General features: G+C 24.0%; 63 protein-coding genes and 2 pseudogenes (2 of these 65 running past the window's edge). 34 read left to right on the plus strand and 31 right to left on the minus strand.

Annotation, left to right across the window (positions count from 1 at the left end; genetic code table 4):
• The 4 genes in view from AACL22_RS08110 to AACL22_RS08125 are tightly spaced (each overlapping or abutting the next) and all read right to left on the minus strand, a layout consistent with a single transcriptional unit that may run on beyond the window.
• Positions 1-493: the beginning of a hypothetical protein gene (locus tag AACL22_RS08110; RefSeq protein ID WP_338991178.1), read on the minus strand. It extends 545 nt beyond the left edge of the window; the window shows 493 of its 1,038 coding nt (coding positions 1-493); its start codon is at positions 491-493; its stop codon lies beyond the left edge, outside the window.
• Complete coding sequence (locus AACL22_RS08115) at positions 486-764, minus strand: hypothetical protein (protein ID WP_338991181.1); 279 nt, start codon at positions 762-764, stop codon at positions 486-488. The genes AACL22_RS08110 and AACL22_RS08115 overlap by 8 nt, the downstream gene beginning before the upstream one ends.
• A complete protein-coding gene (locus AACL22_RS08120) occupies positions 764-2,224 on the minus strand; it encodes a PBSX family phage terminase large subunit (protein WP_338991182.1) in 1,461 nt (486 codons plus the stop codon). Before AACL22_RS08120 ends, AACL22_RS08115 begins: the two co-directional genes overlap by 1 nt.
• Positions 2,217-2,615 (minus strand): hypothetical protein, encoded by a 399-nt coding sequence (locus AACL22_RS08125; protein WP_338991185.1) that lies wholly within the window; start codon positions 2,613-2,615, stop codon positions 2,217-2,219. The genes AACL22_RS08120 and AACL22_RS08125 overlap by 8 nt, the downstream gene beginning before the upstream one ends.
• Before the next feature lie 250 nt (positions 2,616-2,865).
• Between AACL22_RS08125 and AACL22_RS08130 the strand changes: the two genes are divergently transcribed.
• On the plus strand, positions 2,866-4,206 hold the full coding sequence (locus tag AACL22_RS08130; RefSeq protein WP_338991188.1) for an Mbov_0401 family ICE element transposase-like protein: 1,341 nt from the start codon (positions 2,866-2,868) through the stop codon (positions 4,204-4,206).
• Between the two features lie 126 nt (positions 4,207-4,332).
• On the opposite strand, the gene AACL22_RS08135 is transcribed toward AACL22_RS08130, so the two are convergent.
• From AACL22_RS08135 to AACL22_RS08160, 6 genes are all read right to left on the minus strand, one after another.
• Positions 4,333-4,731 (minus strand): hypothetical protein, encoded by a 399-nt coding sequence (locus AACL22_RS08135; protein WP_338991190.1) that lies wholly within the window; start codon positions 4,729-4,731, stop codon positions 4,333-4,335.
• Positions 4,732-4,826: 95 nt separating this feature from the next.
• Entirely contained in the window at positions 4,827-5,219 is a 393-nt protein-coding gene (locus tag AACL22_RS08140; protein ID WP_338991192.1) for a hypothetical protein, read from the minus strand.
• Positions 5,220-5,236: 17 nt separating this feature from the next.
• Positions 5,237-6,052: a hypothetical protein gene (locus AACL22_RS08145; protein ID WP_338991195.1), complete on the minus strand. Its 816-nt coding sequence runs from the start codon at positions 6,050-6,052 to the stop codon at positions 5,237-5,239.
• Positions 6,053-6,069: 17 nt separating this feature from the next.
• Positions 6,070-6,528 (minus strand): hypothetical protein, encoded by a 459-nt coding sequence (locus AACL22_RS08150; RefSeq protein WP_338991198.1) that lies wholly within the window; start codon positions 6,526-6,528, stop codon positions 6,070-6,072.
• Positions 6,529-6,539: 11 nt separating this feature from the next.
• Entirely contained in the window at positions 6,540-6,932 is a 393-nt protein-coding gene (locus AACL22_RS08155) for a hypothetical protein (protein WP_338990292.1), read from the minus strand.
• Positions 6,933-6,950: 18 nt separating this feature from the next.
• Positions 6,951-7,523 carry a hypothetical protein gene (locus AACL22_RS08160; RefSeq protein WP_338991201.1) on the minus strand — a complete coding sequence of 191 codons (573 nt, stop codon included), beginning with the start codon at positions 7,521-7,523 and terminating at the stop codon, positions 6,951-6,953.
• A 1,088-nt stretch (positions 7,524-8,611) separates the two neighbouring features.
• Here AACL22_RS08160 and mgtA point away from each other — a divergent pair.
• On the plus strand, positions 8,612-11,248 hold the full coding sequence (gene mgtA, locus AACL22_RS08165; RefSeq protein WP_338993045.1) for a magnesium-translocating P-type ATPase: 2,637 nt from the start codon (positions 8,612-8,614) through the stop codon (positions 11,246-11,248).
• A 69-nt stretch (positions 11,249-11,317) separates the two neighbouring features.
• Here the strand turns inward: mgtA and AACL22_RS08170 are convergent, their stop codons facing one another.
• The gene (locus AACL22_RS08170; protein ID WP_338991203.1) at positions 11,318-12,670 is read right to left on the minus strand and encodes a M17 family metallopeptidase; all 1,353 of its coding nucleotides are present in this window, start codon (positions 12,668-12,670) and stop codon (positions 11,318-11,320) included.
• 130 nt (positions 12,671-12,800) lie between these two features.
• Here AACL22_RS08170 and pepF point away from each other — a divergent pair, with 130 nt between their 5' ends.
• From pepF to AACL22_RS08225, 11 genes are all read left to right on the plus strand, one after another.
• Complete coding sequence (pepF, locus tag AACL22_RS08175) at positions 12,801-14,597, plus strand: oligoendopeptidase F (protein WP_338991205.1); 1,797 nt, start codon at positions 12,801-12,803, stop codon at positions 14,595-14,597.
• Between the two features lie 1,051 nt (positions 14,598-15,648).
• The gene (locus AACL22_RS08180) at positions 15,649-15,936 is read left to right on the plus strand and encodes a hypothetical protein (RefSeq protein ID WP_338991207.1); all 288 of its coding nucleotides are present in this window, start codon (positions 15,649-15,651) and stop codon (positions 15,934-15,936) included.
• Entirely contained in the window at positions 15,888-16,343 is a 456-nt protein-coding gene (locus AACL22_RS08185) for a hypothetical protein (protein ID WP_338991209.1), read from the plus strand. Before AACL22_RS08180 ends, AACL22_RS08185 begins: the two co-directional genes overlap by 49 nt.
• Positions 16,344-16,361: 18 nt before the next feature.
• A complete protein-coding gene (locus AACL22_RS08190; protein WP_338991212.1) occupies positions 16,362-16,760 on the plus strand; it encodes a hypothetical protein in 399 nt (132 codons plus the stop codon).
• 11 nt (positions 16,761-16,771) lie between these two features.
• Positions 16,772-17,230, plus strand: a complete 459-nt coding sequence (locus AACL22_RS08195; protein ID WP_338991215.1) for a hypothetical protein — start codon at positions 16,772-16,774, stop codon at positions 17,228-17,230.
• Positions 17,231-17,247: 17 nt separating this feature from the next.
• Positions 17,248-18,474, plus strand: coding sequence for a hypothetical protein (locus tag AACL22_RS08200; protein WP_338991217.1), 1,227 nt, complete (start codon positions 17,248-17,250; stop codon positions 18,472-18,474).
• 95 nt (positions 18,475-18,569) lie between these two features.
• On the plus strand, positions 18,570-19,775 hold the full coding sequence (locus AACL22_RS08205; RefSeq protein ID WP_338991219.1) for a hypothetical protein: 1,206 nt from the start codon (positions 18,570-18,572) through the stop codon (positions 19,773-19,775).
• 111 nt (positions 19,776-19,886) lie between these two features.
• Entirely contained in the window at positions 19,887-20,105 is a 219-nt protein-coding gene (locus AACL22_RS08210) for a hypothetical protein (RefSeq protein ID WP_338991221.1), read from the plus strand.
• A gap of 12 nt (positions 20,106-20,117) precedes the next feature.
• The gene (locus AACL22_RS08215) at positions 20,118-21,326 is read left to right on the plus strand and encodes a hypothetical protein (protein WP_338991224.1); all 1,209 of its coding nucleotides are present in this window, start codon (positions 20,118-20,120) and stop codon (positions 21,324-21,326) included.
• A complete protein-coding gene (locus AACL22_RS08220) occupies positions 21,326-21,538 on the plus strand; it encodes a hypothetical protein (protein WP_338991227.1) in 213 nt (70 codons plus the stop codon). The genes AACL22_RS08215 and AACL22_RS08220 overlap by 1 nt, the downstream gene beginning before the upstream one ends.
• A 143-nt stretch (positions 21,539-21,681) precedes the next feature.
• Positions 21,682-23,109: a hypothetical protein gene (locus AACL22_RS08225; RefSeq protein WP_338991229.1), complete on the plus strand. Its 1,428-nt coding sequence runs from the start codon at positions 21,682-21,684 to the stop codon at positions 23,107-23,109.
• A 41-nt stretch (positions 23,110-23,150) separates the two neighbouring features.
• Here AACL22_RS08225 and AACL22_RS08230 read toward each other — a convergent pair whose 3' ends face one another.
• From AACL22_RS08230 to AACL22_RS08240, 3 genes are all read right to left on the minus strand, one after another.
• On the minus strand, positions 23,151-23,429 hold the full coding sequence (locus AACL22_RS08230; protein ID WP_338991232.1) for a hypothetical protein: 279 nt from the start codon (positions 23,427-23,429) through the stop codon (positions 23,151-23,153).
• Positions 23,384-23,653 carry a lipoprotein gene (locus AACL22_RS08235; protein ID WP_338991235.1) on the minus strand — a complete coding sequence of 90 codons (270 nt, stop codon included), beginning with the start codon at positions 23,651-23,653 and terminating at the stop codon, positions 23,384-23,386. Before AACL22_RS08235 ends, AACL22_RS08230 begins: the two co-directional genes overlap by 46 nt.
• Before the next feature lie 568 nt (positions 23,654-24,221).
• A complete protein-coding gene (locus AACL22_RS08240) occupies positions 24,222-25,148 on the minus strand; it encodes a hypothetical protein (protein ID WP_338991238.1) in 927 nt (308 codons plus the stop codon).
• Between the two features lie 536 nt (positions 25,149-25,684).
• Here AACL22_RS08240 and AACL22_RS08245 point away from each other — a divergent pair.
• The 6 genes from AACL22_RS08245 to AACL22_RS08270 all read left to right on the plus strand — a co-directional run bounded on the left by AACL22_RS08245 (position 25,685) and on the right by AACL22_RS08270 (position 30,973).
• Positions 25,685-25,948, plus strand: coding sequence for a hypothetical protein (locus AACL22_RS08245; protein WP_338988671.1), 264 nt, complete (start codon positions 25,685-25,687; stop codon positions 25,946-25,948).
• Between the two features lie 139 nt (positions 25,949-26,087).
• On the plus strand, positions 26,088-26,843 hold the full coding sequence (locus AACL22_RS08250; protein ID WP_338993046.1) for an IS3 family transposase: 756 nt from the start codon (positions 26,088-26,090) through the stop codon (positions 26,841-26,843).
• Positions 26,843-27,778 (plus strand): IS30 family transposase, encoded by a 936-nt coding sequence (locus tag AACL22_RS08255; protein ID WP_338991240.1) that lies wholly within the window; start codon positions 26,843-26,845, stop codon positions 27,776-27,778. Before AACL22_RS08250 ends, AACL22_RS08255 begins: the two co-directional genes overlap by 1 nt.
• A 520-nt stretch (positions 27,779-28,298) precedes the next feature.
• Positions 28,299-29,003, plus strand: coding sequence for a hypothetical protein (locus AACL22_RS08260; RefSeq protein ID WP_338991243.1), 705 nt, complete (start codon positions 28,299-28,301; stop codon positions 29,001-29,003).
• Positions 29,004-29,201: 198 nt separating this feature from the next.
• Positions 29,202-29,831, plus strand: a complete 630-nt coding sequence (locus AACL22_RS08265; protein ID WP_338991245.1) for a DUF2278 family protein — start codon at positions 29,202-29,204, stop codon at positions 29,829-29,831.
• Positions 29,832-30,805: 974 nt separating this feature from the next.
• Entirely contained in the window at positions 30,806-30,973 is a 168-nt protein-coding gene (locus AACL22_RS08270) for a hypothetical protein (RefSeq protein ID WP_338991248.1), read from the plus strand.
• A 10-nt stretch (positions 30,974-30,983) separates the two neighbouring features.
• Here the strand turns inward: AACL22_RS08270 and AACL22_RS08280 are convergent.
• Positions 30,984-31,378, minus strand: a pseudogene (locus AACL22_RS08280) (cob(I)yrinic acid a,c-diamide adenosyltransferase).
• Positions 31,379-31,758: 380 nt separating this feature from the next.
• Between AACL22_RS08280 and AACL22_RS08285 the strand changes: the two are divergent.
• The 9 genes from AACL22_RS08285 (at position 31,759) to AACL22_RS08325 (ending at position 37,797) form a co-directional block, all read left to right on the plus strand.
• Positions 31,759-33,414 (plus strand): hypothetical protein, encoded by a 1,656-nt coding sequence (locus AACL22_RS08285; RefSeq protein WP_338991257.1) that lies wholly within the window; start codon positions 31,759-31,761, stop codon positions 33,412-33,414.
• Between the two features lie 1,674 nt (positions 33,415-35,088).
• Positions 35,089-35,310: a hypothetical protein gene (locus tag AACL22_RS08290; protein ID WP_338991260.1), complete on the plus strand. Its 222-nt coding sequence runs from the start codon at positions 35,089-35,091 to the stop codon at positions 35,308-35,310.
• A 1-nt stretch (position 35,311) separates the two neighbouring features.
• On the plus strand, positions 35,312-35,449 hold the full coding sequence (locus tag AACL22_RS08295) for a hypothetical protein (protein ID WP_338991263.1): 138 nt from the start codon (positions 35,312-35,314) through the stop codon (positions 35,447-35,449).
• 2 nt (positions 35,450-35,451) lie between these two features.
• Positions 35,452-35,793 (plus strand): single-stranded DNA-binding protein, encoded by a 342-nt coding sequence (locus AACL22_RS08300; RefSeq protein ID WP_338991266.1) that lies wholly within the window; start codon positions 35,452-35,454, stop codon positions 35,791-35,793.
• Between the two features lie 57 nt (positions 35,794-35,850).
• Positions 35,851-36,354 (plus strand): hypothetical protein, encoded by a 504-nt coding sequence (locus tag AACL22_RS08305; RefSeq protein ID WP_338991269.1) that lies wholly within the window; start codon positions 35,851-35,853, stop codon positions 36,352-36,354.
• A 17-nt stretch (positions 36,355-36,371) separates the two neighbouring features.
• Positions 36,372-36,509, plus strand: a complete 138-nt coding sequence (locus tag AACL22_RS08310; RefSeq protein ID WP_338991271.1) for a hypothetical protein — start codon at positions 36,372-36,374, stop codon at positions 36,507-36,509.
• A complete protein-coding gene (locus tag AACL22_RS08315; RefSeq protein ID WP_338991273.1) occupies positions 36,493-37,161 on the plus strand; it encodes an ERF family protein in 669 nt (222 codons plus the stop codon). The genes AACL22_RS08310 and AACL22_RS08315 overlap by 17 nt, the downstream gene beginning before the upstream one ends.
• On the plus strand, positions 37,161-37,616 hold the full coding sequence (locus AACL22_RS08320) for a hypothetical protein (protein ID WP_338991275.1): 456 nt from the start codon (positions 37,161-37,163) through the stop codon (positions 37,614-37,616). Before AACL22_RS08315 ends, AACL22_RS08320 begins: the two co-directional genes overlap by 1 nt.
• A 4-nt stretch (positions 37,617-37,620) precedes the next feature.
• A complete protein-coding gene (locus tag AACL22_RS08325) occupies positions 37,621-37,797 on the plus strand; it encodes a hypothetical protein (protein ID WP_338991277.1) in 177 nt (58 codons plus the stop codon).
• A gap of 189 nt (positions 37,798-37,986) precedes the next feature.
• Here AACL22_RS08325 and AACL22_RS08330 read toward each other — a convergent pair whose 3' ends face one another.
• From AACL22_RS08330 to AACL22_RS08355, 6 genes are all read right to left on the minus strand, one after another.
• Positions 37,987-38,109, minus strand: coding sequence for a hypothetical protein (locus AACL22_RS08330; protein WP_338991278.1), 123 nt, complete (start codon positions 38,107-38,109; stop codon positions 37,987-37,989).
• A 133-nt stretch (positions 38,110-38,242) separates the two neighbouring features.
• Positions 38,243-38,857, minus strand: a complete 615-nt coding sequence (locus AACL22_RS08335) for a hypothetical protein (protein ID WP_338991279.1) — start codon at positions 38,855-38,857, stop codon at positions 38,243-38,245.
• 16 nt (positions 38,858-38,873) lie between these two features.
• Positions 38,874-40,178 carry a hypothetical protein gene (locus AACL22_RS08340; protein ID WP_338991282.1) on the minus strand — a complete coding sequence of 435 codons (1,305 nt, stop codon included), beginning with the start codon at positions 40,176-40,178 and terminating at the stop codon, positions 38,874-38,876.
• A complete protein-coding gene (locus AACL22_RS08345) occupies positions 40,168-41,085 on the minus strand; it encodes a hypothetical protein (protein ID WP_338991285.1) in 918 nt (305 codons plus the stop codon). Before AACL22_RS08345 ends, AACL22_RS08340 begins: the two co-directional genes overlap by 11 nt.
• Positions 41,086-41,091: 6 nt before the next feature.
• Entirely contained in the window at positions 41,092-42,456 is a 1,365-nt protein-coding gene (locus tag AACL22_RS08350) for a hypothetical protein (protein ID WP_338991287.1), read from the minus strand.
• Between the two features lie 15 nt (positions 42,457-42,471).
• Entirely contained in the window at positions 42,472-42,933 is a 462-nt protein-coding gene (locus AACL22_RS08355; protein WP_338991289.1) for a hypothetical protein, read from the minus strand.
• A gap of 708 nt (positions 42,934-43,641) precedes the next feature.
• On the opposite strand from AACL22_RS08355, the gene AACL22_RS08360 reads away from it, so the two are divergent.
• Together AACL22_RS08360 and AACL22_RS08365 are read left to right on the plus strand one after the other, a co-directional pair.
• Entirely contained in the window at positions 43,642-44,697 is a 1,056-nt protein-coding gene (locus tag AACL22_RS08360) for a hypothetical protein (RefSeq protein ID WP_338991291.1), read from the plus strand.
• A 16-nt stretch (positions 44,698-44,713) separates the two neighbouring features.
• Entirely contained in the window at positions 44,714-45,226 is a 513-nt protein-coding gene (locus tag AACL22_RS08365; RefSeq protein WP_338991293.1) for a lipoprotein, read from the plus strand.
• Positions 45,227-45,239: 13 nt separating this feature from the next.
• Here the strand turns inward: AACL22_RS08365 and AACL22_RS08370 are convergent, their stop codons facing one another.
• From AACL22_RS08370 to AACL22_RS08405, 8 genes are all read right to left on the minus strand, one after another.
• Positions 45,240-46,166 carry an IS3 family transposase gene (locus AACL22_RS08370; protein WP_338993047.1) on the minus strand — a complete coding sequence of 309 codons (927 nt, stop codon included), beginning with the start codon at positions 46,164-46,166 and terminating at the stop codon, positions 45,240-45,242.
• Complete coding sequence (locus tag AACL22_RS08375; RefSeq protein WP_338988671.1) at positions 46,133-46,396, minus strand: hypothetical protein; 264 nt, start codon at positions 46,394-46,396, stop codon at positions 46,133-46,135. Before AACL22_RS08375 ends, AACL22_RS08370 begins: the two co-directional genes overlap by 34 nt.
• Before the next feature lie 90 nt (positions 46,397-46,486).
• Positions 46,487-48,724 (minus strand): hypothetical protein, encoded by a 2,238-nt coding sequence (locus AACL22_RS08380; RefSeq protein WP_338991295.1) that lies wholly within the window; start codon positions 48,722-48,724, stop codon positions 46,487-46,489.
• Positions 48,725-48,798: 74 nt separating this feature from the next.
• Positions 48,799-49,734: a hypothetical protein gene (locus tag AACL22_RS08385; RefSeq protein ID WP_338991296.1), complete on the minus strand. Its 936-nt coding sequence runs from the start codon at positions 49,732-49,734 to the stop codon at positions 48,799-48,801.
• Between the two features lie 18 nt (positions 49,735-49,752).
• Positions 49,753-51,129, minus strand: coding sequence for a hypothetical protein (locus tag AACL22_RS08390; RefSeq protein ID WP_338991298.1), 1,377 nt, complete (start codon positions 51,127-51,129; stop codon positions 49,753-49,755).
• Complete coding sequence (locus tag AACL22_RS08395; protein ID WP_338991300.1) at positions 51,122-51,400, minus strand: hypothetical protein; 279 nt, start codon at positions 51,398-51,400, stop codon at positions 51,122-51,124. Before AACL22_RS08395 ends, AACL22_RS08390 begins: the two co-directional genes overlap by 8 nt.
• Positions 51,400-52,860 (minus strand): PBSX family phage terminase large subunit, encoded by a 1,461-nt coding sequence (locus AACL22_RS08400; protein WP_338991303.1) that lies wholly within the window; start codon positions 52,858-52,860, stop codon positions 51,400-51,402. The genes AACL22_RS08395 and AACL22_RS08400 overlap by 1 nt, the downstream gene beginning before the upstream one ends.
• Positions 52,853-53,251 (minus strand): hypothetical protein, encoded by a 399-nt coding sequence (locus tag AACL22_RS08405; RefSeq protein WP_338991305.1) that lies wholly within the window; start codon positions 53,249-53,251, stop codon positions 52,853-52,855. Before AACL22_RS08405 ends, AACL22_RS08400 begins: the two co-directional genes overlap by 8 nt.
• Positions 53,252-53,495: 244 nt before the next feature.
• Between AACL22_RS08405 and AACL22_RS08410 the strand changes: the two genes are divergently transcribed.
• Positions 53,496-54,011 (plus strand): UPF0236 family transposase-like protein, encoded by a 516-nt coding sequence (locus AACL22_RS08410; protein WP_338991308.1) that lies wholly within the window; start codon positions 53,496-53,498, stop codon positions 54,009-54,011.
• A 10-nt stretch (positions 54,012-54,021) separates the two neighbouring features.
• Here the strand turns inward: AACL22_RS08410 and AACL22_RS08415 are convergent, their stop codons facing one another.
• Complete coding sequence (locus AACL22_RS08415) at positions 54,022-54,615, minus strand: DDE-type integrase/transposase/recombinase (protein WP_338991309.1); 594 nt, start codon at positions 54,613-54,615, stop codon at positions 54,022-54,024.
• A 261-nt stretch (positions 54,616-54,876) separates the two neighbouring features.
• Positions 54,877-55,173 (minus strand): hypothetical protein, encoded by a 297-nt coding sequence (locus tag AACL22_RS08420; protein ID WP_338988732.1) that lies wholly within the window; start codon positions 55,171-55,173, stop codon positions 54,877-54,879.
• A gap of 26 nt (positions 55,174-55,199) precedes the next feature.
• Here AACL22_RS08420 and AACL22_RS08425 point away from each other — a divergent pair, with 26 nt between their 5' ends.
• The 3 genes and pseudogenes from AACL22_RS08425 to AACL22_RS08435 all read left to right on the plus strand — a co-directional run.
• Entirely contained in the window at positions 55,200-55,331 is a 132-nt protein-coding gene (locus AACL22_RS08425) for a hypothetical protein (protein ID WP_338991311.1), read from the plus strand.
• Positions 55,324-55,722: pseudogene (locus AACL22_RS08430) on the plus strand (hypothetical protein). The gene AACL22_RS08425 and the pseudogene AACL22_RS08430 overlap by 8 nt, the downstream one beginning before the upstream one ends.
• A 937-nt stretch (positions 55,723-56,659) precedes the next feature.
• Positions 56,660-57,671 carry the 5' portion of a lipoprotein gene (locus AACL22_RS08435; RefSeq protein ID WP_338991314.1) on the plus strand. Its footprint extends 626 nt past the window's final position, so the window shows 1,012 of its 1,638 coding nt (coding positions 1-1,012); its start codon is at positions 56,660-56,662; its stop codon lies beyond the right edge, outside the window.

Genomic DNA, 57,671 nt, shown 5'->3' on the forward strand with positions numbered 1-57,671 from the left:
TAATTTGTGTTTTACTTTGCCCAACAACTACTTCATTATTTTTAGGTCAACCTTTAATAACTATTTTATCTTTGGTACAAATTAAATTTAAAATAAAACCACTATCTGATTGATGATAATTTAATCAAATATCGGCACCTTGTTCAATTTCGTTTATTTTACTTACGCGTGATGTAAAGTTAAAAGGGTTAATTCATAAATCAATATTTCCATCACTAGTTTCTAATAAACCAAAGATAGTTTTACCCATTAAACTTGCTGTTAATTCATTTTTATCTAATTTTTCTTTTATTTTATAAGTTTCATATCATCAATTTAATTTTTCTAAAATATCTTTACGATGCGACCTAAATAAAATATCTTTACCATTTATTAATCGCATTTGATGACGAGCGATAATATTTGCTAAATTAATAGTTCAATCATAATTATAAAATTTTAAAACACTATTAATATCATTTAAGTTTGGTAAACTAGGGAAAGTATTATTCATTGTTATTTTGCTCCTTTAATTTTAAAATAAGTGCATAATTAATTATATTTACAGTTAATAAATTTGGTTCATTTGATAAAACTTGAACACATACTTTAACTTTTTGATATCTTTTAATATATTCGTTATATAAATTTAATTTACATATTGCAATATTATCTTTTTTTAATTCTTGACAAAGTCTTTTTTTAACTTGTCCACAAACAGACATATAAGGTCTTTTTGCATTTATTACACGCTCATCATGTATTACATAAATATCTTTTTTCATTAAGTTAATCACTCCCTTTGTTGTCATAATTTATAATCTGCTGAACTATTATGTTTAACCATTGGTACTAATTCAAAGTGTAAAGCATAAAAATCACTATCAAATGTATCATCGTATAAGTCCAACATTCGTTCTTCTCTGGCATCTGGTTTATCTTCTCATTGAATTAATTCATATTGAGTTTTACTTACAGGACATTTTTCTCATAATCATTTTAATTGATTAGTATTTATTAACATTGTGAATGCTTCAATACGATGCTTTATTTTAAATTTCTGCTTTTGTGCTGGTTTAAAATGCATATATTGACCAAAAGAATAATTATATTTTTCTCGGTTTAAACTTTCTAATGTTGCATAAGCACTATCATCAACATTGATTGATATACCTTGCTGTATTAAATTAAAATATTGATTTAATTGATTGTTGTAAAACTCTAAAATATCTTTTACTTGTTCTAATGGTCCTTTAAATTGTTGTGTAGCATTTGAGTGTGTATATTCTGCTACTTTATATGCTTTTTTATCAAATGAATTATATATTCAAAAACTCGCTGCTGTTGTATGTCCCTTAGGACTAGTAGAGTTTGCTAAATCAACTCCACCTAATAATTTAGTTGGTTGAATAATATCTGTTGCATGCATAATATCAATATATCTTGCAAATATTGACCCACTAGTATTGCCTGGTAAACCTCAACTCCATACTCTTGCTCTTTCAATATCTAACTGTTCTAATCTTAATTGTTCATTAACTTTATCTTGTGGTAATTCATAATTTAATCTTCAACTAGAATAATGAATAATAATTTTCATATTTCATTTTTCAATATACTTAATTTGCTCATATTTACTACGCATTATTTCTTCATCAAAAGGCATTAATTCATTACAATAACCAACAATATATCTTTTTAAACTTTCAGGATTACATGTATTAATTGTTATTTTATTTTGATAACCACGAATAGCAAATTCTAAATCACTTAAATCTTTTTGTTGAAATTGGTCACATTCTTCTCTTCAGTCAATTACTAATTTATATTTATTCAAATCAGCAAAAGCTTTTAATTTTTCTTTCCGACTTGGTGAATGTAAACCTTTACAATATATTTTGCTACCATTTGATAAAGTAAAAGTAAAATTTGATAAATTAATAGTATAAGGTATATTATTTTCATCTAACATATTTCATATATTTTGAAATACACTATCTTTTAAATCTTTACTCCAATACATACTAGCAATAATACAAATTGGTTCTTTAATTAATAAACTAATTTTTAATAATTCACCAAACATTTTTATATTTGAAATAGTCTTACCACTATATCGTGTTCCAATTTGATTAATTTCATTCACTAACTCAAACTTTTTAGCAAAGGGATATTTATTACCAATACTACTATTTTGTAATAACCAATAAGAAGTTTCTAACAAATAAGTAAAATGATTAAGCATTATTATCACTTTCTTTTTTAATATCTCTAATATCCGTTTGTAAATTAACTATTATTGGTTGTTGATTATTTAAGTTTAATTCTTGTTCTAACTGTTTTTCTTGTATTGAATATTTATAATTAAATGCTCGTTGTCAATATAATTTAGCACCATTTGGTGATTTCATCATAAAATTAATTATTTCACTTTCAATTTTATCAACTTGTTTTTCAAGTAAAGGAACTATCTTCTCGCTCGCATAAGTATCATATCTTCACTTGCGAGAAAGATTGAATTCATTGGTTAAATCGTTCAAAGTATATGGTTTATTAGGTGATTTATTTTGCCAAAATTCATCTATTTTACGATAGAATGTTCGTAAACTTGCTGTTTTTGGATTAAATTCTTTCATTTTTTACTCCTTTATATGGTTAAATATAAGTAGAGAAAAACATGTACAGAAGAACTTGACACGGTTCTTTTTTTATTATCTATATTTTACATCAAAATAAAAAAAGTAAATTACTTTACTTTTTTCAGTTAAATTAATTTGCTAATAATTAACAATTAAATTATAACACAATAAATAAAAAATAATATCTTTTTTTTGCATTTTTTTATTTTTGTGTTAATGTGTAGAACGAAGGAAAGAGGGTAAAAAAATGATAAATATTGATAACAACTTTTTTAAGAATTTTAATAATTTGTTATATATACAAAGTATTGAAATTATTCAACAAAATTTAGAAAATTTTGATGAATGAATTTTTAAAAATTATAAAATTGATGAAACTTTAAAAGAATTTAAAGATTATAAAGTAAAAGAAATAAAACCAAGAACATTAACTATTTTAAATGGGAAAATAACTTTTAAAAGAAGAAAATATTATAAAATTAATCCAGAAACAGGTAAAGAAGAATATATTTTTCCTTTGGATAAACTTTTAGGAATTGAAAAATGACAAAGAATAAATAATTCTGTTAAAGAAAAAATATTATCATTTATTGGCAAGAAAAAAACATATCAAGATATTTTAGATACTATGGAACATGTAAAAATTTGTATAAAAACAATTTCAAATATTATGAAAAATGCAAAAACTGGTAAAGAATATTATCTTAATAAAACTGATAAAAAAGTAAAGATACCTCATACTTTATATATTCAAATTGATGGAACTTATTTAAAAATGTGAAATGAAAAGAAAAAAGGAAAAGAAAAAATAAAAAAACATAGTATATTTTCAACTGTTCATACTGGTTTTGATAAGGCAAAATCAACGAAAAAAAGACCTATAATTGCAAATAAATTAGGTGTTATAGAACTTGATAATATTCCAGAATATATTAAAAAAAATAGTAAATTAACTAATTTTGTTAATAAATTATTTACATTAATTACCAGTTATTATGATATTAATGACAATATTGAATTTATGGTATTAGGCGATGGCGCACCTTGAATTAAAAATATTGTAAAATTTATTCAAGAATATTTTCCTAAAAATAAAGTACATTACACGATAGATAAATTCCACCTTACAAGTAGATTTAAAAAATTATATCCTTATCAAAGTAAAAACAAAGAAAACAGAGAAACGTACCATAAAGCAATCGATTATTTTTTTAATGCTAAATATGAAGAATTATTAGAATGTTTAAAAAACAGTGCTTCTTTTATAAAAGAATCAAAAATGAAATTCTTAAAAGAGACAATTAAATTAATTAAAAATAATGAAGAAGGTGTCAGAAATCAAACATTATGAAATAATATTGGTTGTCATATTGAGGGTGATATATCACATTACTGTAAAGGTGTTTTGATTAAAAAAGCAACTTATCATGAAAAAACTCTTAAAAATAAATTAAATACTAGTATGATGAATTTTAAAAATAAAATTAATTTATTTAATACTAATGAACCATTAGAAGAAAAAAGAATTAATTATTCAGTTAATAATTTTGTAAATAATAATTTACAACCAAACTTATATTTTTATTAATTTTATCTAATAAATTAAATAACTTTAATAAACATGTATTTTTGTCGTGGAAAAATTTAAAAAATGTTAAAATATTGTTGACAATAAAATTAAAAGTAATATAATTTAGATAAGTAAGTGGTATTTTTATTCCACAATTTCTAAGATATTAATTAAAACCCTTAAATAATACATACAGCCAATTTCAAGTAGTTTAGTTTCTTTCGCTAATTTTAAAATTTTAGTTGTTCGAGCAGCACGCGTTAATTTTTCAATACCACCAATTGCTGGTAGCAAATTTAAGGCAGTACTTTTTACTGTCACTTCTGATGTTAATTTATCGTATATTTGATTTACGGCAAAATCGGTTGCTGTTTCTACTCCAAATGAGATAAATGCTGCGGCAAAATTAAATAATCCCGCACCAAGTCCAACAGCCGAAGCAATACCACCAGTTAAAACTGATAAACCAAGTGCTAAAACTTGAATTCCTAAAAATTCTAATAACTGTAAACCAAAATTTTTTTCTTGTTGTTGGATTGACAATCTAGTTGGATTTTTTTAACAGCATAAATAAGAGCTGTTTTAGATGTTCTAATTGGCATATCTATCAAACGAAAAAGTACTATTTTTTAGTACTATTAAGAATTTTTAATTTTAACATCAATCGGATTTGTTTGACCAGTAGCGTTGTTTTTACCTTCAATTTGAACTTCAACAGTTTTATCATTTGTAATATTAATTGGTCAGTCTTCACCTTTACTTTCAATAAAGTAATCAAAATCACTTTCAGTTAAAGAACTATTTACTGCTTTTACTGCTTTTAAAACAACATCTTTAAATTGTGATTTTAACTGTTCGGCTGTTGCTTTTGTTGGGTCTGTAACATGAATATTTGGTTTATCTATTTTATTAATTTTACTAATATCAATTTTTGAAACAATATGTTTAATAATTCCCTTAGGTTCAACTACTGCCCCACCTAAATATAAAACTCTTTCCATAATCAAAGTATTACCCATACCAGTACCCAATGCAGCTGCACCAACTCTTAATGGAGTATGGTCTTTTTTGCGTAAGATAAGAGGGTCATATTTTTTACTAAATTTAAAGGCAATTGCATTAACACCATCTGGTAATAGAGTAATTGTTCCTTCTGAACCATCTTTATTAATAATTGGTAATTTTTAGGAACCATATAATATGTTGTTCCTTCAACAGTTTTCATTGCTCCGCTTGTTTCAATTACATTGTTTATTTGGTCATTTGCTCCAAGTTGTAACTGTAATTTATTACGAATTCCACGAATAAAATCAGCCGAACCCAAGACAACTGTTTCTGATGGGGTAAATCCATTTTCATATATTTTATCCATAATTTCATCGTGAATTTGTAAAGCATTAGTATCATCTGCTTTTTGGCCTTGAATGGTTGTAACTACTCCTTTATTAATAATTTCTAAAATTTTATTACGTTTATAAACAACCTCAGTATCCATTGCTTGTTCAATATCAGCAGCCCAAAGATTAGGGTTAAAATCACTTTCTACAGGGTCTAATTTACGAGCAAAAGTTAAAATTGTATCTAATTCAACAATTCCATCATCAAATTCTACTTCTGAATAATTTAATAATTTATCATCAGTATCAAATACTTTCCCATCTTTACCAGAACCTTCATTATATTTAATATTTTTCTTTCTTTTATATGCTAAACTAAATTTACTTGCATCTTTTCATGCAAATAATGCTTCTCAACTAAATTTTTGTTGATAAGTTTGTAAATATCATTGTTCAAATGTTTCTCGATCTCGTTTTGTTGCTTGATTAGCAATATCTCCGAAAATTCTTTGTGGGTTTTGTGCCATAATTTACTTCCTTCTTTCTATTTATTAAATACATTGTCTGTATCTAAAATATTGTTTTCTTTGTTTTCTACTTTTGGTACGCCACCAGTATTAACTGTTTGTACCTTAATTAATTCATCATAAACACTTTGCAATTGTGTTTTAATGATTTCAATATCATCAGTAATATCATAAGACTTTAATAAAACATTTTTAAATTCTTCATTATCAGTTAAAGAATTAATAAAGTCAATTACTTCAATTTGTTTTAATTGAATTGTTTGTTGTTCAATTTGTGAAGTTAATTCAGTATTTTTTGCTTGTAGTTCGTTGATTTGCTGATTACTATTTTCTAAATTAATTGCATTAAATTCTTCAACTTCAGCAGTATTTTCTAAAATAATTTCAGCAGTTTTAATATCTAAACTACCATCTTCATTTTTAATAGGTTCACTATTTTCATTAATAAGAACATATTTTACATTTTTTAATGCCATTGTTTTTCCTCCTATTTTTTAATATTTGTATTTGTTCTTTTTCTAATCGCTTTTTGTATAATTTCAAAACTGTCTACTCTAAAAGATAAAAAATAGCGTTTAGTTTTTATATTTAACTGATTAAATACTGAGCCTTTAATTTTTATCTCATCATCTTTTTTTAATTTCAAAAACTCAGTTAAAATAGATGGGTTATATATTGATAATGTTGAGTAATTTAATCCTTCTCACTGACATTTAGCCGAACAAGCATCAACTTCAACACCACCAGCAACCAGTGCCTTAATCTTAGTTTTAATCGGATTTTCATGTAATCTAACAGTTAATTCTAACTTATTAACTTTTTTTATTTTAGGTTTATTAGTTATTGATTTTTTAGGTAAATTACTTTTTGTTTGTGCCATTTTTTTCAACTCCTTTTGCTAAAAATACTGTAAATGTTTTCAAACATCGTGTTCGTGCTCTGACATTTTAATATTTCCTTTATAAATATAATTTTTCTTAATGACTGGTGATTGTAAAATATATTTTAAATTAAATAGATATTTGCATAAAACTTTTAAACCATCAATAAATTTAGGAGTAGATAATGGATTTTTTATTTTTAAACCCTTATGAAGTTGATAATCTTCAATTATTACAATAACTTTATTTAAATAAGAACAAATTTTATTTTTAAACTCATTTAATATTAAATACATATTATTTATTGCTTCTTCTTTATTTTTGGAATTAAAAGTAATATTATTAATTATTTTCTTTTGCAAAACATTATAAATAATCATACCAGTTTGTCCAATTCCAGCAGGGTCAATTGCAATAATATATTTTAATTTATTTGTTTTATTTTTTTTGTCAATTTGTAATATTTTTCATCCATCGGATGCTAAATCTAAAATATCGTTAATTTTATAATATTGCATATATGAAACAATAACATCTCACTTGTCTTTAAATAAATTTAAGTACATTTTGGCTCATTCTAAACATTGCAAATCATAATGCTTTTTATGATGTAAAATACGACAATTAATAGGTTGACAATTAACTCAATCAAATGATGTTGTTATTTCATTTCAAGTTTTATTAATATATTTACTTTTATATTCTGTTATTTATCTATACTCCTTAATTCTTTTTATTTGTTGCTCAAATTTCATCATTAATATCATTTACTGTTACCAGATAAGCTTGTATCATTAATTCTTGTAATTTATTTTTATTTTTTTTATTTCATTTTTTCATCAAATATTTTTTTTCTGTAAAAAAACATAATATTCCTTTATTGATTAATATTTTGATATTTAGTAAATAATTTATTTTAATATTTAATTACTTCGCCGCCCGCTTCACTTTGAAGGTGAGCGGGAGCGGATAGGATATTTTGATAGAGTTTACCCCCATACGGAAATAAACAAAAAAACAGTTTACCCAGTTATTAATTACGCTTCATCCATCCCTACACAACTTTATATAAAGAAAATAACCTTTTGGAGTTCCAACCCTCTTGTTTTTTAGTGTCCGATATTGTTTTTTTTCGGTTTAACAACACTCTTTTTATGAAAACAAGCCAAAAAACACATGCTCTGACATTTCGCAAGTGATTAATCTTGCCGAGAATTAAAGAAATAAATAGGAGTAGTAAATCCAATCGCTTTCACACTTTCTTTAAGGCTTCGTGCCATAGATGAGTTATCCATCTTTAAGCATCAAAAAATATTAAGTTTTAAAGATTGAATTTTGGATTAATCGTTAGATAGTATCTTTATTTTTTTATCTCATTATCTTTTTTAATTCTTTGTTTATAAAATATATTTTTTAGTAATTATATTTAACAATTAACTAACAACTAAATAAAACAATTATTTAAAATTTTTTAAGAAAAGAAAGGATGGATTTTTCTGAAAAAACATATTTTATTAAGTGTAAAAGATACTATCTAACGATTAATCCAATAAATATAAGTATTTTTTACAAAATAAAAAGCACTTTATTCTTTTTCAATAAAGTGCTACATTTGCATTTACAATTTACAGGGCGAAAAAAAGAAATTGGTTTTTAAAAAACTGATAAGATTAAACAAATTTCCCAGTTTTCTCAAAGCGAAATTTTAGAACATTTTGAACTTAAAAATTTTGGTTTAACTTATGATGAAGCAGAAGAAATGGGTAAAAAATATGGTGATAATTCACAAGAAAAAATGAAATTTCATTGATTTAAACATTTTTTAAAAGTATTGTTAAATACTTTTAATATTGTTTTGGCTTTAATTGCGACCTATAATATAATTAGTTATTTTACTTTAGGTGGCGATAGTTTTGAAGTTATTGGAGTGATTACTATTGCTATTATGATTATTATTAATATTACAATTGCATATGTTCAAGATATCCGCAGTTTTTTCGTGACAAAAAAACTAACAGATTTAGTTAGTAACACAATTACAGTAATTCGATTAGAAGATGATAAAAAAATTTCTGAAATATCAGTTAAAAATAATACTGGTTTAATTCGAGAAGCAAAAGAATTAGAAATTCATAAATTAGTACCAGGTGATTTAATTTATTTATCAAGTGGGGATATGGTTCCTGCTGATGTTCGAATATTATGAAGTAATGAACTTTTTATTAATCAATCCAGTTTAACCGGTGAGTCGTTACCTGTTGAAAAACATGCTAGTTATAACCGTCATAAAGCAAGTTTACTAGAGTTAGAAAATATTTGTTATACGGGAACAAGTGTTGTTTCAGGTAGTGCAATTGCAGTTGTTATTGGTGTGAGAACAGAAACATATTATGCGACAATTTCAAAAACATTACAAGTTAAACCACCAGAGAATAGTTTTAATCGTGGAATTAAAAGAACGACTTGATTACTATTATCATTTATGTTTGTAATGGTTCCCATTGTTTTTATTATCAATGGAATTACAAAAAATGATTGGTTATCTGCTTTATTATTCGCTATTTCAGTTGCTGTTGGTTTAACTCCAGAAATGTTACCAATGATTGTGACTTCTAATCTTGCTCGTGGTGCCAGTCGAATGAGTAAAGCCAAAGTAGTTGTTAAAAAATTAGAAGCAATTCAAAATTTAGGGGCAATTAATGTTTTATGTACAGATAAAACAGGAACTTTAACAAATGATAAAATTGAATTGGTTGATTATCAGTTATTAAATAATAAAAAAGATGATCGTTTATTAACATATTTATATTTAAATAGTTATTTTCAAACGGGATTAAAAAATCCTTTAGATAAAGCAATTATTCATTATATTGATAATCATCATTTATCTAGTTTTAAGGATGATTATCAAAAAATTGATGAAATCCCCTTTGATTTTAATCGGCGTAAATTAACGGTTGTTGTTTCAGGCAAAGACAAGCATCACACTTTAATCTGTAAAGGGGCAATTGAAGAAATTATTAAAAATTGTACAAGAATTGAATATAAAGGAAAAGTTGAAAAGATAACAGAAGAACATTTACGAATGATTTCTGCAACAGCAGAACGAATGAATAGTGAAGGATTAAGAGTTATTGCATTAGCATATAATTATGGTCATGATGCCGATATTTATTATTTAACAAAAGAAGAGAAAAATTTAATTTTTTATGGTTTTGTTTCTTTTCTTGATAAACCAAAGCCTTCTGCAGCAAAAATGATTCAATTATTGCGAAAAAATGGAGTACAATTAAAAATTTTAACGGGTGATAATGAACAAGTCACAAAAGCAATTTGTGATCGAGTTCATTTAAAAATTCGTGGTGTTATAACTGGCGATTATATTGAAAAATTAAGTGAACTTGAACTCCGTGATGTTGTTGAACAAAATAATATTTTTGTTAAATTAAATCCATTACAAAAAGCAAAAATTATTACAGCTTTAAAACAAAATCAACATGTTGTCGGTTTCATGGGTGATGGAATTAATGATGCACCTGTTTTACGCCAAAGCGATGTTGCAATATCTGTTGATAATGCAACTGATATTGCAAAACAAGCATCAGATATTATTTTATTAGAAAAGCCCTTATTAGTTATAAAAAAGGGAATTATTCAGGGACGACAAATTTTTGGAAATATTTTAAAATATATTAAGATTACAATAGCCTCTAACTTTGGAAATGTTCTGAGTATTTTAATTGCTTCAGCATGATTACCATTTCAACCATTGATGCCAATTCAAATTCTATTTCAAAATTTATTATATGATATATCCCAATTGGCAGTAGCATTTGATAAGGTTGATGTAGACTTTTTATCAAAACCACAAACTTGAACAACAAAGGATATTTTACCGTTTGTTTTTGTTAATGGACCTGTCTCCTCAATTTTTGATATTTTAACTTTTGTTGTTATGGGCTATTATTTTGGGGTTCTTGCCAATCCACAACACATCACAGCTGAACAAATTACTTTATTTCAAACAGGTTGATTTGTTGAAGGATTAGTGACCCAAACCTTAATTGTTCAAATGTATCGAACAAGAAAAATTCCATTCTTTCAATCAATGCCATTATGGCAATTATTGGTATCCAGCATTGCCGTCATTTTGATTGGAATGACCTTACCATTTACATCATTAGGGCCAAAACTAAGTTTAGTACCATTACCCGCAATGTATTTTGCTTTCTTTGCTGCATTAGTGATTGGATATTGTTTAATGAGTCAAGGAGTCAAAGATTTATATATTAAAATTTTTAAGCGATGATTATAGATTTACTTTTAGTAAATCTATTTTTAATGCAAAATAAAAAAACATCTTGCTTTTACAAGATGTTTAAAATTATTTTTTAAATAATTCAAATAATGTTTTAATCATTACTCCAGTTCCACGCCCATCTTTAGTATCCGCTGTCCCAGCGATGTCTAAATGAATATATGGTTTTTCTTCTACAAATTCACATAAAAAGGCAGCAGCAGTTGAACTGCCAGCAAAGCGTGAACTTTCAGCATTTGTTAGATCAGCAATTGGTGTTTTACGCATTACAGCAGTATGTTCTTCTAAAATTGGCATTCTTCAAATTCCTTCATGAGCTTTAGAAGCTGCTTGTGCAAATTGTTCATATCATGCATCATTATTAGCAAAAGCACCAGTTAATCATTTTCCTAAAGCTACTAGAATTGCACCAGTTAATGTTGAGGCTTCAATTAATTTATCCACATTTAATTTACGTATAGCATAAGTAATACCATCAGCTAGAACTAATCTTCCTTCAGCATCAGTATTATCAATTTGAACAGTTTTTCCGTTCATTGATGTAATAACTGATTCAGTTAAAGTTGCTTTTCCTCCAATTCGATTTTCTGTTAAACAAGCCACCGCAGCAATATTTGTTTTAACTTGTGATTTTGCTAAAGCTAATACTGTTGAGCAAACAATAGCTGCTCCTGACATATCAAATTTCATTCCAGTTAATGCTGTTGATGGCTTTAAGTTATATCCACCACTATCAAAGGTAATTCCCTTTCCTATTAAGCCAACTTTTTCTTTTTTATTACTATCACCTATATATTCTAAGATAACAACTCGGGGTTCTAAATAGCTTCCCGCATTAACAGCTAAAAGTAAACCCATTTTTTCTTTTTCAATTTCTTTTTTATCTAAAACTGTTACTTTTAAATTTGGGATTCCTTTTGCCATTGTTGTAATTTTTTCAGCAAAAACTTCTGGATACATTAAATTTGGTGGTGTATCTTGTAACATACGAGCAAAATTAACAAATTCCATTTTAATTTGAATTTCTTTAAAAATAGTAGGTGCCTTGTCACAGTTATGGATTAAATTAATTGTATAAACTGATTTTTCTTTTTTATCTGTTTTTAAATTATAATTATCATTTAAAGCATATAATGTTCCTTCTGCTAGTGCTTTAAAAATATGAGTATTTGCTTCAGCACCTTTTTTGAAAGTGTTAACATCAATATTTAAACTATATTTAATTGTTTTCATAAAATTTTGGATAAAATCTTCAACATTTTTAAAAGTTAATGCTTTTTCGAAATAAGCATAAATTGTTTTTTCTTCTGAAATTAAAGTTGATGCACCGTTTTCTTGGACAACTAATGGGTTGATTTTATCACCCTTAAAAATTGCTTTTAGTGTTAAATCTTGTTTTTTGTCATTTAATAATACCATTGTAAAATTCCTTCTTTCTATATAGATAATTATATACACAATATTATAACATTATCTAGAATAACAATAAAAATATTTTGTTTTCCGGTATAATATAAAAAGGTAAATTTAGAAGAAAGAGGAGAAAAGAATGAAACGAAATGAAGCACCAGCACAATATAAATGAGATTTCAATCATTTATATTTCAATCATGAAGCATGGAAAAAAGATTTAGCAAAAATTGTAAAAAAATTAGAAGAAATTATCACCTTTAAAGGAAAAATAAATCAAATGGCTGTTTTTAAAAAATATATTTTTTTAGAAGAAGAAATTGATTTAATTGCAAATAAAATGGGACAATATTTACATATGGGTGATATTAATACAACTGATTTATCATATCAAGAATTAGCAGGAACTTATTCAAATACTTTAAATCAAATTTCAAGTCAATTAGCTTTTGTTGCTCCCGAATTAAAAGCAATTGGTGAAAAAACAATTATGACATGAATTAAAGAAGATTCTGCATTAAGTGCATATGAATATAGTTATCGTAAGTTTTTTAAAAATGCAAAATATATTTTATCAGAACGTGATGAAGAAATTTTAGCTTTAGTAACACGGTCACGAAGTGTAGCTTATGAATTGTATGATTTATTAGCATATGCTGATAAAAAGCCAACTTTTATTGATTATCAAGGAACAAAAACAGAATTAACAAATACTGTATATAGTGAAATTATGGAGAAATCTGATCCATTAGGTGAACAAGAATTTCGAATTAAAACAGCACAATTGTTTTCTGAACATTTAGTTGATAAAAAACATTCTTTTGCACGAATTTATGAGGGAATCATTCAACATAGTGTTGAATCTGTTCGCTTACGTGGTTATAAAAATACTTTACAAGCATCATTAAATAATGATGCTGTATCTGAAGAAATTTATGCAAGTTTAATTAAATATGGTCGTGAAAATAGTCATTTATTTGTTCAATATAATGAGTTATTAAAAAAACATTTTAAATTTAAAAAGTTTTATCTAACTGATCGTAGCTTGAAGTTAGTTAAAAACATTGCATCATTAGATAAGAAATATACTGTTGAAGATGCAAAAAAAATGATACGTGAATCCCTACAACCATTAGGAAATGAATATTTAACCCAATTAGAGTTAGTTTGAAGTGATCATCGCATTGATTACTTTGAAGATACTAATAAACGTAATGGTGCTTATTCATCTGGTGGTTCAGGAGTTGAACCAATTATTTTAATGAATTGAGATGATACAATTGGTTCAGTTAATACATTAGCACATGAAGCCGGTCATTCTGTTCACACATTATTAGCAGATTTAAATAATAAATATCCATTAAATAGTTATCCAATTATTTTAGCAGAAGTTGCTTCAACAGTTAATGAGCACTTATTATTTGATTATTTATATAAATATGCTGAAAGTAAAGAAGAAAAAATTTATTTATTACAAAATCGAATTGATGAAATTATGGCAACTTTCTTTTGCCAAATTCATTTTGCTGATTTTGAATGATCTGCGCATAAAATGGTTGAAAATAATGAGCCATTAGATGCTGATAAATTAGCAAATCTTTTTGATCAAAAAGCTAATGAATTTGGTTATACTGTTTTTGATAAACATGAGTTACAACAAAAGACATATAGTTGACCACGAATTTTACATTTCTTTCATTCACCATATTATGTTTATAAATATGCAACTTGTATTGTTGCTTCATTTAAACTTTATAATGATGTCATTAATGGCCATTCAGAATATTTACTAAATTTTTTAAAACAAGGTGGTCGTAAAGAACCATTAGCAATTTTAAAAGATATCGGAATTGATTATACTGATGCTAATGTTTATAATGGCTTGATTACAAAATTAACAGAAATAATTAATAATCTTACTCAGTTATTAAAATAACGTTATATTAGTTATATTATATAAAAAAATTTATTATATTAAAAATAAAAATAAAAAATATTTTGTCAAATTATTTTTAAAAATATTTGTTTAAATTACAAATAATTTGATAAAAATTAATTTTATTTTGTTTTGTAAATTGTAAATGCAAATGTAGCACTTTATTGAAAAAGAATAAAGTGCTTTTTATTTTGTAAAAAATACTTATATTTATTGGATTAATCGTTAGATAGTATCTTTTACACTTAATAAAATATGTTTTTTCAGAAAAATCCATCCTTTCTTTTCTTAAAAAATTTTGAATAATTGTTTTATTTAGTTGTTAGTTAATTGTTAAATATAATTACTAAAAAATATATTTAATAAACAAAGAATTAAAAAAGATAATGAGATAAAAAAAAGATACTATCTAACGATTAATCCAAAATTCAATCTTTAAAACTTAATATTTTTTGATGCTTAAAGATGGATAACTCATTTATGGCACGAAGCCTTAAAGAAAGTGTGAAAGCGATTGGATTTACTACTTCTATTTATTTCTTTAATTCTCGGCAAGATTAATCACTTGCGAAATGTCAGAGCATGTGTTTTTTGGCTTGTTTTCATAAAAAGAGTGTTGTTAAACCGAAAAAAACAATATCGGACACTAAAAAACAAGAGGGTTGGAACTCCAAAAGGTTATTTTCTTTATATAAAGTTGTGTAGGGATGGATGAAGCGTAATTAATAACTGGGTAAACTGTTTTTTTGTTTATTTCCGTATGGGGGTAAACTCTATCAAAATATCCTATCCGCCCCCGCTCACCTTCAAAGTGGAGCGGGCGGCGAAGTAATTAAATATTAAAATAAATTATTTACTAAATATCAAAATATTAATCAATAAAGGAATATTATGTTTTTTTTACAGAAAGGAAAATATTTGATGAAAAAATGAAATAAAAAAATTAAAAATAAATTACAAGAATTAATGATACAAGCTTATCTGGTAACAGTAAATGATATTAATGATGAAATTTGAGCAACAAATAAAAAAAATTAAGGAGTATAGATAAATGACAGAATATAAAAGTAAATATATTAATAAAACTTGAAATGAAATAACAACATCATTTGATTGAGTTAATTGTCAACCTATTAATTGTCGTATTTCACATCATAAAAAGCATTATGATTTGCAATGTTTAGAATGAGCCAAAATGTACTTAATTTTATTTAAAGACAAGTGAGATGTTATTGTTTCATATATGCAATATTATAAAATTAACGATATTTTAGATTTAGCATCCGATGGATGAAAAATATTACAAATTGACAAAAAAAAAATAAAACAAATAAATTAAAATATATTATTGCAATTGACCCTGCTGGAATTGGACAAACTGGTATGATTATTTATAATGTTTTGCAAAAGAAAATAATTAATAATATTACTTTTAATTCTAAAAATGAAGAAGAAGCAATAAATAATATGTATTTAATATTAAATGAGTTTAAAAATAAAATTTGTTCTTATTTAAATAAAGTTATTGTAATAATTGAAGATTATCAACTTCATAAGGGTTTAAAAATAAAAAATCCATTATCTACTCCTAAATTTATTGGTGGTTTAAAAGTTTTATGCAAATATCTATTTAATTTAAAATATATTTTACAATCATCAGTCATTAAGAAAAATTATATTTATAAAGGAAATATTAAAATGTCAGAGCACGAACACGATGCTTGAAAACATTTACAGTATTTTTAGCAAAAGGAGTTGATAAAAATGGCACAAACAAAAAGTAATTTACCTAAAAAATCAATAACTAATAAACCTAAAATAAAAAATAAAAAAGTTAATAAGTTAGAATTAACTGTTAGATTACATGAAAATCCGATTAAAACTAAGATCAAGGCACTGGTTGCTGGTGGTGTTGAAGTTGATGCTTGTTCGGCTAAATGTCAGTGAGAAGGATTAAATTACTCAACATTATCAATATATAACCCATCTATTTTAACTGAGTTTTTGAAATTAAAAAAAGATGATGAGATAAAAATTAAAGGCTCAGTATTTAATCAGTTAAATATAAAAACTAAACGCTATTTTTTGTCTTTTAGAGTAGACAGTTTTGAAATTATACAAAAAGCGATTAGAAAAAGAACAAATACAAATATTAAAAAATAGGAGGAAAAACAATGGCATTAAAAAATGTAAAATATGTTCTTATTAATGAAAATAGTGAACCTATTAAAAATGAAGATGGTAGTTTTAATATTAAAACTGCTGAAATTATTTTAGAAAATACTGCTGAAGTTGAAGAATTTAATGCAATTAATTTAGAAAATAGTAATCAGCAAATCAACGAACTACAAACAAAAAATACTGAATTAACTTCACAAATTGAACAACAAAAAATTCAATTAAAACAAATTGAAGTAATTGACTTTATTAATTCTTTAACTGATAATGAAGAATTTAAAAATGTTTTATTAAAATCTTATGATATTACTGATGATATTGAAATCATTAAAACACAATTGCAAAGTGTTTATGATGAATTAATTAAGGTACAAACAGTTAATACTGGGGGCGTACCAAAAGTAGTAAACAAAGAAAACAATATTTTAGATACAGACAATGTATTTAATAAATAGAAAAAAAGAATTAAATTATGGCACAAAACCCACAAAGAATTTTCGGAGATATTGCTAATCAAGCAACAAAACGAGATCGAGAAACATTTGAACAATGATATTTACAAACTTATCAACAAAAATTTAGTTGAGAAGCATTATTTGCATGAAAAGATGCAAATAAATTTAGTTTAGCATATAAAAGAAAGAAAAATATTAAATATAATGAAGGCTCTGGTAAAGATGGGAAAGTATTTAATACTGATGATAGATTATTAAATTATTCAGAAGTAGAATTTGATGATGGAATTGTTGAATTAGATACAATTTTAACTTTTGCTCGTAAATTAGACCCTGTAGAAAGTGATTTTAACCCTAATCTTTGGGCGGCTGATATTGAACAAGCAATGGATACTGAGGTTGCTTATAAACGTAATAAAATTTTAGAAATTATTAATAAAGGAGTAGTTACAACCATTCAAGGCCAAAAAGCAGATGATACTAATGCTTTACAAATTCACGATGAAATTATGGATAAAATATATGAAAATGGATTTACCCCATCAGAAACAGTTGTCTTGGGTTTGGCTGATTTTATTCGTAGAATTCGTAATAAATTACAGTTACAACTTGGAGCAAATGACCAAATAAACAATGTAATTAAAACAAGCGGAGCAATGAAAACTGTTGAAGGAACAACATATTATATGGTTCCTAAAAAATTACCAATTATTAATAAAGATGGTTCAGAAGGAACAATTACTCTATTACCAGATGGTGTTAATGCAATTGCCTTTAAATTTAGTAAAAAATATGATCCTCTTATCTTACGCAAAAAAGACCATACTCCATTAAGAGTTGGTGCAGCTGCATTGGGTACTGGAATGGGTAATACTTTGATTATGGAAAGAGTTTTATATTTAGGTGGGGCAGTAGTTGAACCTAAGGGAATTATTAAACATATTGTTTCAAAAATTGATATTAGTAAAATTAATAAAATAGATAAACCAAATTTTCATGTTACAGACCCAACAAAAGCAACAGCCGAACAGTTAAAATCACAATTTAAAGATGTTGTTTTAAAAGCAGTAAAAGCAGTAAATAGTTCTTTAACTGAAAGTGATTTTGATTACTTTATTGAAATTAAAAGTGAAGACTGACCAATTAATATTACAAATGATAAAACTGTTGAAGTTCAAATTGAAGGTAAAAACAACGCTACTGGTCAAACAAATCCGATTGATGTTAAAATTAAAAATTCTTAATAGTACTAAAAAATAGTACTTTTTCGTTTGATAGATATGCCAATTGGAACATCTAAAACAGCCCTTATTTATGCTGTTAAAAAAATCCAACTAGATTGTCAATCCAACAACAAGAAAAAAATTTTGGTTTACAGTTATTAGAATTTTTAGGAATTCAAGTTTTAGCTCTTGGTTTATCAGTTTTAACTGGTGGTATTGCTTCGGCTGTTGGTCTTGGTGCGGGATTATCTAATTTTGCCGCAGCATTTATCTCATTTGGAGTAGAAACAGCAACCGATTTTGCCGTAAATCAAATATACGATAAATTAACATCAGAAGTGACAGTAAAAAGTACTGCCTTAAATTTGCTACCAGCAATTGGTGGTATTGGAAAATTAACGCGTGCTGCTCAAACAACTAAAATTTTAAAATTAACGAAAGAAACTAAACTACTTGAAAAATTAGGTGTAATAACTGCTAATAATTTAGAAGATGTTGTAAGACAAGTTAGAGGTAAAAAGATTTTATCTGATAAATTAATATTTGATTTTACAAAACAAGCTAATAATGAAACTTTATTATATACAATTGGAAAATTAGCTCGAAATGATTTTTATAAGGGTTTTAAAGTTTCTAAATTAGAAACAATTAATAATTTATTAAAAATTGAAAAAAATATTCAAAAAATAAGTCCTACATTAGTTCAAAAAATACCACGCATAAATGAAAAAAATGCTAATAAATGATTGTCTGAATATGGATTAAATATTGATAAAATAAGCAAAATTAATACTAATGAGTGATATAATATAATGACTAATCTTCATAAAAAAGGTGTTGGTAAAAACCTAATATTAAATGCTAATTTAATGCGGGGCAGTAAAATATATAATAATAAATTATTAAATATTTTTCATCAAACACCAATTAAATTAAATAAAATTTTAAATCATTTAAACCCAAATTTTTATATTCAAAAAGTAACTAAAAAATTATTAGCCCCAATTGAAAAACAAATAATTACTATTAAACAAAAAGTAATTAGTAAAATTACTGATAAAACTAAAAAAATATTATCTAAATTTGAAACTAAGGCTATTAAAAAAGGTCAATTATTACCTTTTGCTTATAATTCTGATGTTTTTTTAGCAGTTAAAATTGTTCCTTTATCAGTTGTGGGTGAAGTTGCTTTAACAATATATTATAAAAATCCTAAATATGTCCCTATTGTCGTTATGACAACTTTAATCAAAGCAGAACAGTTTGTTTTGGCTCCTGAACCGTTTAAATTCTATATGAACAGTGAGTGGTTTATTGGTTAAGGATTTAAAAAAACAAGTTTGTTTAATTTAGTTTCTTTTGCCCCACTTGTTTATTAGCAAGTAGTAAAAGATAGTTTTAAAATATATCGGACAATTGCTAAGATATTAAAAATGCAAGAACAATTTAAAAATAACTTTAATAAAGATAAATTGTTAAATACGCTAGAAGATAGTGCGGTTACTAGTTTGTTAGGTAATGGACTAGTATTTCAAGCATATAAACAACTCAGAACAAAACAAGATTTAAACAAAACAATTAAAACAAAAACATTACTAAATAGTAAAAAATTTATATTAAAGAAAATATATTCTAAAAAAAGTAAATGATAAGGAGATGATTAAATGTTAAATGAATTATGACAAAATGTTACTTTGGAAAATTATAATAATTTTATTCCAATGACAGGTAAAATTACACAAGTTCCAGTTCGTTATAATAAGTTTTTTAAAGGTGATGTAGAATTATGATTTAAAACATTTGCTTTAAGAGCCCAAAATATGATTAATTCTTACTTAAACTATCCATTTTCAAAACTAAAGTTTGAAACATTTAAAGATCCATTATTAAAGAAAATTTGTATTAATATGGTGTTTATTACGATTGAGCATTGAACATTTAACCGCATTCCAATTGAATTTTTTACTTCGGCAAATATGAGTGTTGGTGATATTAATTATTCATCGCAAAATGACCCTATGATTACTTGACAAGGTCTATTGCTTACCTATGCAAAATCATTGGCTAATTTAACAACTTTAAAGAAAATGTTTCGTACTTTTCAAGAAGAAGGTATTGATTTAACAATGATTGATTTAGAAGCATATTATACTCAATTAGAAGTTGATGCTTTAAAAGAAAAAGAAAAAACTAAGATTGACAATAAAACTATTGTTAAAAATAACAATAATGAAATAAATGTTCCCTTTGATAATGATACTATTTTTTATGATAAAACTAATAAAGTTTGAAAATCTAATACTGCTAATATTATTAATGCTGAAAAGATAATGTTAGATCCATTATTAAATAGTGGTAAATTTACTATCAATACTAACGGCGTGACTGGTGTAGTTGACCAAGAAATTAGTAAAATGCTAGCTTCATTTATTGAAAATGACTTGTTATTAGTTGAAGGAGACCCTGATAGTAATTTTCAACCAGTAGACTATATTGCTGGTAATTTTAAAGGTGAGCAATTAACTAAAATATATGATTGATTATTAACAAATTACTATAAAATAAATCGACATCATGTTCCCGCCATTGCTAAGGGAGCACAACAAACTCAGGCAGAAGTTGCTGGTGTAAATATTCAAACAAACGCATCATACGAACAAATGATATATATTAGAGAAATTAAATTAACTGAATTTATTATTAAGTTAATTAAATATGATAATGCTATTTTAAACAGTAGAACATTCAATATTAAAAATATTGACGAGTTAATTGTTGATGTTCGCTTACCAGTAAATGCTACTTTAAACAGACAATTAAAAAACAACGAAACTATTATCAATATGCCTAATAAAGAAGGAGAACAAGAATAATGTTAAAACCATCTGAAAAAATGTTAGCACAATTAGCAGAAAATGATGAACCAATTGACTATTCAATTGATAGTATTCCGTTAGATTTTGCTAATCAATCACAATATAGCGACCCTGATTTAGAACAATTATTTAGTGAAGACCGCGCAAGAACCTTATATATTTATAAAATTAATAAAATCTTGTTAAAACAAAGCAAAAACCAATCTTAAACTACTCTCAAAATAGCGTTAAAATAGGTTTTATTGACAAAGATGAATATATTAAAATAACTGGTTATGAAATTAGTGATTTTAATTTTAAATTACAAATTCAACAAAATACCACAGTCCAAGATAATAGCACAAGTTATGTAATGATTGATGAAAAAGATATTTTAATTAATAATATCTCAAAACAAGACAAAGAATTTTTAGAAGCATTAGACTTAAAAATAGTTTCTATTAATGAACCAATTAGTGAAGAAAATAAAAATGAATGCTATATTATCGAAGAATATAAACGACCTTATACACCCGATGGTGTTAATATTATTAAATCTATGCATTTAGTTAAAATAACTGATTTTAAGTGAAAAAACCAAAATAGTATTCATTTAGTTTTACAAAAATCATTGCCCGAAGATAGAGTATTTACTGGGATTGAAATTAAATACCCTAAATCTATGTTATTTGGAAATATTAAATGCTGAGGCAATGTAAATGGTGTTTATTCTTATCCATCATCAATAGTTGAAAATGCTAGTTTAGTATCTTTATTATCAATGCCAATTGAAACAAACCTTAATGTAAGAATATTTCAGTATTGATTTACTGAAAGTTTTTTACCATGAAGTATAGCCAAAAACTATATTCAAGGAAAAGATATTTTAGATTTAATAAATAAAAATGGTTTAGAAAAAGTTTTATTAAATTATTTAACTTATCGTTATAATTATGATCGAAAATTTCAAGGGGCAAAATACGATGAAAAAGGTAATCCTACTAATAAAGCGGCTGAATTACGCCAAAAATTTGAAGGACAAAAACCCGAAGATGTAATTGATGGTTTATTTAAAAATTGAAAATTAGATAATCCAACCCTTATTAATGATAATGTTGTCAAAATATTTAAACAAATTATCTATATGCTTTCAAATTACACATATAGCAAATACGCAATTAATAAAGGTTATAATGATGATATTAAATTATTTTCTCCGTATTATTTTGAATTAATGTCTAATCCAACAGAACAAGAAGTTGAATATTGAGAATTTAAAGATTGTTTATTGCAATTAAAATCATTATATTTTGATTTTTTTAAATCCACAATAAATGTTAAAAACAAAAATATTTCAGAAAATCCTGTTTATCAATTAGAAGCAAATTATTTTAATTGATTATCAATAACAAATAAATTAGAAACAAACAATATTCCTTCTCTTATTCCTGCAGAAATTAAATTATCAGATGGTGAATATGGTAAATATTTAACTAGTTTGATTGTTTCTAACGGCAAAATAGAAGAATATTTAAACTATTTTTCTCAATTATATAGATTACTTTATTCTAAAACAGTTTGAACAAGTATGACTAAAAATTTAGTTGAAGATAGTATTAAAATAACTTTTTATAAACACGAAAAACTATTTAATTTAAATCAAATTGAAGTATTTGGCATTTGAGGTTATGGAAAGTATGATATTACAATTTTTACAAAAAAAGAACAAATTATTATTAATAATTTAGAGTTATTTAATAAAAATAATGAAATATTATCATTAATTACATTGGAAATATAAAAAGTCATTTTAATTAAAATGTTTTTTATATTTGTCTGTTCTTATTTAACTTTTATATTACCGTTTTTATCTAAAATTAAATTAGGTTTTTGTGTATTTGAATTTCAACGATAAACATATTTATATTGTATTTTATTTTTTTCATTACTTCATTCGGTTCAATTTTTATTTATTTCATTTCATATTTGTAATTTTTTAATTGCTGTAATATAAAGAATAAATGAATTGTCTGTATCTATTTTTTTTATATTATTAAAATTATAATTAAAATTAATTATTCTTCTTTTTTTTCTTCCCCTCGTCATACAATATAATATCATTTATTATCAACATTATTAAATGGTTTTTCTTGTGGTGCCATTCATTCTAAATTGTTTTTAATAGTTTCATTTGTTGTATATACTATTTGGTTTTCTTTTTTTAAATGTTCCAATTCTTCGTGTGTATACTCATGTATTTTAGTTTTATTATTACAAGCAACTAAACTTATTGTACTTGTTCCAATTAAAGTTATGGTTCCTAAAAAACTTAATATATTTTTCATATTTTAAATCTCATCTTTAATTATTTTATTTTTAGTTTCGTTTTTTTCAATATTAAAAGTAAGACCAAATGTATTTGTTGTAACAGATAAATAATTTCTTGATTGAAAACTATCATTTATTTCTGTAAAATGACGAATTAAAGAAGCAATTAAAGTATTTTTATTTTCTTCATTATATTTTTGAAATAAACTATGATCACTTAGTGAAAATTTATTTACAACATTAATTATTGCTTCAATATGTGGTTTAATTTCTTTTTCTCAGGTTTCTTTGTTAAAACTGATTTTTAATTGATCAGGTTGTAAAAACTTATATCATTTTTCAATAGTATTATCATTATTTAAATTATCATCATGTAGTTTATATATTTGATTAATTTTTATTTTTTTATACTTCTATTAAAAGATACATTGATATTTCCAAAATAATTATTATTTTGACTTGTAATTGTTGCTGAATTTGTAGTTGCTCTTGTAACTACTAAATCATTAACTGTTAATCCAGAATTTGGATTTCTTCTAATAACTTCTCTAATAATTGTTTGAAATGAATTATTTGGTATATCACCTAAATTAGTATTAGTAATAACAGATGAAAAATTAATTTTTTTATAGAAAAAGAAACCCTCAATACATCATTATAATCAAGATTTTCAGTAAAATGAAATGTATGTAATGAACTACTACTATTAGTTGCTTGACTAAATAAAATTTCAGCTGAATTTCTTGTAATGTTTCTAATTTCTAATCTTATATTTTTACCATGATGATAATTTAAATTATTTAATTGTTCTATTCTATCAATTATATGTTCCTTTGAATTTGTTTCTAAATCACCTAAATTAGTATTAGTAATAAATGTTCTTAAACTTAAATATCTTGACAAAAAAATTACATTTATATAAAGTGAATAGTTAATATTTAAACTTTCTATTAATGCTGAGCTGCTTGTTAAATTTGTAATTATTAAATCATCAACTGTTAATAAATCATTTAATTCATATCTTTGTATAAATTCACTTGCGATTGTTGTTGGACTATTATTTATAATTGTTCCAAAATTTAAAATACCATTTTCATTTGTAATACCTAACAAATCATTAAAATTAATTAAATTAGAATCAAAATTAATTGTAAATCTTATTGAATTGGGTATTAAAATATTTTGTCTAACGTGAATTATTGCTGAATTAGCGGTTATATTTTCAAAATCAATATTTTCTAAAAAATTTTTTCTTGATAAAATTGGATGATTAATTTCACTTAATTTTTTTAAAATATTTTTTTGATTAACTTTTTCTATTTTACCAATATTAATTGTTGTAATCAAATCTCGTAAAGATGGAACATCACTTCTTTTAACTCGTTTTAAATTTTTAATATTATTATTTAATAATTTTTTATTTTCTTTTTGATAAGAACTGGCGGCAACTGTTGTTGGAATAGCAGTCCCACTAACTGTCAATACACTTAATAAACTTAACAGTTTTTTCATTTTATATAAATTTCCTTTCTTACATCTTGAAAACTTTTTATCAAGATCTATTGACATTATATATATGCAAGTCAAGCATTTTTAAATATGTTTTAAAAAGGAGATTGTTTAGAATGATTGTTATTGTAATTATATTTTATTACTAATCTGGGCTCGCGGTGATTTCCATAAGTTTTGCGAAAAATGCCTTAAAGTTTAAAAAAACTTTTGCCGCGCTTTTCAAAATACTTGGAAAAATTCTAAGCGTTAAGCGAAGAATTTTATAAAGGTTCCCAAATTTGTTTGAAAGAACCTCAAAATCTTTTTTAACTTATAAATCATTTTATCACAAAAATTTAAGAAAATCAACCGCTCGCCCAACCCCCAAAAAACTATATAATTAGTTTTGTATATAAAAGAAAGGATTTTTTAAAATGAATAAGAATAAAACAAAACATCATTTTACTTTTAAAGAAAGAGTAAATTAGAGTGCACCCAAAAAAGTAAGTAAAATAAAAAAAGATTTTGCTAAATTTTTATAGGGGGTGCATTTTTATATGGCAAAAAAAGGACAAAAATATAACAAATATACATCAGAATTTAGAACAAAAATCATTGAGGAAATTAAACAAAAAAGTTGTTGAATAGTAGCAAAACAATATAATATAAATGCAAATACAGTAGAATCTTGATGAGCAAATCATAAAAAAGGAAAATTAAACAATCCTAAAGGACCTAAAATTTCTTTTGGCAAAAGAAATTTAGAATATTATAAAACAAGGTATGAATTATTAAAAAAGCTCCATGACTTTTACAATTAAGCAAACTAAGAATTGTCTCTTTTATTAAACAAAATTTTTGTGAATATTCAATAAAATTATTACTAGAAGTAACAGGGTTAAAACGTAGTTATTGAGATAAATATAAAAATTATGACAGTAGCAAAAAAGAAAAAAAGCAATAAATGATATTGTAAAAGTCTATGAAGAAAATTTAAAACAATTTGGTTATCGAAGAATTACTAAATATTTAAAGGAAGATTATGGTATAAAATATAATTCAAAAAAAGTTTTAAGAATTATGTGTGATAATCAAATACAACCTGAATATGTAAGAAAAATGAGAAGAAAAATGAAATATAAACAGAATAAAGAAAAAAGCTTATTGCAATATCCTGATTTAATTAATCGTAAATTCAATGATATAAAAACAAGGTTTTCAGTACTATATACTGATGTAACATATTTAATTTGAAAAGGAGAAAGATATTATCAATCAACAATTATTGATGGATATACTAAAGAAATAGTTGATGTAAAGTGATCTAAATATAATGACAATAAATTAGTAATGGATAATTTAAATGATGCAATTAATAAAATAAAATTAATAAAAAAAGATCTGAATGGAATAATAATTCACTCAGATCACGGATATCAATATACATCCACTATTTATCACGATAAATGTTTATCTAACGGTATTACAATTTCAATGGGAAAAAATTACCACTGTGCAGATAATATTGTTATAGAAAGTTTTCATTCATTACTTAAGAAAGCTACAATCCATAATAAAATATATAATTCACATGAAGAATATATACAAGATGTTATAAAATGAAATACATGATATTCAAATCGTAAAGAAAAAGATATAATTAAAAAAATAGTAAATACTTTTTTATTAGTACTTACTAAAATGGGTGCACTCTAATGTTAAAAGATTTATTAGAACTTGATTCATTAAAAAGAAAAAATGGTCAACCCAATATATCTAAAATAGCAAAAATATTGCATAAAAATCGCAATACAATTAAACGAGAAATAAAAAGGTTAAAAGATAATGAATATGATGCTAAATTAGCACACGAAGATTATTTACAAAATCGACAAAAATGTTTTAAAAAATCATCATTATTGTTAAATATTTTAGAATGATTAGATGAAAAATATAACAAATTTCATGATTCACCAGAACAAATTTCTAAAAAATATGAAAAAGAATTTGGTATTAAATTTCCAGTATGTTTTAAAACTTTATATAAATATATTCATTTGGGATTTTTAAATTTCAAGAAAGATAATTTGTATTTTCATGGTAGAAAATATAAAACAAAAAATAGAATTGATAACCGTGAAAAAATAAGAAATTTTAGAACTATTGAAAAAGCAAAAAATGATAAATATGAATTTGGTTGATATCAAATGGACACTATGGTTGGTAAAAATAATAGTGTTTGTTTAGTTTTAATCGAAGAATTAACCCAATTTAAAATTATTGAAGCATTAAAAGAAAAAACAACAAAAGAAGTTGCAAACGCAGTAGAACGAATTTTTTCTAACAGATTTTTCAAAGATAGATGCAAAGGAATAATAACAGATCAAGGCAAAGAATTTGCTGATTGAGAAAAAATTGAAAAAATAACAAATGCTAAAGTATATTTTTGTGATGCTGGAACTCCAACACAAAAACCAAAAGTTGAAAGAGCAATCCGCGATTTTAGACATTGATTTTCCAAAGGAATTGATTTAAGTATTTATTCAAGAAATTATTATCAAGAAGTTGCTAATATAATAAACTTTAAACTTAAAAAATCTTTACATTGACTATCTTCAAAAGAAGTTTTTATACAAATGTTTAATTTTTAATATAATTACCTATAAAAAATTTTAATCATTTTATTTTTCAGTGTGCCAAAATTCATAAATTTAAAACAAAACTACTAAATTTTTTTAAAATAAATTATATTGAACATTTATTTTATTGGTGTTATAATAAAATTAAGTAGAGTGCTACACTTCATAGTACAATTTACATTTTTAATATTTTTTTATAAAATATTATCAATACTTTAAGTATTAATTTAATTATTAAGTTTTAGAAAAGGGAAAAATACTGAAAAATAAAAAAATTATTAAATATTTTAGGAATATGTGGATTAATTAGTACACCCGGAGGAAGTTTAACTGCTTGTAGTGGTAATAAAAAACTGCAATATTTAGAAGAAGCAATTCCTGAAACGACAAATCAAGAGCAAGAAGATAATATCAATAATGTTGAAACAACAATTCACCTATTAAATGATAAAATTAATATTTTAAATCAAAAAATAAACATAGAGAATCAACAAATAAACATAAAAAAATCAAAAAATTACAAAATAATATTTTGCAACTAAAAGCAAAAATTAAAGAACTTGAAAAAACATTGGAACAAGCTGACCTTAGAAATATCAAGGAAATTAATTTGTTAGATTTAAAAAATAAAGTTGGTGATATTGAAAAAGTAAAAGAATCAGAAATTAGACCATATTTACAAGCAGCAATTTTAACAGCAATAAGACAACAATTAAATGCGACAATAACAGAAAATGATTTTTCTTTTAATTTCAATGATTACTTTAATCAGAATCAACCGCGAACAATTAATTTAGCAAAGACGGTTAATAATTATGTTATTAATATTGTAGGATATAATAATGCTAAGAATAGTATTAAGTTAGAAATTTTATTTCCAAAGGCAGTATATAAAATTGTTGATTTTACAAGTTTTACAAAAATTGAAATTCCAAGTCCTGAAGATAGATTGCTAAAATATCCAAATGATTATTTTACAGCATTACTTTTAAAAAATAAAATTAGAACACAATTTTTAAAACAAATTCAAAAAATTGATCCTAATTTAAGTGAAAATGATTTTACGATTGTTTTTGAAGCTGAGCCTTATAAGAGTCGCATGTTTAATTTAAGAAAAGTTTTTATTAATGATGCTTCTAAGAATAAAACATTTGATATTACTATAATTGGTCACAAAAATGCTAAAGGTAAATTTACAACAACAATTAATTTAATAGATTTTTATAGTATAGAATAATTGTATTAATAAATAAAATTGTATTTAAAATAATGGTTGTTTAACTACCATTAAATTACTTAGTACTTTTTTGAATACTTATTTTTAAGTGAATGTGAAAATTAAAAATTAATTTAAAATAAGTATAAAATTATATCGAATAAGTAATATTTTATTCATATACAACTTTGCTTACTAAATAAAAAAGGACTGATTAAAATGACAAAAAATTCAAAATATAGTTTCTTAAAAGGGAATCTGACCAACAACTGAACTAGAAGTTCTAGAAATCCACATTATAATTTAACAATTACAGATCAAAATGAAGAAAATTATCAAGTAAATATTAATGTGCGGTCAGTGATAGCACCTTATGATGTTGAATATTTTATTAAGGAAAATATTAATCATTCAATTGTTGAAAGCAGCTTTCAACTTATAGATAAAATGCATGTAGATTTAGAAACAGGAATTGATGGTTATTGTATTGATTATTTACGTGGTAATTTTTTTGATTGCAATTATAAAACTATTTTACCATTTGTTAAAGATGATGAATTATCAAAACTTGAAATTATTTTTAACAAAATAGTAACTCCAGCATTAAATAATTCAAAATACAAAATTGGGGTTTGAGGAATGTCCTATGTTAATAATGGAATAAAAGGCATGCATGACATTCATATGAATCAAGGTAATGATACTAAATTTAAATCTGAAAACGGAATTTGACAAGATGGTGCATTTGCAATTTATAATGAGGAAAATAAGATTGTTGAACATATGATTTTTATAATGTTTCAATCTCAGTGTACAAATACTGACAATTCAGGAAATTGTATAAAATAATTTAATATTAATTTAAATATTGTAAAGCATAAATAACATTGGAAAAAAGATAATATTATTTCTTATTATCTTTTTTTTTATCAATTTATTGCTTTTTAGTCCAAAAATTTTCATAATTATATTTGCTTTTGCATTGTTATGAACATATTTTTTATCCTTATGTTGATTAAATATGTAGTGTCAATAACGATATTTTAGAAAAGTTATATGATTTCTTCTGATTGATATATAGTATTTATTTTATTTAACTATGTTTTTTCAAGTTTTAATTTACTGATTATATTCTTATCAAATTAATTGCAAAAGATTTTTATAATTTTACAACTAATTTGATAAAGACTAAATTTGTTTTAATTTTTTCAATTTTTTTTATAAGATATTAGCGATAGTTTAATTTTTAATTATACTATTAAAATTTTAGGAGAAGTTAAATAATAAAATGAAAAAAATTATTTAGTATTTTAAGTGTAATAACATTGATAGAACGAACCTGTTTGTTTAAATATATCATATCTTGTAATAATTAAAATACTGAAAAAAATAAAGAAAATATTTATTTACAAATATTGAACTAATAAATAAAATTAAAACAACAATTTATGATATTAATAAATTATTATATTTAATAAAAAATGTATCTTAAATAATAACAAAAATAAGTTATTAGTAATTTTAAGATTAAAGAAAACATAGGATTTAAAAAAATACTTTAGTTTTAGAATTAAATTTTACTTTATTAATATGTGTACAAATTATTTACTTAATTTAATAATATTTTTTCATTTTAAAATATAAGTTTTATTTTATAGAAGGGAAAAAATATGAAAAAAAATCAAAAAAGTGATGAATACTAAATTTCAATTTAATTTTTCTGGTTGTTTTACTTTTAAGCTTTTTTATATGTATTATATTGTACTTATGGAAATTCAAAATTAATAGCTGGATCAGTAAATCATCCTATTTTATTAAGCTCAATGATTACTGAAAATGATTTAGGAACAATTAATACAAATGGGTTTCCTGTTCCAACAGAAAATCATATAAAAGATAAATTAAAAACAAAATATCATGATTTAAATATTGATGATATTAACGTAACAAATATTACGCAATGAAATGCAATAATTAATTTATCTTTTTAAAAAAGTTAATTTAATATTCAATTCCTTTACGAGCAGGAACTTTTTGATAAAAATAATGTTTTGTTGCTTGAACATGACTAACTAAGTCAACAGCATTAATTAAATTATTAGTAATATGATGACCAGAAAAAGCCATTTCAATATTTGGAGCTTTTTTTGAATAACTTCAATTAATTCTGCTTCAGAAATTAATTCATTATAAATACACCCTAATAATTCATCAACAATAATTAAGTCAACTGTTGGGTCTTGACTTAATTTTTTTAATTCATTAAAACCAATTTGCATTTCTTTCTGTAAAATTGCTTTTTCTTGATCATTCATTTCTCAAAAAAATTTTGTACTTGATGAATAATAATTGATTATTTCTAGATTTGGATTAGCTAAATTTTGAAAAAATAACATTTCACCAGAAATCCGGTTTTTTTAAAAACGGAGATATTTAACATTTCATTAATATCTTAGAGCACGAATTGTCATTCCATTTAAAATTTATGTTTTACCTTTTCCGCCCCCATAATAAATATGACAATAACCTTTTTTTGCATATTTTCCTCCTTAATGTATAGAGTTATTGTACTAAAAATGTTTTAGTTTGTGTTTATGTCTCTTGAATTAATTAAAAAATAATTTTATCAAATTAATTGCAAAACATTTTTAACATTTTGCAATTAATTTGATAAATATTAAATCTGTTTTTTTTTTTTTATTTCTTTTATAAGATATTAGCAATAGTTTAATTTTTAATTATGCTATTAAAATTTTAGAAGGAGTTAATTAATAAAATGAAAAAATTATTTAGTATTTTTAGTGTGATGACACTAATCGGTGCAACTAGTTCAAATTTAACAAGTTGCAATAATCAAAATACTGAGGAACTTGAAGAAAATACTTTAGCAACAGATCTTGAAATGATAAATAAGATTAAAACAAGCGCAAGTGATGAAATTAGTAATTATTTTAAATCAAGAATGTATGTTGATAGTAATAAGAAAAATTTAGCAGGTCTCTATGAAAAAGTAGACAGTGAGGAAATTTATTATAAATTAGATTTAAATAATTCAAAAGATAAAGCATTAGGTGATTACTTTATGAATGATTTTAATACTATTTTTGAAAGGGTAAATTATAATTTAGGTATTACATATGGAAATTATTTTGAAAATAAAAGTCCTTTAATATTTGAAAAAGATTTAAGTACAGTTGAAGTTAATTTTATTAATGTTGAGGGATTAAAAAATAAATTCCCGATTGAGATTAATACTGAATCTTTTAAAGGAGTGCGAGTTAATTTAAAAGCATTTGTAAAGACTCAATATAAAAAAATCTTTTCAGAATTTGAAATACCAGTAGTTTATAATGTAACAGAAAATCCATCGGTTTTAAAAGAACTCTCAAGTAAAGCCACAAAGTCTTTATTAAAAAAACTTAATACATATTTTCATAATTTAAAAAATGTTGATTTTAGTACAAATGATATTTTTAAAACATTATATGAAGAGGTACAATGAGATTTTTCAGAAAACATTAAAGTTTTAGATGATGCTTTTAAAAAATCATTAAAAGGATTTACTAATAAGGATGAAAAGTTTAAAGATATGGATATAAGTTATAATAATGTCTCTTTGCTTGAAAAAGCAGCAATAGGAGAATTAAATCATAAAAATAAAGGACTTGATAATTTGGCGGATGTAAAAAATGCACAAGAAATAACATTGTCAAATTGGTTTAAAGAACCTAATGAACCAAAAAGTATTAATAATGTAACAGCAAATGACTTTGTTAATTTCTATAAATCGAATGTTGGCCAAGGTTTAAATATTAATGATAATGATTCATTAACCTTAGGAAATTTTAAAATTCATTTAGGATATTTAAATATTAATGGAATGGGTCTTTCGGGTTATGCAAAAAATATTGAAGATGATAATATAGGTGAAGATGTAATAATGACTTTAAATTTATCACGTGCTGCAATTGACCAAAAATTAAACAATTGAGGAGAAATTATTATTGCTTTTTGAAAATATATTAATACTGGTCCTTTTGCTAGAAAAGAGGGGCTTGAAATTACAGTACCAAAGAATTTATTTAAAACTCTTTCCCAAACAAATAAAACAGAGGGTTTAAAAGGAGTAATTAAGACTTTGGTAACTAACTTTAAACAATCAGCTGAAGCAAAAGATTTAAAAGATCTTAAATTATTTAATTTTATTGTACACCCACGTTTTGCTAAAACAGTGGGACAAAAGATAAATAATAAGGGTGATAGTTCATTTTTAATATGAGATGTTTCAAATTCTGATCCATGAGCAGTTTTATTTACCTTTGGGTTAACTTTTAATAATGGTTTATATTATTGTTTTGCTTCATCTTCAAATAATAAGGTGTCTAAGAATAGTGTTTACTTTAAAATTGGTATTAAAAAGATTATTTATTAAATTGAAATTTGTTAATTAACTTATTTTAAAAATAAATTCACTATTTTTTACTTAATAAATGATGACCAAAAAATACTTTATTATGATAATAACTTTAAATAAAAAGGTGATAAGTTTAAGTTATCAGGTTAAATAAGCATTAAAGAGTTTTAAATTAAAACTCTTTTTTTATTTAGATAGGTAATTTCCTTGCTTTTTTTGGGACCGTTACAAAGATACGGGTTGTTAGTTAAAAACAAGATATAATCTTGTTTTTTCTTTTATGTATAGAAAATTTAATTTAAGGAGTTGAAATTATGCAAACAAAACATTATTTTATTTTGCGGTCCTTAGTAACTAAGTATGGAAAAGATAATGTTATTAATACTGTTAATAAGATAGTAACTAATAATGTAAAAGAAAATGAATAAATTATCCGCGTAATTTATTAGCGGTAATTTATTCAATATTGTTTATTTTTGAGCGTAGCGAACACGCGGAGCGTGCCGCGCAAGCTAAATTTCTAGGAGGAATTAAGTTATACCAGTATGGTTAACATGAATATTTAGTATTGTTATTATTTTAGGAATTCTTGCTTGAATTGGTTTATCGATTTATCAAAATTCGGCCGTATAAAAAATATTGGGGTTTTGGAAAAAAACTCGGAAATTGAATAAGAATAATAAATTAAACCATTTACTAAAATGGTTTTTTTATTTGTAAAACCAAAATTATTAATTGATTCAGAGAAAGGACAGTATCTTAAATATTAACAAAAAACTATAACAACTTTTTGATACCCTCTTTAAGTTGTTTACACATTTATTAAATATCTTAGAAATCTTTACAAAGTGTACCTGTTTTTCTCCTAATTTAAGGTGTTGTCCTTTCTCTGTTTCAGTTAATTAATTTGCTAATAAAAAAACTTAATAAAAAGGAAGGAGTAAGTAATAAAAATTAATAAGCAACAACAAATTTGCGATATTAATAACTGCTATAAATCAATATCATTCATTACTGAAGAATTTATATCAAATAAAGTTTTATGAACTTGTGAAAAACATAGAAATTTATTGAATAAAGTAAAAGATAAAACACAAAAGCAATTTTATCAAAAACTAGAAAATTCAAAAATTATCTTTGATTATGAAACTGGGTTTTTAAAACTTAAATTTTATAAAACAACTTAATGCAGAGTGGAACGGTTATTTTAAATAACTAAGTGTTTTTATTCCACATGAGGCGGTCTAGCCCAGCGGTAATCAGTCCGGAAATAATAGACGCTTTAACAAGCGATAGTCGTGATAAGTCCAAGGTTAATATCAAACGACAATAAACCATAGAGATAGTGACTTTACTAAATAAATTTGCGATAGATATTACTTCTTAGAAGTGACAGCGGTTTAAAAACCACAAAGTCAGCATTAGGCTCTTCAAGGTGCAAGTAGATTTATTTTAAAAACTGAACGCTTTGACCTGAAATGGTGCGGGTGAAGAGAGAGAAAACTCTCTGGCTCCACAAAGAAAAAACAACTGTCGATTATTAAACATTCAAACAATTAACATACCGCCACCGCTCACCTGCAGTGAGGCGGATGGCGCAGTAAATAAATAGATAAATACTTATATAACTAATTCTCGCTTGGCACTTTCACTTGGGTGCGAGTGCCGGCGAGTTAAAAATAGGAGGTAAATATGAAAATCAAAAATCTAGTATCAATATATATGTACAATGATTTTTGTATTAATATATTTGATAATAAAACAGGACAAAAAGAAAATATTAATGATGATATTAATTTAATTAAAAATGAAGAAGCATATTTATTAAATCAAGAAATAATTTATTTTGATGTTAAAGAACAAAAAGGAAGAAAATTAATAGAAATATTAATATCAAAGAATGAGGTAAATTAGTATGTGAAAAGATGAAAATGGTTATGTTTATACAGAAGAAGATTTATTTAATTTAGCATTAGAAGAATGTCATTCAGAAGATAGTGCTTATGAATATATTGATAATTTAATTAATGAAATGGAATTGGAGGAAATTTAATAATGAATAAATTTATTGGAATTGGTAGAACAACTAAAGATATTGAAATTAAAAAAACACAAAATGATAAAGAGTATGCAATATTTCAATTAGCAGTAACTCGACCATATTCAACACAAAAAGAAACTGATTTTATTCCTTGTCAAGTTTGAAATAAGCAAGCAATAGTTTTACAAAAATATTGCCAAAAAGGTAGCAAAATTGCAATTAATGGTATTTTACAATCTTTTAAAGATAAAAATAATAAAATACAATGAATAGTTCAAGTATCTAATTATGAATTTTTACATACAAATAATGATTTAAAAAAAGATATATTATTATCAAAAAACCACAAGAGATAATTGTAGATGAACAAATAAATTATAATTCTGAAGATATTAAAGAATTATTTGGTGATAATGATGCAATTAAATGAGATTAAACCTTTATATATTTATAATGATGAATTACATAAGTATAGTATTTTAATACCAAGTGTAAGTCAAATTATTAATATTTTAGTGCCAAAAGATTTTTCACAAATTGATGAGAATATTTTAAAATTAGCACAAAATCGTGGAATATGTTTACATAATATGATTGATTATTGAATAAAAAATAATTTTGATGATGAATTAATTGAATTTATTGATTGTGATATAAAATCACATCGTGAATTATTTAAGAATTTTACAAAACTATATCAAGAAACTTTTAAAGATATTCAATTTAGTAATTATGAAACTGAAAAAAGATACTATACACCTATTCTTTGTGGAACAACTGATTTTATAGGTAAAACAATTAATAATGAAATAATTGTATGTGATTGAAAAATTACAAGTTCAAATGAAGAAATTGATATTGAACGATATATTTGGCAATTAAAACTTTATTATTTATTAGAAAAAGACTTTTTATAGATAATAAAAAAATATTAATGATAATTATAAATCCAAAATTAAAAATAGTAATTAAAGAAAAAGTTAATATTATTAAACAAGATGTAGAACAAATTAAAGATGCCATTTTAATTTGACAAGAAAGAGAGGAATGAGAAAATGCCACAAGGAACTAAAAAAACATTAATAGAAAGTATTGGTGAAATACAACAAGATTTATCATTATATTTAGAAAAAGACCAAAAAATGCAAATGAATGGTAGAGTAATGTATAACTATTTTGGTGAAGCCCAAGTATTAGAATTAGTTAAAAAAGAATTTAAAAAACATCATATTACATATATTTGAAGTTATGTAAAAGATACTTTAAAAGTAATTAATGATATACCATATTTTGAAATGGAATTAACTTTATGTAAAGAAACAGAAGAAATTAAAACTTATTGACCTTTTACTGGAAAAAATACTGATCCTGCTAAAAGCATTGGTTCAGCATTAACATATGGCGTTAAATATGTTTTAAGTAAATTATTAGGTTTACCAACTGAAGAATTAGACCTTGATAATAGTGAAGTAAGTAAAATTAATTCTAACCAAGAAAAAGAACAAACAGAAATTATTAACAATTCAAATCCAAAATGAATGAGTGAAAAACATTTTAATAATATTAAAGATTTTATTACAAACACAAAAATAGAACAAAATATTATTTCAAAAGGTAAAAATTGAATAAAAGAAGAATTAAATATTGAAAAATTATCACCAGTTATAATTAGAAAACAAAGTGAAGATTTTTATCATAAATTTAAAGAAAGATTTTTAAGATAATGATAAAAATAGGTATTGACCCATCAGGAACTGGTACTACGGCTATTGTTGTTTATGAAGATAATAAATTAATTGATAAATTAGAATTTACAAATAAAAATTGAATAAAACATTATAAATTTATTAATGATAAATTGTTTGATTATGAAGAAAAAATTAATATTGAAGATTGTTTATATACATGTGCTAATGCAAGTAAAGATAGAGATGATTTATTAAAATTATTGGGAGCATTATCTGTTTATAAATATTTTATTAATTGAGTATCACCCAAAAACACTAAATCAGTTGTTAAAAATATGGAGAATTTGAGTAAATATAATGATAGTTGTATATGAGAATTTGAAAAAGATATTAATTTAACTTATCAATATGGTAAAGGTTGAAAATATAATAATGAGAAAATAAGTAATCATTTACGAGATGCAATTATTATTGCTAATTATCAGAGCTAATATTATGAAACATTCATATAATCAAAAAACAGGCAAATATTATTCTTGCAAAATTCGGAATGTCAATGTTTACTTAAATGATAATGAAGAAAAAGTTTGAAATGAATTAAATTTTGATACTTATTCTCAACGAATTGAATATCTTATCAACTTTTATATAACACACAATAAAGAAAAATAAAAAATAACCAATTAAGGTTATTTTTTTAAATACTATTTGTTAGTTTTCTAATAGCATCTTTTTGTGCTTGTTTTTTGTCATTTACTTTAACTTGTTTTTTAACATTTTTAATTTGACCTGTTTTTAATGCTAATTCTGTTGCATAATCAGGTCCTCGTAAATGTTTTTCGTGGGCAATAACCGCAGTTCTTAATTCTCTAATTTCTGCTTTATATTTTTTAATTTTTTAGCAGATAATCCAAGAATACCAAGACTACCCATTCCACCAGCACCTGCTAAAACAAGTAAAGTAGTTATTAATGTTTCATTCATTTTATTTAATTCCTTTCTTATCCTTACTCAAACAGTGGCCATCTATCCTTTCAGAACAAAATAATTTATAAAATAGTCTATATAACCACCCAAAATATTTACCACCCCTATATATAGTCTATTTTAATAAAATTTAATTATTATTGTTTATATTTAATTCTTGTTTATTTTCTTCTTGTATATTTTTAAATACTTCTTCTGTTATACCATCTAAATTATTTCATTGTTTAGCTATTCGTGGTTGAACGACACGCGGATTAATCCGACAATCTAAGCAATGTCTTAAATGGTCTTTTTTTCATTTTGATTTATCAATTCAAATAATAATTAAAGAAATTATTAAAGTAATTAAAGGTAATATTGTAAATACTAATCCCATTTTAGATATTTTTAATCGTGGGATATCAATTTTCATATCAACTTTTGGTTTACTACTAGCAACAAATATACCTTGAATTCCGTGTGTAAATAAAGGTGTTAATAAAATAGCAATTCCATTACCTCAATATTGACCATAATTATATCAATTAATATTATCTTTTATTGCATTAATCATCCCATATTCTAATCAACAATTTAATGCTAAAAATATCAATGTATAAAAACTAACTACTCAACTACGAATTTTATATTTTCTTTCTCATTCTCTAATATCTTTATGAGTTCAATTATAAGTCGGAATAGGGTCTTTTTTAAATCAATTTCAAGGTAAGGCACCCTTTAATCAAGTTGTTTTATCTTGTTTCATTAATTAAAACTCCTTTCTAAATTACTTTTTTTCTTTCAATATTTAATGTTTGCATTTCATATTTAATGCCATTTTGATTTAATAAATTAATAATAGCATTTTGATAACCTTTTCTTAAACTAATAGATATTGTAAAAATAGGTAAACCTGAAAATTGAAAGGTTTTTCCAACTACTACATCATAATTTTTATCAAAGTTTTTTTCACTAAAAATTAATGAACTTTTATAAATAGTTTTATTTTCTTTTAAATATCCTAATTCAACTTTATATTTATATATTCCATTAGGAGTAATTGGTAAAATATATTGTTTATCATTAGGATTAAAATCACTAGTATTAACTTCTTCTCAATCATTACCAGCATTAATAAATATATCACCACTCCCTAATAACGAATTACCATTAATAGTTTTAATATTTGTGCCACTTACTAATTTATCTTGTTTATTAACTAAAAAATTATCAATCGTATTTGCATCATAATAGTTACTTAATAAATCTTTTGCTGTTTTTACAATATATTTACCATCAACTTTTTCAATATAATCTTTATTTAAATCACTATCTTTAATAACATCCGATGGAATTTCACCACTTTGTTTTGTTTTTCAAACACCATTTTCTTCATAAATAGTATCATTATCAAATGGAACTATTAATTTAATATATTCGTTATAATCAATTTTAGAAAAATCATTAATAGTTGGATAAGTAATATTTATTGAATTATCTGTTTGTAATCGTTCTTTTAATCAAAATAATAATGTTGGATAAAAAGTTTTTTTACTAATATGCTTATATTCTTGTTCTCAAGGATGAGCATAATTATCTAAACTATAATTATATGGCCTAGATACTGTTTTACTAGATATAATATCAATTATTTCACCGGCTAATTTTAAAGCATTTTTAACATCACGAGTAATATTTTCATTTGCCTCAGGGTCATTAGTTTGTGAATATGCTACACCACCTTGTGAAAATGATGCACTACCTGTTAAATCATTAACTCCTTTGGGCAAATATCAATTTATAACTGCTAATAAACAAGCAGATTGAATATAACTTAATCATTTATCATATTCAATTAAACCAGTATTATCTTTTTTTACTCATGGAAATAAATTTTTTTTATTTATTTTATCAGATATTGTTCCACCTGATAATTTATCCATTCATAAACTAGTTTTTAAAATAGCATTATAAATTAAATTATCATTATAAGCAGATTGCTTTCTATCATTAATAGGTTGTCAAAGTTTACTTTCTTTAACATCTTCAACTATTATAAATAACAAATTACTTAAATTATTTTCCATATAAAACACCCCTTAATTGATTACGATATTTATTTTTTAAATTACTTGGCTTATAACTATTAACTCTTGTTTTTGCTTCCTTAATTGTTTTAATAATTTGATTAGTTTTGTAAAACATATTTTTAACTGGTTTTTTATATAAATTCTTAATATTTTTAACATCACTTCGGCGTTCTCGATACCATTTTTTATTATTAATTTCACCAGCAAAATTAAAATTAAAATGTCCAATCTTTAAATTATTAATAAACTTTTTAATTTGTTGTAATTTTTGAACTGTTGGTAATGTTAATTTAGTAGTTCCTTTGGGATGTTTTTCTTTTAATGCTTGTGGTAATCGTTTTTTAATATAATTTCTTAAATGACTAGGTAACCATTTTCTTAATCAATAACGTCAAAATAAAGTCCCTGCATTAGATACAGCATTACTTAATAATTTTCAAATTTCAACTGGAACACTAGGATAAACATAAGGTCCATAAATTTTAGGATGTTTTGCTGTTTTTGTATATATTAAAATAGTTAAATTACCTGTTAAAGTTAATTTGTTTGTAATATTAAACATACCACTATCAAGTCAACCACTATTTAATGGTTGTCAATTAGTATTTAAATAATTTTCATTTTTAAATTGTTCTCTATTTTTAATGTTATTATCTTTTTCTAATTGACTTAATATTTGTTGTATTTCTTTTTTATGACCTCTTTTAATTAAATCTAAATAAGTAAATGGATTTAACCACTGATAAATATCTTCAATCTTATTTGTAATTTTTTGTAAAGGATTAGAATAATATGAAGCAAATTTATTAACCTTATTAATTAAATTAACAAATTTATTTATTACTAACTTATTACCTAAATTTTCTGTTAATAAAGTTAAAACTCGTAATATTATTAAATTCATTGTTTATTAAGAATTTTTAATTACGACATCAATTGGATTTGTTTGACCAGTAGCATTGTTTTTACCTTCAATTTGAACAGAAGCAGTTTTATCATTTGTAATATCAATTGGTCAATCTTCACCCTTAGCTTCAATAAAGTAATCATAATCATTCTCAGTTAAAGAACTATCTACGGCTTTAATTGCTTTTAAAACGACAGCTTTAAATTGTGGTTTTAATTGTTCGGCTGTTGTTTGAGTTGGATCGTCAACATGAATAGTCGGCTTATCTAATTTATTAATCCCACTAATATCAATTTTATTTGATGATGGAATTACATAATCAACAGGAACTCTAAATGTTTTATTAAGATTACTTTTAGCAGTATTAATTTCATCTTGTGTTGGTGCTTTTTCTAAGATAATTTTACATGTTTTTGGATATAAAATAGTTGGTGTCGCATATTGAACTTTACCAATTCATTTAGGGATAGCAGTATCATTATCTAAAACTTGTTGAATAGTATCCATATTAATTGGATATGCCCATACTTGCTTATTAATAATTAAGCCATTTACATTAGTAAAATTATAACCTTTATCACGGTTAACTTGTCCTTTTGTATATGTTTTTTCTAAATGAAAACTTTTAGATACAGGAATACCTATTGCAGTATTTTCATATAATTCACCATTAACCATTGCTTTTAATTGAGCTTGTGAACCAATTACTTTTAGATAAGCAGGTGTTAATCCTAAATAGGCTTTGCGACCTAAAACCATAAACATTTTATCGGTTGGCAAACCAAAATATAAATTACTAATTTGATTTGTTAATTCAATCAAAGTTTCATTTAATGTAAAGAATGCCTTATTTGCATCATCAGCATTTTCTGCTGTATAACTACGAAATGGAATTACTTCATATTGACCATCTGCTAAACAATAATCATAAATAGCCTGAATTAATTCACATTCTAAATTAACAAATTTATTTTGTACAACACTAGAAATAGCATCAGCAATAACACCATTTTTAATATTTTGTTCTATTAATGCCAAGTCAAAAGCCTCATTCATTAATTTTAAATTAAATCTTTTATCAATAGGTACTGGAATTCTTGTTAATCCCATTGTTTGAGTTGTCCCACCATTTGGTAATGAATAATCATCTTGTCATACCACACGATGAGTTAAATTATATAATGCTTGTCCTGCATTAGGTAATCAAGCAACTTGTTCGGCTGTTGCTGTTGCATACTGCATAATACTTGCATATTCATTATATAAAGGTCCACGCAATAATGCATTAACCATATCAACATAGGCTTTTTGACCTGTTGTATTACCTTGTAATGTAAAAGGTACTTGTGGCAAATTAATTGTTGCCATAATTTCACTCCCTTATTATCTAAGGTTTTTAAGTGTATAATCAGTTAATTTTTTAATTTCATCAGGAGTATATGCTCCTTTTTCTTTAATAGTTTCAATTTCATCATTTTTATTTTCAACTGAATTTTCAATCATATCTTTAATAATATTAGTTGGCGAAACTGATAATTGTTCTTCAACAAACAAATCAGGTTTTAATTCTTTTAAAGTTTGCATTTTTTCAGTTAAAGAACTACCACTAACTTTATTTAAATTAGTTTTAATATCTTCAATTTTAGTAGATGGAACATCTTTAAAAGCTTTTAATTCATCTAATTCATTAGCAACTTTTAAATACTCTTCTTTTGAAATAGTATCTTTACGCTTTTGAATACCCTCAATAATTTGTTTTGTTTCATTATGAAATTCACTTAATATATTATCTGCTATTTCTTCACTTAAACCTTGTTCGATTAATTGTTCTTTTGTAATTGCCATTTTATAAACCTCTTTTTTTTATTCTTGTTCGAATAACAAGTCAGCATAAGTCTTTTTAAGGCGGAAAGCATAAACCGTAAATTACTTTTTTGTTAAAGGGATAAACCGTTACCTTTATTTTACACTATTATTTTAGTAAAACAATACTTTATATAAAACAAAATATCTCTCTTCTTAAACTTAATATATTTAATTGCTAATTTAACCCTTAAAACGCGTAATAAAGGTATTTACAAATACTTATATTTTTATATAATTAATATGTAAGTCCTAAGTAATTACGGTTTCGGGTATCCGAATGACCTAACTGTATTCTAAATGCAGGTAATCTTAGGCAACGAAAGGTAAAGTAGACCCTATTTTAAAAGTAATAGGCTCAGTGGATTAGTCCAGCTTACTCTATATGGATATCCAAATAAAAATGTTGGTCAGAGTCTAGTCGGTAAATACTTCTAGAAAAAAAGTTGCTGGTGTGTTCTTAGAGAGCAGGCAAGCTACCCGACAAAAAAAGAGATTATTAATAGAGTGCACCCATTTTAGTAAGTACTAATAAAAAGTATTTACTTTTTATTAGTACTTACTAAAATGGGTGCACTCTATATAAATCTCTTTTTTTATTTTTTATTATCTAATTTACCCTTGATTATATATATATATATATATATAATTTTAAAAGTTAATAAATATTAGAAAAGAGGGTTAATTAGAATGAAAAAAATTTTAAGTTTATTAAGTGTATTAACAATTAGTGGAACAGCAATACCAGGTGTAATTGCTACTGATTGCCTTAAAAATAATATTAAATATTTATCTGAATTAAATTGAACAGGTTTAAATATAACAAAAAATAAAAGAGAAACAAAAAATAATAAACCTAAAACTATATTTAATACTAATGGAGCTGACACGCCATCTCAACAACAAATCAAAGAAAAAATAAATGAATTAAATCCCCAAGTAAATATTAATAGTATTAATGTTATAAATATTAGTGAAAATAGTGCAGAAATCACTATAACTGGTTTTAGTGGTAAAAAAACAATTAATTTTACAGTTAATAAATCTGTACCAATAAACAAAGTTATTACAAATACTAATTTGGGAGAAATAGATTTTTCAATTAGTGGATGAACAATAAAACAAATGGTTCAAGAATCCTTAAAACTTTTTAATCCTAAATTAGATATTTCAAAAATTAATATTACAAATATTAGTTTAAATAGTGCCAAAGTTAAAACAAATGATACAAGTATTTATACTGGTGAAATAGTTATTAATTATTCTCGGCCAGTAAAATCAGTTTTTAAAAACACTGAATTAGGATTAATTAGAATTAATGGTGTTAATAAACCAACAGAACAAGAAATTAAAAATAAAATAAAAGAATTAAATAAAGATTTAGAAAATAATATAAATGATTTTGAAGTTAGCGATATAACAACAACAAATGCAAAAATAAATTTTAAAAGAAAAGATATTTTAAGTGGTGAAGTAGTCGTTACTTTTATATCTAATATTAATTTAAATAAAATTATTAAAAATAATAATTTAGGTGAATTTAAAACTGAAAATTTATCTAATCCAACAAAAGAACAAATTAAAAATAAACTAAAAGAAATGTATACCGACTTAGATATTACAAAAATCAACGTTGAGAATATTACTAACAGTAGTGCAAAAATCACTTCCGCTGATGAAAATGTTTATACTAATAATGTAAATGTTAACTATACTGTTTCAATAGATTCACTTAATTGAGAATAAAAGAGGAAATAATCAAATGAAAAAAATATTAAGCCTTTTAGGAACAATCACCTTAATAGCAACAAGTACAACAAGTTTAGTTGCTTGTAATACACCACAAGAATATACACCAGAAGAATTAGAAAAATTAAAAAAAGAAAACCAAATAAATACAACTGATGAAACTATTAAAAACAATTTAGAATGAATAGAACCACAAGAAAAACCATTTAATACAGTTAATAATAAATGATATTATGTAGTATGAAAAGGTGAAAATAAATATCATTTAAACAAATTTAAAAATATTGTGCACAACGATGAAATAATAATTAATGATGGTACTAACCACTTTTATTTAAGATTAGACGTTGATTTGAATTTGTTATATGTATATGAAACTTATCAAGGAAAAGAAACTAAGTTCCATTATTGAAAAAATAAAAATAATGATTATATTAAATTTGTTTATCGTTGAAATGGTGAAGAACAAAATTTACCTGACTTAATTGTTGTTAATGATGGTAATGTAAAAGTTAACGGAGAATAAAAAAAGAGATTACTTAGAGTGCACCCATTTTAGTAAGTACTAATAAAAAGTATTTACTTTTTTTAATTATATCTTTTTCTTTACGATTTGAATATCATGTATTTCATTTTATAACATCTTGTATATATTCTTCATGTGAATTATATATTTTATTATGGATTGTAGCTTTCTTAAGTAATGAATGAAAACTTTCTATAACAATATTATCTGCACAGTGGTAATTTTTTTCCATTGAAATTGTAATACCGTTAGATAAACATTTATCGTGATAAATAGTGGATGTATATTGATATCCGTGATCTGAGTGAATTATTATTCCATTCAGATCTTTTTTTATTAATTTTATTTTATTAATTGCATCATTTAAATTATCCATTACTAATTTATTGTCATTATTTTTAGATCACTTTACATCAACTATTTCTTTAGTATATCCATCAATAATTGTTGATTGATAATATCTTTCTCCTTTTCAAATTAAATATGTTACATCAGTATATAGTACTGAAAACCTTGTTTTTATATCATTGAATTTACGATTAATTAAATCAGGATATTGCAATAAGCTTTTTTCTTTATTCTGTTTATATTTCATTTTTCTTCTCATTTTTCTTACATATTCAGATTGTATTTGATTATCACGCATAATTCTTAAAACTTTTTTTGAATTATATTTTATACCATAATCTTCCTTTAAATATTTAGTAATTCTTCGATAACCAAATTGTTTTAAATTTTCTTCATAGACTTTTACAATATCATTTATTGCTTTTTTATCTTTTTTGCTACTGTCATAATTTTTATATTTATCTCAATAACTACGTTTTAACCCTGTTACCTCTAGTAATAATTTTATTGAATATTCACAAAAATTTTGTTTAATAAAAGAGACAATTCTTAGTTTGCTTAATTGTAAAAGTCATGGAGCTTTTTTAATAATTCATACCTTGTTTTATAATATTCTAAATTTCTTTTGCCAAAAGAAATTTTAGGTCCTTTAGGATTGTTTAATTTTCCTTTTTTATGATTTGCTCATCAAGATTCTACTGTATTTGCATTTATATTATATTGTTTTGCTACTATTCAACAACTTTTTTGTTTAATTTCCTCAATGATTTTTGTTCTAAATTCTGATGTATATTTGTTATATTTTTGTCCTTTTTTTGCCATATAAAAATGCACCCCCTATAAAAATTTAGCAAAATCTTTTTTTATTTTACTTACTTTTTGGGGTGCACTCTAACTAAATCTCTTTTTTGTTTATCTTGGTTTAATTGTAATTTTAACAGTATTATTGCTACTATTTCTAATCCCCAAAACATTTGGATTATTTATATTAAATTTTATATTTCCACCTGAAATAGGTGTTTCATATTCGGTTGTACCTCAATATCAAATATCTCCATATCCCTCAACTCCTAATAATTTAGGAATCATACTTTTTGATATTCTAATTTTTAATTTCATATCATTAGTATAATATGCTTGAAGTTTAGTTTCTTTAATTTTATCGTTATCATTATTATATAATTTTGTTATTTGCAACAATAAATAAATAAACGCTTCACCTAACTTAGTTTTATATTTAGTTCTATATTCTTTATTTATTAATCCATTAGTATAGCCAGTAGCAACTGTTTGAATATCATTTATTCTTATATTATCATTATATAAAATAATTGTATTTTCAAAATTAACTTTATCAATTTGTTCCATTCCTTGTTTTTCTATTTTTACACCATCCAAATTACCTAAATAATCTGAACATCCTGTTCTACCAACTAAAATTTCAACATTTCTATTAGGAATAAAATTTTCTATATTTGGTAGTCCACATTCAACTTGTAAATTACCTAAATTACTTATTTCAATAGTTTTATAAGCATCTTGAAATTTACTTATACTTTGAATTGTTGGGTCAATTTGTTTTAAGTCAAGTTCTATTTCAGAATATCCAAAATATTCTGTATTTTCATCAAAAAAATTATTATGTGCAATATTATATGGTGTTGTTGTTTTTTTACATTGTCCTGGTTGAATTGCATTAAATAATATAGGCAATTTTGCATTAGCAAGAATAATATCTTTTGTATAAGGTTTATAGTTATATGGTACTGGCGGCAATATATATTCAGGATAATTAAATGTTGGTATTTCATAATCATGTGGTAATAAGAAACTAGTTTTATAATTAGTTGTCATATCGCGTAAATAATTATTTAATACACTTTTTGTTTTACCACGAAAACTCCATACTGATAAGCGTAAATAATCTTCTTCATTATTAGTATATGGGTTATCAGCATAAAAGATAATTTCAAAATTACCTTTATATAATGCTTGAATTGAAAACATATCAATTATATAACTACAATTTGTTCCATCTGGTATTTGTAAAAATTCGCAATCATTATCTTTTTCACTATCACTAACTGGTGTTTGAGCGTCAATTGTTTTTGTTTGTTCATTAATTAAATAAACTCTATTTGTTTTTTCATTTAATTGTTTTAAATTATAAGTTGAATAAACTAATTTTTCTGTTGGTTTACCATCTTTAGTTAAAACAGTACCTTGTATTTTATCTGTTAATAAGGTTGTAAAACCTAAACTAGTAGCATTAGCACCAAATATAGCGCCAACTTTATCATTACCTTGTTCTCTAAATATTTCAAATGGTAAATAACCTTTACCTTTTGATTTTTCAGACCAAAATGCATCATTATAGAAACTATAAATATTAGCACTCATAAAGCCATTAAGTCATTGAAAATTAGGTCATGATTTTTCATTTTGATTAATTACTCAACCCCATGGAATACCAAATGAAATAAAGTTTAAGAATTTCCCAACCCCACCTGGAATAGTAAAAGGATTAAACACCAATTTTTGCGTATAGTTTAAAGGTAATACGGTAATTTGGCGATTAATAAAATTATTCATATTTAAAATATCTCAAACATTACATGCACCCATTTTATTATATTCAATTTGAACTTGTCCAACAGTATTACCAAATTCATCTTTTCTTCTAAAATATGATGATGCTTGAGTACTAATAATATTATCAACTGTACCGCCGTTTGTTTTTATTTTGCTTGGTGGGGTTATTTTTCAATCTTTAGACCAGTAAAACTTAGAATCTTTATCTTCTTTATGAATATTTCGACCAACAGTAGAATTTGTTGCTGATGTAGTAGCGGGGTCAGTTATAACAATACCTTCACTATTTTTCTGTTTTCAAAAGTCATATCTACTTTCCATATCTTTTTTTCAATCTTCATAACCAGTTATCATAGTTGGTTGAATACCTTGAATATTATATCAACTTACTTCGGGTGATGCATAAGTATTTATTTTATCAGGTGGACAAGGATACATGTTATACATTAATAAATCTCTTGAATTCATTACTTTTTTATTAAATTTACCTTTAATAATTGGCCGACCAATAACTGGCATATCAAAAAAGATAGGATTACCATAAAATTTAACTGCCATTGCTCTAACACCAGGGTCTTTTAATAAAACTTCATCTAATTCAATGATTGATGTATTTGTTTTTTCATCATAAGTTATTTTAGGAAAACAATAACCTTCACCTGGGGCACTTGTTTGAATAAATTGTCGTACTGATATAAACCACTATTACTAATTTTGTCATTAATACTTGAAAAGGTAATTTCTTGTCATAAAAAACTACCATCATATGGTGAATAATAATTAATCACATTTGATGGATATAATCATTGTCTATCTTGGGGAGCAGAATTAATATCACCACCACCAATATTTAAACCACGGTCATTAAATACAGTATAAAAATTATAATAATCATTAATATTTAATTTTTCAGCATCTTCATCTAAAATTAATAAAGTATATTGTCTTTCTGTTGATTGCTGAGTAAATACTTGTTCAAATTTAGCATCACCAAATTGAATTGAACTTCTATCATCAATCATATAAGCATCTCAATATTTACCAACTTTAACTTCTTTTGTATAAAAATTATCGGCTTTATTATCATTATTAATAAAATAACTTAATTTATATTGTTTTAAGTATTCTAACATTCTATTAATATCATAAATGTTTTCACCATCAATTAATTTTCAATAAACATTATTATTTTCATCTTTTAATTTTATCGCAAAAGGTGTTTCATTATTGGCTCATATAGTTGAGTTAATTGGTTGTTTATTAAAATCATCAATTGTTAAAATATTAATTTCTTCACCTTTATATTTTTGAACTATTTTTAAACTACCTTGTCATTGTGCAATAGTATTTTCCATATTATCAAATATTCGTGAATAGCTACCATAATCACTAGGTTTTGCATTATTAGGTTTTCAACCAGTTTCAGTATCAGGTATATATGAACTATAAACATTAAAAGGAAATACCATTCAATGTCTATTATCTCTTATATTTTCTCTAATATCTATTAAAGTATCATGGGCTTGTCTTCTTAATTCTTCCATAACCCCTGGGTTAATTCTACTCATTTTTTAATTCTCCTTAATTTATGTTCTACCTTGTAAGGCATTTTGATTATTACCAGTTTCATCATATTCCATTAATTTATTATTATGGTCTATTTCTTTGGCTTGCATTTTATCTTGTCATTTTTCTATTTTTTCAAAATATTTGGTTGCTTCTAATTCATCAATATTATCATATTCAGTAATTGCTCTTATTGGTTCCATTGTGCCATTATCTAATCTAGCAGTAATTAATTCATTTTGTCGCATTTGGTCAACTAAACTAGCACTAACAAAATCAAAACCATAAGGTCGTTCACCAACACCATCTCATAAACCGTAATATTTTAAAACAGTATCAAACACTTTTGTATAATATTGCTTACGATATGCTTGTAAATATGCTTGTTTTTCTAAGTCTTTTGTTTTAGTTAATAATGACTGTGTTTTATTTTGGTCATTATCTGATTTATCACCAAAAGGACTAGAAAAATGACATGCTAAATATACTTGTTCAATAATTGCTTTTTGGTCTTCAGTATATGTTTCTAAGGTTGGTGTACCTTGTACTACTTGTAAAGATTGGGATAATTGACCATCTACGGCTGATTGACCTGATTGAATGAAAATATCATCAAAAGCATCTTGTAATACTTTTTTATTACCTTTGTTATAAGCAGTCATTAAATCATCATCTAATATTCCATATCAATGAGTACGATTTGCTCATCTTTCTTTTGATTTAATATTAAAACTATCTTCTAAATCAAATTGTAATTTATAACAATTTGCCATTGTAGGTAATGGGTTTAATGTAGTTGATGTTGATAAAAATAATGGATTAGGTTCATTAATCATTTCTCAGAAAGGGACAATACCTAATTTGTTTTTAAATTCTTGTACTAAAACAGATCTAACATCATCTTTAATTTGTGTTTTACTTTGCCCAACAACTATTTCATTATTTTTTGGTCAACCTTTAATAATTATTTTATCTTTGGTACAAATTAAATTTAAAATAAAACCACTATCTGATTGATAATAATTTAATCAAATATCAGCACCTTGTTCAATTTCATTTATTTTGCTTACACGAGATGTAAAGTTAAATGGGTTAATTCATAAATCAATATTGCCATCACTAGTTTCTAATAAACCAAAGATAGTTTTACCCATTAAACTTGCTGTTAATTCATTCTTATCTAATTTTTCTTTTATTTTATAAGTTTCATATCATCAATTTAATTTTTCTAAAATGTTTTTACGATGAGACTTAAATAAAATATCTTTACCATTTACTAATCGCATTTGATGGCGAGAAGTAATATTTGCTAAATTAATAGTTCAATCATAATTATAAAATTTTAAAACACTATTAATATCATTTAAGTTTGGTAAACTAGGAAAAGTATTATTCATTGTTATTTTGCTCCTTTAATTTTAAGATAAGCGCATAATTAATTATATTTACTGTTAATAAATTTGGTTCATTTGCTAAAACTTGTACACATACTTTAACTTTTTGATATTTCTTAATATATTCGTTATATAAATTTAATTTACATATTGCAATATTATCTTTTTTTAATTCTTGACAAAGTCTTTTTTTAACTTGTCCACAAACAGACACATATGGTCTTTTTGCATTTATTACACGCTCATCATGTATTACATAAATATCTTTTTTCATTAAGTTAATCACTCCCTTTGTTGTCATAATTTATAATCTGCTGAACTATTATGTTTAACCATTGGTATTAATTCAAAGTGTAAAGCATAAAAATCACTATCAAATGTATCATCATATAAATCTAACATTCTTTCTTCTCTGGCATCGGGCTTATCTTCTCATTGAATTAATTCATATTGAGTTTTACTTACAGGACATTTTTCTCATAATCATTTTAATTGATTAGTATTTATTAACATAGTAAATGTCTCTATACGATGTCTAATTTTAAATTTCTGCTTTTGTGCTGGTTTAAATGTCATATATTGACCAAAAGTATAATTATATTTCTCTCGATTTAAACTTTGTAATGTTGAATAAGCACTATCATCAACATTTATTGATATACCTTGTTGAATTAAAATAAAATATTGATTTAATTGATTGTTATAAAACTCTAAAATATCTTTAACTTGTTCTAATTCAGTTTTAAATTGTTGTGTAGCATTTGAGTGTGTATATTCTGCTACTTTATAGGCTTTTTTATCAAATGAATTATATATTCAAAAACTAGCAGCAGTAGTATGTCCCTTAGGACTAGTAGCATTAGCAATATCAACACCACCTAATAACTTAGTTGGTTGTATAATATTTGTTGCTTGCATAATATCAATATATCTTGCAAATATTGAACCACTAGTATTACCAGGTAAACCTCAACTCCATACTCTTGCTCTTTCAATATCTAATTGTTCTAATCTTAATTGTTCATTAACTTTATCTTGTGGTAATTCATAATTTAATCTTCAACTAGAATAATGAATAATAATTTTCATATTTCATTTTTCGATATATTTAATTTGTTCATATTTATTACGCAATATTTCTTCATCAAAAGGCATTAATTCATTACAATAACCAACAATATATCTTTTTAAACTCTCAGGATTACATGTATTAATTGTTATTTTATTTTTATAACCACGAATAGCAAACTCTAAATCACTTAAATCTTTTTGTTGAAATTGGTCACATTCTTCTCTTCAATCAATTACTAATTTATATTTATTTAAATCAGCAAAGGCTTTTAATTTTTCTTTCCGACTTGGTGAATGTAAACCTTTACAATATATTTTGCTCCCATTTGATAAAGTAAAAGTAAAATTTGATAAATTAATAGTATAAGTAATATGATTTTCATCTAACATATTTCATATATTTTGAAACACACTATCTTTTAAATCTTTACTCCAATACATACTAGCAATGATACAAATTGGTTCTTTAATTAATAAACTAATTTTTAATAATTCACCAAGCATTTTAATATTTGAAATAGTTTTACCACTATATCGTGTTCCAATTTGATTAATTTCATTAACTAATTCATATTTTTTAGCAAAGGGATATTTATTACCAATACTACTATTTTGTAATAATCAATAAGGCGTTTCTAACAAATAAGTAAAATGATTAAGCATTATTATCACTTTCTTTTTTAATATCTCTAATATCCGTTTGTAAATTAACAATTATTGGCTGTTGGTTATTTAAGTTTAATTCTTTTTCAAGTTCTTTTTCTTGCAGTGAATATTTATAATTAAATGCTCGTTGTCAATATAATTTAGCACCATCTGGTGTTTTCATCATAAAATTAATTATTTCACTTTCAATTCTATCAACTTGTTTTTCAAGCAAAGGAACTATCTTTTCGCTCCGATAAATTTCTTGTCTTCAATGGCGAGAAAGGTTGAATTCATTGGTTAAATCATTCAAAGTATATGGTTTATTAGGTGATTTATTTTCTCAAAATTGCTCAATTTTACGATAAAAAGTCGCCAAACTTGCTTTAATTGGATTAAATTCTTTCATTTTTTACTCCTTTATATGGTTAAATAAAAGTAGAGAAAAACATGTACAGAAGAACTTGAGAGGGTTCTTTTTTTTATTATTTATATTTTACATCAAAATAAAAAAAAGTAAATTGCTTTACTTTCAGTTAATTAATTTATTAAATACATTTAAATTATAACATACTAAATAAAAATTACTATTGTTTTTTGCATTTTTATTATTTTTGTGTTAATGTGTGAAATTAAGAAAAGAGGGTAAGAAAATGATAAATGTTGATAACAATTTTTTTAAGAATTTTATTAATTTATTATATATACAGAGTATTGAAATTATTCAACAAAGTTCAGAAGATTATGATGAATGAATTTTTAAAAATTATAAAATTGATGAAACTTTAAAAGAATTTAAAGATTATAAAGTAAAAGATAAAATTGAAAGAACATTGGTAATTTTAAATGGAAAAATAACTTTTAAAAGAAGAAGATATTATAAAATTAATTCAGAAACAGGTAAAGAAGAATATATTTTTCCTTTGGATAAACTTTTAGGTATTGAAAAATGACAAAGAATAGATAATTCTGTTAAAGAAAAAATATCATCATTTATTACTGAAAACAAAAGATATAAAGATATTTTAGATACTATGGAGCATGTAAAAATTAGTTTAATGACAGTATCTAATATTATGAAAAATGCAAAAACTGACGAAGAATATTACTTTAATAAAAGTAATAAAAAAATAGATATTCTAGAGTGCACCCATTTTAGTAAGTACTAATAAAAAGTATTTACTTTTTTTTAATTATATTTTTTTCTTTACGATTTGAATATCATGTATTTCATTTTATAACATCTTGTATATATTCTTCATGTGAATTATATATTTTATTATGGATTGTAGCTTTCTTAAGTAATGAATAAAAACTTTCTATAACAATATTATCTGCACAGTGGTAATTTTTTCCCATTGAAATTGTAATACCGTTAGATAAACATTTATTGTGATAAATAGTGGATGTATATTGATATCCGTGATCTGAGTGAATTATTATTCCATTCAGATCTTTTTTTATTAATTTTATTTTATTAATTGCATCATTTAAATTATCCATTACTAATTTATTGTCATTATATTTAGATCACTTTACATCAACTATTTCTTTAGTATATCCATCAATAATTGTTGATTGATAATATCTTTCTCCTTTTCAAATTAAATATGTTACATCAGTATATAGTACTGAAAACCTTGTTTTTATATCATTGAATTTACGATTAATTAAATCAGGATATTGCAATAAGCTTTTTTCTTTATTCTGTTTATATTTCATTTTTCTTCTCATTTTTCTTACATATTCAGGTTGTATTTGATTATCACGCATAATTCTTAAAACTTTTTTTTGAATTATATTTTATACCATAATCTTCCTTTAAATATTTAGTAATTCTTCGATAATCAAATTGTTTTAAATTTTCTTCATAGACTTTTACAATATCATTTATTGCTTTTTTATCTTTTTTGCTACTGTCATAATTTTTATATTTATCTCAATAACTACGTTTTAACCCTGTTACTTCTAGTAATAATTTTATTGAATATTCACAAAAATTTTGTTTAATAAAAGAGACAATTCTTAGTTTGCTTAATTGTAAAAGTCATGGAGCTTTTTTAATAATTCATACCTTGTTTTATAATATTCTAAATTTCTTTTGGCAAAAGAAATTTTAGGTCCTTTAGGATTGTTTAATTTTCCTTTTTTATGATTTGCTCATCAAGATTCTACTGTATTTGCATTTATATTATATTGTTTTGCTACTATTCAACAACTTTTTTGTTTAATTTCCTCAATGATTTTTGTTCTAAATTCTGATGTATATTTGTTATATTTTTGTCCTTTTTTTTGCCATATAAAAATGCACCCCCTATAAAAATTTAGCAAAATCTTTTTTTATTTTACTTACTTTTTTGGGTGCACTCTACTTTTGAAAAGATATATCAAAATTAAATAATAAACAACGCTTAGAATTGTTTGATATTGATATTTTGAAAAAGAATTTAAAACCTAAAAAAGAAAAAAGAAGTGGTAAAGATAATTAATTTATTATCAGAAAGTAGTAATTGAGACAAAATTTTTAGTTTTATTTTTGATGTATTTTTGTTTATTTTTGATGTGATTTGAAATACTAAATTGCCAATGACAAAAAAAACGATTGCTTATTTTGTGATCTTTTTTATGGTTATTAAATTATCAATTTATGCTATTCATGGTACATCAACACAATAAAATGAATTAGGTTCAACTGTTCAAAATAGTACATCAAAATTATATTCTTCAACAGCTCGTGGAGTTTTAGATACCAAACAAGGTATACAAAAACATGTTGAAGAACGTAAACAATTTAAAATTAATCGTAATAAACAACAATTATTAAGTTTAGCTAGGCAAGCAAAAACAAGAGAACAAGGATATCGAAGGGTGAATAAATAATGATTAGATTAGTTTTTTTAGTAGCGGCAATCGTTATATTTGGAACCGAATTTATTACGGTTATTATTAATCAGTTGACATCAGCAAAAAATATTATTATGGATTTATATAATTTTAATACTTTTTTTTACTTTCTTTGTTTGACAAAATGGCAATTTTATTTAGTCATCCACTAATGTTAACGATATCAAGTTTATATATAGTAGTAAAGAATCCTTTAAAAATTATTTACACGCAAAGGAATTATTTTTACAAGGAAAATACGACGAATTTATAACTTTTTTAAAATCATTACAGAATGAAAGAATTAAATTAAGGTATTTTATTAATTTAAAAAATGGTATTTTAAATCAAAATAAAGAGTGAAATATTGGCGTATCTGCTGAAAGTGATGTTTCAAGAGTTGTAAAATCTTGTTTGGGATATGGGAATAAAACATTTTTATTTTCAACATTTAAAAATATTTTGGATTTAAAAATTATGAGATTTAATTTTAGTTAATTTAAAATAATTTAATTTTATTTTTTAAACTATTTTTTAGTATGTTAAAATATGAAATTATTTTTTGTATTTTTATTTTTTTGTGTTATTATGTTTTTATAAAAGAAAAAAGTTTCTTGTTTTTAAATAAATTAAGTAATATCCGTTTATATGCAACACTCCCTTTTTAATGGAGAGAATAAGGCGATAGATTAATTTTGAAAAATTATAAATATAGTCTTAATTAAATAAGTATCAATAATGTTATTCAAAAGAAAGAGAAGGAATTACTAATGTTTACTGCTTATATTTTTAGATACTTATATGATATAGTTATTAATTTTTTTACTACAAAATGAATTTATCTATTTATTAAACAAAATAATCCTCCTCCGGCACTATTTTAATTTTATTCTAAAATAAAAAAATTAAAGTGCAAGAAATAGGAGAAAAAAACATGAAAAAATTATTAAGTGTTTTAGGTGCTGTAACTTTAGTCGGCACTGGTATGTCAAATATTGCAGCATGTCATACAAAGACTAAGACGAAAAAAGAAGATACAACTGCGCGTGATCTTGAAGTATTATCTGAAATTCAGAATAAAGCAGTTACTGCAATTACTGAGAAAATAAAAGAAAAGATGTATGTCGATAGTGGCAAAAATAATTTAGCAAAAATTTATGCAAAAGTTAATAATGATAATTCAATGTATCAATTGAATTTAAACAATGCTGAAGATAAGAAATTAGCAAATTATTTTATTAATGATTTTACAAAGATTTTTGAAACAGTAAATTATAATTTACAGAATGAATATTCAAATTATTTTCCTAATAGTATGCCATTAAATTTTGATGAAGAGCGTAGTGTTATTAATGTTAATTTTGTAAATGTTAAAGCGATAAAAAAGAAATTTCCTGCTGATATTAATCCAGAACCATTTAGTGCTGTTCGAATTGATTTTAAAGCTGTGGTAAGTATTAATTTTAAAACATTATTTTCAAGTTTTGAAATTTCTACAATCTATAATGTTAGTGAGAATACAACCGCATTAAAAGTTCTTTCTGACAAAGCAACAACTTTTTTAATTAAAAATATTCAAGAATATTTTAATAACTTAGAAAACGCTGATTTTAGTACAAATGATATTTTTAAGCCTTTATATGATAATGTTCAATGAGATTTTTCGGAAAAAACTACAGCTTTAGATGAAAGATTAAAGTTTTCATTTAAAGAATATATTAATAGTAAAAAAGAGTTTAAAAATATTGAAATAACTTATAATGCTGTTGAATTAATAAAACAAATTATGAAGGGAGATTTATCTGCTAAAAATAAAGGCTTTGATAGTTTGAAAGATAATCGAAATATTAATAATTTAACTTTAGCTAATTGATTTAAAGGCGATGAAGGATCAAAGACTATTGAAAATGTTACAGAAGGTGATTTTGTTAATTTTTATAAGAATA

It is taken from the genome of Spiroplasma endosymbiont of Seladonia tumulorum, assembly GCF_964020235.1.
In the GTDB taxonomy this organism is placed as follows: Bacteria; Bacillota_I; Bacilli_A; order Mycoplasmatales; family Mycoplasmataceae; genus Spiroplasma.